Source organism: Pseudomonas sp. GW821-FHT03C07 (assembly GCF_059420925.1).
On record NZ_JBWKUQ010000032.1, the window covers coordinates 1 to 49050 of the forward strand.

47 protein-coding genes and 1 pseudogene are annotated in these 49050 nt (G+C 60.4%); 23 read left to right on the forward strand and 25 right to left on the reverse strand.

Features of this window, described 5'->3' with window-relative positions; all coding sequences use genetic code 11:
• Window positions 1-309: 309 nt before the first annotated feature.
• The 6 genes and pseudogenes from pstB to AC07VG_RS32385 all read right to left on the reverse strand — a co-directional run.
• Complete coding sequence (gene pstB / locus AC07VG_RS32360) at window positions 310-1089, reverse strand: phosphate ABC transporter ATP-binding protein PstB (protein ID WP_100944227.1); 780 nt, start codon at window positions 1087-1089, stop codon at window positions 310-312.
• Window positions 1089-1961 (reverse strand): phosphate ABC transporter permease PstA, encoded by an 873-nt coding sequence (gene pstA, locus AC07VG_RS32365; protein WP_495004474.1) that lies wholly within the window; start codon window positions 1959-1961, stop codon window positions 1089-1091. The genes pstB and pstA overlap by 1 nt, the downstream gene beginning before the upstream one ends.
• Window positions 1958-2926 (reverse strand): phosphate ABC transporter permease subunit PstC, encoded by a 969-nt coding sequence (gene pstC / locus AC07VG_RS32370; protein WP_495022497.1) that lies wholly within the window; start codon window positions 2924-2926, stop codon window positions 1958-1960. The genes pstA and pstC overlap by 4 nt, the downstream gene beginning before the upstream one ends.
• Before the next feature lie 103 nt (window positions 2927-3029).
• Window positions 3030-4046, reverse strand: a complete 1017-nt coding sequence (pstS, locus tag AC07VG_RS32375; RefSeq protein WP_495004475.1) for a phosphate ABC transporter substrate-binding protein PstS — start codon at window positions 4044-4046, stop codon at window positions 3030-3032.
• Window positions 4047-4235: 189 nt separating this feature from the next.
• Entirely contained in the window at window positions 4236-5078 is an 843-nt protein-coding gene (locus AC07VG_RS32380; protein WP_495004518.1) for a methyl-accepting chemotaxis protein, read from the reverse strand.
• Between the two features lie 15 nt (window positions 5079-5093).
• A pseudogene (locus AC07VG_RS32385) lies at window positions 5094-5915 on the reverse strand (cache domain-containing protein); the annotation flags it as partial.
• A gap of 200 nt (window positions 5916-6115) precedes the next feature.
• Here AC07VG_RS32385 and AC07VG_RS32390 point away from each other — a divergent pair.
• Entirely contained in the window at window positions 6116-6556 is a 441-nt protein-coding gene (locus AC07VG_RS32390) for a YeeE/YedE family protein (RefSeq protein WP_495004476.1), read from the forward strand.
• The gene (locus tag AC07VG_RS32395) at window positions 6553-6975 is read left to right on the forward strand and encodes a DUF6691 family protein (RefSeq protein WP_495004477.1); all 423 of its coding nucleotides are present in this window, start codon (window positions 6553-6555) and stop codon (window positions 6973-6975) included. The genes AC07VG_RS32390 and AC07VG_RS32395 overlap by 4 nt, the downstream gene beginning before the upstream one ends.
• Before the next feature lie 9 nt (window positions 6976-6984).
• Here AC07VG_RS32395 and AC07VG_RS32400 read toward each other — a convergent pair whose 3' ends face one another.
• Complete coding sequence (locus AC07VG_RS32400) at window positions 6985-7374, reverse strand: hypothetical protein (RefSeq protein ID WP_495022489.1); 390 nt, start codon at window positions 7372-7374, stop codon at window positions 6985-6987.
• A 390-nt stretch (window positions 7375-7764) separates the two neighbouring features.
• Here AC07VG_RS32400 and AC07VG_RS32405 point away from each other — a divergent pair, with 390 nt between their 5' ends.
• From AC07VG_RS32405 to AC07VG_RS32420, 4 genes are all read left to right on the forward strand, one after another.
• Entirely contained in the window at window positions 7765-9369 is a 1605-nt protein-coding gene (locus AC07VG_RS32405; protein ID WP_495022490.1) for a response regulator, read from the forward strand.
• Window positions 9366-10058 (forward strand): sensor histidine kinase, encoded by a 693-nt coding sequence (locus AC07VG_RS32410; RefSeq protein ID WP_495004480.1) that lies wholly within the window; start codon window positions 9366-9368, stop codon window positions 10056-10058. Before AC07VG_RS32405 ends, AC07VG_RS32410 begins: the two co-directional genes overlap by 4 nt.
• A gap of 227 nt (window positions 10059-10285) precedes the next feature.
• Complete coding sequence (locus AC07VG_RS32415; protein ID WP_495004519.1) at window positions 10286-11527, forward strand: glutamine synthetase family protein; 1242 nt, start codon at window positions 10286-10288, stop codon at window positions 11525-11527.
• Window positions 11528-11599: 72 nt separating this feature from the next.
• Window positions 11600-12940, forward strand: a complete 1341-nt coding sequence (locus AC07VG_RS32420; RefSeq protein ID WP_495004481.1) for an MFS transporter — start codon at window positions 11600-11602, stop codon at window positions 12938-12940.
• 66 nt (window positions 12941-13006) lie between these two features.
• Here the strand turns inward: AC07VG_RS32420 and AC07VG_RS32425 are convergent, their stop codons facing one another.
• The 4 genes from AC07VG_RS32425 to flgA all read right to left on the reverse strand — a co-directional run bounded on the left by AC07VG_RS32425 (window position 13007) and on the right by flgA (window position 15596).
• Entirely contained in the window at window positions 13007-13750 is a 744-nt protein-coding gene (locus AC07VG_RS32425; RefSeq protein WP_495004482.1) for a flagellar brake protein, read from the reverse strand.
• A gap of 95 nt (window positions 13751-13845) precedes the next feature.
• Window positions 13846-14313: a flagella synthesis protein FlgN gene (locus tag AC07VG_RS32430; protein ID WP_495004483.1), complete on the reverse strand. Its 468-nt coding sequence runs from the start codon at window positions 14311-14313 to the stop codon at window positions 13846-13848.
• A 48-nt stretch (window positions 14314-14361) separates the two neighbouring features.
• On the reverse strand, window positions 14362-14682 hold the full coding sequence (gene flgM, locus AC07VG_RS32435; RefSeq protein WP_495004484.1) for a flagellar biosynthesis anti-sigma factor FlgM: 321 nt from the start codon (window positions 14680-14682) through the stop codon (window positions 14362-14364).
• A gap of 152 nt (window positions 14683-14834) precedes the next feature.
• Window positions 14835-15596, reverse strand: a complete 762-nt coding sequence (gene flgA / locus AC07VG_RS32440) for a flagellar basal body P-ring formation chaperone FlgA (RefSeq protein WP_495004485.1) — start codon at window positions 15594-15596, stop codon at window positions 14835-14837.
• 80 nt (window positions 15597-15676) lie between these two features.
• Here flgA and AC07VG_RS32445 point away from each other — a divergent pair, with 80 nt between their 5' ends.
• From AC07VG_RS32445 to flgE, 6 genes are all read left to right on the forward strand, one after another.
• The gene (locus tag AC07VG_RS32445; RefSeq protein WP_495004486.1) at window positions 15677-16603 is read left to right on the forward strand and encodes a chemotaxis protein CheV; all 927 of its coding nucleotides are present in this window, start codon (window positions 15677-15679) and stop codon (window positions 16601-16603) included.
• A 54-nt stretch (window positions 16604-16657) separates the two neighbouring features.
• Window positions 16658-17485, forward strand: a complete 828-nt coding sequence (gene cheR, locus AC07VG_RS32450) for a protein-glutamate O-methyltransferase CheR (protein ID WP_495004487.1) — start codon at window positions 16658-16660, stop codon at window positions 17483-17485.
• Window positions 17486-17723: 238 nt separating this feature from the next.
• Entirely contained in the window at window positions 17724-18131 is a 408-nt protein-coding gene (gene flgB, locus AC07VG_RS32455) for a flagellar basal body rod protein FlgB (protein ID WP_495004488.1), read from the forward strand.
• A 3-nt stretch (window positions 18132-18134) separates the two neighbouring features.
• Window positions 18135-18578, forward strand: a complete 444-nt coding sequence (flgC, locus tag AC07VG_RS32460) for a flagellar basal body rod protein FlgC (RefSeq protein ID WP_495004489.1) — start codon at window positions 18135-18137, stop codon at window positions 18576-18578.
• Window positions 18579-18593: 15 nt separating this feature from the next.
• Entirely contained in the window at window positions 18594-19322 is a 729-nt protein-coding gene (flgD, locus tag AC07VG_RS32465; RefSeq protein WP_495004490.1) for a flagellar hook assembly protein FlgD, read from the forward strand.
• 31 nt (window positions 19323-19353) lie between these two features.
• The gene (gene flgE / locus AC07VG_RS32470; RefSeq protein WP_495004491.1) at window positions 19354-20649 is read left to right on the forward strand and encodes a flagellar hook protein FlgE; all 1296 of its coding nucleotides are present in this window, start codon (window positions 19354-19356) and stop codon (window positions 20647-20649) included.
• A gap of 214 nt (window positions 20650-20863) precedes the next feature.
• Here the strand turns inward: flgE and AC07VG_RS32475 are convergent, their stop codons facing one another.
• The gene (locus tag AC07VG_RS32475; RefSeq protein WP_495004492.1) at window positions 20864-23764 is read right to left on the reverse strand and encodes a ribonucleoside-diphosphate reductase subunit alpha; all 2901 of its coding nucleotides are present in this window, start codon (window positions 23762-23764) and stop codon (window positions 20864-20866) included.
• A 17-nt stretch (window positions 23765-23781) separates the two neighbouring features.
• Window positions 23782-24354, reverse strand: coding sequence for a hypothetical protein (locus AC07VG_RS32480; protein WP_495004493.1), 573 nt, complete (start codon window positions 24352-24354; stop codon window positions 23782-23784).
• 145 nt (window positions 24355-24499) lie between these two features.
• On the opposite strand from AC07VG_RS32480, the gene AC07VG_RS32485 reads away from it, so the two are divergent.
• The gene (locus tag AC07VG_RS32485) at window positions 24500-25222 is read left to right on the forward strand and encodes a response regulator (RefSeq protein ID WP_495004494.1); all 723 of its coding nucleotides are present in this window, start codon (window positions 24500-24502) and stop codon (window positions 25220-25222) included.
• The gene (locus AC07VG_RS32490; RefSeq protein WP_495022491.1) at window positions 25219-26829 is read left to right on the forward strand and encodes an ATP-binding protein; all 1611 of its coding nucleotides are present in this window, start codon (window positions 25219-25221) and stop codon (window positions 26827-26829) included. The genes AC07VG_RS32485 and AC07VG_RS32490 overlap by 4 nt, the downstream gene beginning before the upstream one ends.
• 143 nt (window positions 26830-26972) lie before the next feature.
• Here the strand turns inward: AC07VG_RS32490 and AC07VG_RS32495 are convergent, their stop codons facing one another.
• Together AC07VG_RS32495 and AC07VG_RS32500 are read right to left on the reverse strand one after the other, a co-directional pair.
• Window positions 26973-27698 (reverse strand): 4'-phosphopantetheinyl transferase family protein, encoded by a 726-nt coding sequence (locus AC07VG_RS32495; RefSeq protein WP_495004496.1) that lies wholly within the window; start codon window positions 27696-27698, stop codon window positions 26973-26975.
• Between the two features lie 28 nt (window positions 27699-27726).
• Window positions 27727-28518, reverse strand: coding sequence for a dienelactone hydrolase family protein (locus AC07VG_RS32500; RefSeq protein WP_495004497.1), 792 nt, complete (start codon window positions 28516-28518; stop codon window positions 27727-27729).
• Between the two features lie 208 nt (window positions 28519-28726).
• Here AC07VG_RS32500 and AC07VG_RS32505 point away from each other — a divergent pair, with 208 nt between their 5' ends.
• Together AC07VG_RS32505 and AC07VG_RS32510 are read left to right on the forward strand one after the other, a co-directional pair.
• Entirely contained in the window at window positions 28727-29404 is a 678-nt protein-coding gene (locus AC07VG_RS32505; protein ID WP_495004498.1) for a response regulator, read from the forward strand.
• Complete coding sequence (locus AC07VG_RS32510; protein WP_495004499.1) at window positions 29401-30747, forward strand: ATP-binding protein; 1347 nt, start codon at window positions 29401-29403, stop codon at window positions 30745-30747. The genes AC07VG_RS32505 and AC07VG_RS32510 overlap by 4 nt, the downstream gene beginning before the upstream one ends.
• A gap of 15 nt (window positions 30748-30762) precedes the next feature.
• Here the strand turns inward: AC07VG_RS32510 and AC07VG_RS32515 are convergent, their stop codons facing one another.
• Window positions 30763-31761 carry an AraC family transcriptional regulator gene (locus AC07VG_RS32515; protein WP_495004500.1) on the reverse strand — a complete coding sequence of 333 codons (999 nt, stop codon included), beginning with the start codon at window positions 31759-31761 and terminating at the stop codon, window positions 30763-30765.
• A gap of 333 nt (window positions 31762-32094) precedes the next feature.
• Here AC07VG_RS32515 and AC07VG_RS32520 point away from each other — a divergent pair, with 333 nt between their 5' ends.
• Window positions 32095-33426 carry a dicarboxylate/amino acid:cation symporter gene (locus AC07VG_RS32520; RefSeq protein WP_495004501.1) on the forward strand — a complete coding sequence of 444 codons (1332 nt, stop codon included), beginning with the start codon at window positions 32095-32097 and terminating at the stop codon, window positions 33424-33426.
• A 195-nt stretch (window positions 33427-33621) separates the two neighbouring features.
• Window positions 33622-34803 (forward strand): CaiB/BaiF CoA transferase family protein, encoded by a 1182-nt coding sequence (locus tag AC07VG_RS32525; RefSeq protein ID WP_495022492.1) that lies wholly within the window; start codon window positions 33622-33624, stop codon window positions 34801-34803.
• Between the two features lie 147 nt (window positions 34804-34950).
• Here the strand turns inward: AC07VG_RS32525 and AC07VG_RS32530 are convergent, their stop codons facing one another.
• Both AC07VG_RS32530 and AC07VG_RS32535 read right to left on the reverse strand, forming a co-directional pair.
• Window positions 34951-35445 carry a SprT family zinc-dependent metalloprotease gene (locus AC07VG_RS32530; RefSeq protein WP_495004503.1) on the reverse strand — a complete coding sequence of 165 codons (495 nt, stop codon included), beginning with the start codon at window positions 35443-35445 and terminating at the stop codon, window positions 34951-34953.
• Window positions 35446-35579: 134 nt separating this feature from the next.
• Entirely contained in the window at window positions 35580-36182 is a 603-nt protein-coding gene (locus tag AC07VG_RS32535) for a Yip1 family protein (protein WP_495004504.1), read from the reverse strand.
• Window positions 36183-36527: 345 nt separating this feature from the next.
• Between AC07VG_RS32535 and ttcA the strand changes: the two genes are divergently transcribed.
• Window positions 36528-37352: a tRNA 2-thiocytidine(32) synthetase TtcA gene (gene ttcA, locus AC07VG_RS32540; protein ID WP_495004505.1), complete on the forward strand. Its 825-nt coding sequence runs from the start codon at window positions 36528-36530 to the stop codon at window positions 37350-37352.
• The gene (locus AC07VG_RS32545) at window positions 37353-38024 is read left to right on the forward strand and encodes a DNA-3-methyladenine glycosylase I (protein WP_495004506.1); all 672 of its coding nucleotides are present in this window, start codon (window positions 37353-37355) and stop codon (window positions 38022-38024) included.
• Between the two features lie 157 nt (window positions 38025-38181).
• Here AC07VG_RS32545 and AC07VG_RS32550 read toward each other — a convergent pair whose 3' ends face one another.
• Genes AC07VG_RS32550 through arsC form a run of 3 tightly spaced genes read right to left on the reverse strand, consistent with a single transcriptional unit; the run spans window position 38182 to window position 39555 of the window.
• Window positions 38182-38607, reverse strand: a complete 426-nt coding sequence (locus AC07VG_RS32550; RefSeq protein WP_495004507.1) for a DUF2069 domain-containing protein — start codon at window positions 38605-38607, stop codon at window positions 38182-38184.
• The gene (wrbA, locus tag AC07VG_RS32555) at window positions 38600-39205 is read right to left on the reverse strand and encodes an NAD(P)H:quinone oxidoreductase (protein WP_495004508.1); all 606 of its coding nucleotides are present in this window, start codon (window positions 39203-39205) and stop codon (window positions 38600-38602) included. The genes AC07VG_RS32550 and wrbA overlap by 8 nt, the downstream gene beginning before the upstream one ends.
• Entirely contained in the window at window positions 39202-39555 is a 354-nt protein-coding gene (gene arsC, locus AC07VG_RS32560; RefSeq protein ID WP_495022493.1) for an arsenate reductase (glutaredoxin), read from the reverse strand. Before arsC ends, wrbA begins: the two co-directional genes overlap by 4 nt.
• Before the next feature lie 115 nt (window positions 39556-39670).
• Here arsC and AC07VG_RS32565 point away from each other — a divergent pair, with 115 nt between their 5' ends.
• Window positions 39671-40132 carry a TlpA family protein disulfide reductase gene (locus AC07VG_RS32565; RefSeq protein ID WP_495004510.1) on the forward strand — a complete coding sequence of 154 codons (462 nt, stop codon included), beginning with the start codon at window positions 39671-39673 and terminating at the stop codon, window positions 40130-40132.
• A gap of 3 nt (window positions 40133-40135) precedes the next feature.
• On the opposite strand, the gene AC07VG_RS32570 is transcribed toward AC07VG_RS32565, so the two are convergent.
• The 3 genes from AC07VG_RS32570 to AC07VG_RS32580 form a co-directional block, all read right to left on the reverse strand.
• A complete protein-coding gene (locus AC07VG_RS32570; protein ID WP_495004511.1) occupies window positions 40136-40540 on the reverse strand; it encodes an META domain-containing protein in 405 nt (134 codons plus the stop codon).
• Window positions 40540-40974, reverse strand: a complete 435-nt coding sequence (locus tag AC07VG_RS32575; protein WP_495004512.1) for a hypothetical protein — start codon at window positions 40972-40974, stop codon at window positions 40540-40542. Before AC07VG_RS32575 ends, AC07VG_RS32570 begins: the two co-directional genes overlap by 1 nt.
• A gap of 86 nt (window positions 40975-41060) precedes the next feature.
• Window positions 41061-43814: a response regulator gene (locus AC07VG_RS32580; RefSeq protein WP_495004513.1), complete on the reverse strand. Its 2754-nt coding sequence runs from the start codon at window positions 43812-43814 to the stop codon at window positions 41061-41063.
• A gap of 281 nt (window positions 43815-44095) precedes the next feature.
• Here AC07VG_RS32580 and AC07VG_RS32585 point away from each other — a divergent pair, with 281 nt between their 5' ends.
• Together AC07VG_RS32585 and AC07VG_RS32590 are read left to right on the forward strand one after the other, a co-directional pair.
• Window positions 44096-44533, forward strand: coding sequence for a hypothetical protein (locus AC07VG_RS32585; RefSeq protein ID WP_495022494.1), 438 nt, complete (start codon window positions 44096-44098; stop codon window positions 44531-44533).
• Window positions 44534-44781: 248 nt separating this feature from the next.
• The gene (locus tag AC07VG_RS32590) at window positions 44782-46263 is read left to right on the forward strand and encodes a hypothetical protein (protein WP_495022495.1); all 1482 of its coding nucleotides are present in this window, start codon (window positions 44782-44784) and stop codon (window positions 46261-46263) included.
• Between the two features lie 475 nt (window positions 46264-46738).
• Here the strand turns inward: AC07VG_RS32590 and AC07VG_RS32595 are convergent.
• On the reverse strand, window positions 46739-49050 hold a 2312-nt coding region (locus tag AC07VG_RS32595; RefSeq protein WP_495022496.1), incomplete at its 5' end, for a YncE family protein.

Here is a 49050-nt window from a genome sequence, read left to right on the forward strand (position 1 = left end):
CAGGTCCGGCCTCCTGTGGCGACTGTTCGATCGCCATCGCCAGCAAGCTGGCTCCTACAGGGGGCGGGTGTTCCAGCACAGAGACAGCGTCGTGCCCGGTCTTTGTAGGAGCCGGCTTGCCGGCGATGGCGGCCGCATGGGCGCTGCAAGGCTCAAGGGCCCCATCGCCAGCAAGCTGGCTCCTACAGGGGGCGGGTGTTCCTGCGCACAGAGATAGCGCCGTGCCCGGCTTCTACAGGCCGGCGTAGCCAATAAATCCCAGGCATAAAAAAACCACCTCTGCAGGTGGTTTCTTTATTAGCGGGCGGATCAGCCAAAGCGACCAGTCACGTAGTCTTCGGTCTGCTTCTTCTTCGGATTGGTGAAGATAGTGTCGCTCATCGCATGCTCGATCAATTCACCCATGAACATGAACGCGGTGTAGTCCGACACCCGCGCCGCTTGCTGCATGTTGTGGGTCACGATGATGATGGTGTACTGCTCTTTCAGTTCAGTGATCAACTGCTCGATGCGCCCGGTGGAGATCGGGTCAAGCGCGGAAGTCGGTTCGTCCAGGAGCAAGACCTGTGGCCGCAAGGCGATGGTCCGTGCGATGCAAAGACGCTGCTGTTGACCGCCTGAAAGGCCCTGTGCGCTTTGCTTGAGCTTATCCTTGACCTCGTCCCACAGCGCGGCACCACTCAGGGCCTGCTCGACACGCTCATCCATCTCATGCCGGGACAGCTGCTCATGGTGACGCACGGCGTAGGCCACGTTGTCATAGATCGACATCGGAAAGGGTACGGGTTTCTGGAAGACCATGCCGACATGGCTGCGCAGGCGATTCATCGAGTAGCCCGGCGCAAGGATGTTCTCGCCGTTGAGCAAGACCTCGCCACGCGCCTCCTGCTTCGGATACATGGAGTAGATCCGGTTGAATACCCGCAGCAGTGTCGACTTACCGCAACCTGAAGGCCCGATGATCGCGGTGATGCGTTTCTCGGGAATATCCATGTCGATGGACTTCAGGGAGCGCTGGTTGTTGTAAAAAAACTCCAGGCCACGAACGCGAATTTTGGTTTTTTCGTTGCCAAGGTCACGGCTATTCATCAAGTCAACCTATTGCGCAAAAGGATCAAACGGGACAGAAGGCTGAGGATCAGTACGAACAAGGTCAGTACCAACGCACCCGCCCAGGCCAGGGAGTGCCAGTCCTCGAAAGGGCTCATGGCGTACTGGAAAATGACCACGGGCACGCTGGCAATCGGCTTGAGCAGATTGCTGCTCCAGAACTGGTTGCCGAACGCGGTAAACAGCAGCGGCGCTGTTTCGCCGGTGATCCTGGCCAGCGCCAGCAAAATGCCGGTCAGCACACCGGCTTTCGCCGCGCGCAGGACGATTTGCAGCGTCAATTTCCACTGCGGTACACCCAACGCCAGCGCCGCCTCGCGCAGGGTGGTGGGTTGCAGTTGCAGCATCTCGTCGGTGGTCCTGACCACCACTGGAATCACCAGGAGTGCCAAGGCCAGGGCCCCGGCGATCGCGGAGAAACCGGACTGGTGATTGGTCAGCAGGTTCAACGGCAGGATCACTGCGGTGTAGACGAACAGGCCCAGCACAATCGACGGTGCCGACAGCAGGATGTCGTTGATAAATCGGACGACGTTGCCCAGGCGCGAATGGCGTGCGAACTCCGCCAGCCAGATGCCCGCCATCAAGCCGATCGGCGTGCCGATCAGCAGGGCGATCGCCGACATCAGGGCACTGCCATAAAATGCGTTGGCCAAGCCGCCTTCGACACCAGGTGGCGGTGTCATCTGGGTAAAGAGACGCAGATTGAGCGCCTGAAAGCCGTTGATGACCGTGGTCAGCAGGATCCAGACCAACCAGACCAGGCCGAAGACCGTGGCGCCACAACTGAGCACCATCGCCAGCTGATTCTTGAAGGCGCGGATTCGGTAGAGACGTTCGTTACCGCTCATACACCCTCCTTGCGTGAAAGCCGCATCAGTAAGAGTCGCGCCAGCGCCAATACGATAAAGGTGACGATAAACAGCAAGAAGCCCAGTGCAATCAGCGCCGAGCGATGCAGGTCGGTATAGGCTTCGCTGAACTCATTGGCGATCACCGAAGCGATGGAGCTGCTGGGCATCAGCAACGAGGCCGAGAATTGCTGGGCGTTACCCAGTACGAAGGTCACCGCCATGGTCTCGCCCAGCGCGCGTCCCAGTCCGAGGAAAATACCGCCGACCACTGCGGAGCGGGTGTAAGGCAGGACGATGTCCCAGACCACCTCCCAGGTGGTGCCGCCCAGTGCGTAGGCAGACTCCTTGAGTGGCGTGGGAACGCTGCGAAACACTTCCTGCATGACCGAGGAGATAAAGGGCATGATCATGATTGCCAGGACGATGCCGGCGGTCAGCATGCCGATGCCCAGGGGTGGGCCCTGAAACAGCGAACCGACCAAAGGTAACGAGCCCAGGTAGTCATTGATCCAGGGCGACAGGTGTTCGGCCATGAACGGGCCGAACACGAACAGGCCCCACATGCCGTAGATAATCGATGGAATCCCCGCGAGCAATTCAACCGCCGAGGCGACGGGCATCCGTAGCCAGGGGGGGGCGACCTCAGTCAGGAAAATCGCAATGCCAAAGCTGACGGGAACTGCAATCAGCAAGGCCAGGAAAGACGTCACCAGGGTGCCGTAAATCGGCACCAGGGCACCAAAGTGGTTATTGACCGCGTCCCACTCGGTGCTGGTCAGAAAGCCGAAACCGAAGGTCTTGAGCGCAAGACTGCCGCCCCAGAGTGTCGAAGCCGCGATGCTTGCCAGGAGCAACAGCACCAGCATCGCCGCGCCCATCATCGAGCGCTTGAACCAGAGATCATGACGATGATCGCGAGTCGCACGCGCATCACTCGTCACTTCGCCTGCGTAAAGGGTCATGGCCGGGGGTTGGACTATATCGTTCATCAGAAGTCTGCTCACAAACAAACCCCTTCACTCGGCAAAGACTGCCCGAGGAAGGGGTGTTTTAGCTATTGCTGGATCAATGGGCGAAGTCAGACTTCCAATAACCTTCGATGCGCTTGACGAGGGAGTCAGGCAGCGCCACATAGTCCAGCGCCGAGGCCTGTTGCTGGCCATTTTCCAGCGACCATTTGAAGAAGTTGAAGGCCGCCTGGCTTTGCTCGGCATTCTTTGGCTGTTTGTACATGATGATCCAGGTGGTCGCCGTGATCGGCCATGCGCCGTCGCCAGGCGCGTTGGTCATGATCAGGTTGAAGTCTTTGGCGTTGGCCCAGTCGGCGGTGTCGGCAGCGGCCGCAAACGCTTTGGCGTTAGGTTGGATGAATTTCCCGGCGGCGTTTTTCAGCTGCGCGTGAGTCATCTTGTTTTGCAGGGCGTAGGCGTACTCAACATAGCCGATGGAGTTCTTGATCTGCTTGACGTAGGCGGAGACACCTTCATTGCCTTTACCACCGACACCGACCGGCCAAGGCACGGTGGTACCGAAACCGATTTTGGATTTCCAGCCATCACTCACTTTGGCCAGGTAGTTGGTGAAGTTGTACGAGGTACCCGAGCCGTCGGAGCGGTGCACCACGGTGATTTTACCGCCAGGCAGTTTCACGCCTGGGTTCAGGGCGACGATGGCCGGGTCGGTCCACTCAGTGATTTCACCCAGGAAGATTTTCGCCAGGGTCTCACCGTCGAGCTTCAGTTGGCCCGCCGCGACACCCTCAATGTTCATTACCGGCACGATGCCGCCAATCACGCTAGGAAATTGACCCAGGCCGCCGGCCTTGAGGTCATCCGCCGACAGCGGGGCATCGGAGGCACCAAAATCCACGGTGGCCGCCTTGATCTGGGCAATACCGCCACCCGAGCCGATCGACTGGTAGTTGATGCGATTGCTGGAGTCTTTGCTGTAGTCCTGCGACCACTTGGACAGAACCGGATAGACAAAGCTGGAGCCAGCGCCGGTAACATCGGTCGCGTGAGCGACACCGCTCAGGCAGAGAGAAGCCAGCAGGACAGACAGGCTTTTTTTAGTCAGCAACATCACGACAACACCTCAATGAAAGGGTTAAGTGGAGTGACCCACCTATAAAGAGACGTTACGATTTAATTCCTGAAATATTTCTGTCTGATGACTGTCGTGTGATTTTTAGTAATATTTTGAAATGAAGAATCATTCATTGGTCTTGGTTCCCTTGGGCGCCGCAGAATAGACAGCGCCCTGTTCGCCCCCTCAGACCCTGAAGCGTTTGACCAGCAGCCCCAACTCTCGCGACAGCTGATCCAGCTCGACACACATTTCGTTGTTGCGCGTGGTGATGGCCTGGGTGTCGTTGATGTGCTGGCTGATTTGCGCCAGGCTCTGGTTCACCTCCGCGCCAATGCTCGACTGCTCTTCCGCGGCGGTCGCGATCTGGTTGTTCATGCCATTGATCTCGGACACCGCATGGCTCACCTGAGCCAGGATCTGGCCGGTACCGTTGACCTTGGTCACCGCCAGCTCGCTGCCACCGAGGCTGCTTTGCATGGTGCTGACTGCCGCCCGGGCACCCTGTTGCAGCTGGCTGATCTTGCTCTGGATTTCCTGGGTGCTTTGCTGGGTACGCTGGGCCAGCGAACGGACTTCGTCGGCCACCACGGCAAATCCGCGACCCTGTTCACCTGCGCGAGCGGCCTCGATGGCGGCGTTGAGGGCCAGTAGATTGGTCTGCTCGGCAATGCCGCGGATCACATCGAGGATGGAACCGATGGATTCCACATCGTTGCCCAGGGTCTGGATATCCTGGGCGGCCTTTTCGATATCCTGCGCGAGGCCGCCGATGGCATCGACGGTGTCGTTTACGTTGGTGTGCATGGCCTGGGCCTGCTCATCGGTATGGCGGGTCGCCTGGGCGGCATTTTGCGCTGACTCCGCGACGTTATGGGTGGCCAGGGCCATCTGCTCCATGGCGTGGGAGACCTGCTCGGCGTCGCGGGTCTGGCGCATCAGCGCATCGGCAGCATGCTGGGCGCTCTGCTTGAGCTGTTCATTGCGCTCCTGCAACTGCTGGGCGCAGCGGGCCAGGTCCAGCACCATATGGCGGATTTTTCCGGCGAACTGATTGAAGGCACTGGCCAGCTCGGCGGTTTCTTCATTGCCATCGATGGGTAACTGGCGGGTGAGGTCGCCGTCTTCGCTGGCCAGCTCTTGCAGGCTGCGCGTCAGCAAACCGAGTGGCCTGACGATGCTGCGGGCGACATAAGCGGCGGCGATGCTGAGCACGATCAGCAGCACCCCCATGATGCCCCATTGCTTCCAGCGCAGGGCGTCCATGGCCTGCTGCTGGTGTTGCGTCTGCGCGGCGATCAGGGCGTCCAGGCCGTCGATATAAAAACCGGCGCCGACGACCCAGTTCCATTTGTCCAGAGAGATGCTGTAGGACAGCTTGGGATAGGCGGTGTCGTCATTACCGGGTTTGGGGAAGTAGTACGTGACGAAATCACCACCGCGTTTGGCGGCAGCGATCAGCTCTCTGATCAGATAAGTACCGTGGCTGTCTTTCAGGTCCCAGAAGTTTTTCCCATCGTCTTTGCCAGCGGCCAGAAAAATCCTGTCGCCCTTGTCGTTGTAGCCGAAGAAATAGCCGTCTTGCCCATAGTGAAGGTCGCGTAGTCGACGCTTGGCTTCCTCCTGGGTGGCCGGGCTCATGGCGTCGGCTCCTTCATAAAGCGGCTTGATGGCGCTGTAGGCGAGATCAAGGTAGTGCACCAACTCGTCCTTGCGGGTTTTTATCAGGGTCTGCCGGGTCTCCTCGATGCTTCGCTCGCCCATGGCCTGCTGCTCGGAAAAGGCCAGGAGTTGAATTATCAAGGCCAGCAAGAGGGCCGGAATCACGGACAGCAGCAGAACCTTGTTGCGTATTTTCCACTTCATAGGAAATCCCGGGTCGAGGAGCAAGCGTGTTATGTTTTTTGTATCGGCTCACAGGCATGATCGTTCAGTTCCGTGAGTCGGACTTTTCAAGGAGCGTCGCTACTGTGGTGACGATATCCGCCCATGCGGGCCGGAACATTGACGCAGATCGACTGTACTCACGGCCACGCATACTCTCTTTATTCAGTGGAAGAGGCGATATGACTATCGACTGGCTTGACTTTACGCCGTGGTCGGCGCTGGCCGGGGGCGCGTTGATCGGGCTCGCAGCGGCTCTGTTCATCCTCGCCAACGGCCGTATTGCCGGCATCAGCGGCTTGCTCGGCAGCCTGCTTCAACGCGGCAGCGAAGGGCGCGGTGAGAAGGCGTTGTTTTTGCTTGGCTTGCTGCTGGCACCGTTGTTGTGGGGCGTGTTCCATGCCCTGCCGCCGATCCGCTTCGAGACCGGCGTGCCCGGCCTGGTGCTGGCGGGCCTGCTGGTGGGATTGGGAACCCGTTATGGCTCGGGTTGCACCAGTGGGCACGGCGTGTGTGGTATTTCACGGCTGTCGCCACGCTCGATTGTCGCCACGCTGTGCTTCATGGCCGCGGGATTTGCCACGGTCCATGTCCTTCGCCATGTGTTGGGAGTCTCGCTATGACCAAGCTGACGGCTTTTTTGGGCGGCCTGATATTCGGCATCGGCCTGCTGCTGGCAGGTATGGCCAACCCGGCCAAGGTCTTGGGGTTTCTTGATTTGGCGGGGGCCTGGGATCCTTCCCTGGGGCTGGTCATGGCGGGAGCGGTGGCCGTCGCAGCCTGGCCATTTCGCTGGGCCGGCAAACACCGGCAGTCGCTGTTGGGCGCGCCGATGCAGATACCGCTCAAGCGCGAGCTGGATGCGCGGTTGATGGGTGGTAGTCTGCTGTTCGGCGTGGGCTGGGGGATCGCCGGCATCTGCCCGGGACCGGCGGTGGCGATTCTGCTGACCGGGCATTGGCAGGTCATTGTGTTCGTACTGGCCATGTTGGCCGGTATCCAGCTGTTTGCGTTGCTGGACAAACGCCAGGCGATGCGTTGAGCCGGCGGCCTACTTGTCGTCCTCGCAGGCCGAGAACGTGGCGCTGGTCAGGCCGACGGTCAGCAACCATGAAGTGACGGTTTTGATCAGCACGCCAACCGTCCTTTGACCGTGGTGATGATCTCGGCCAGATACTGGGCGAAACCGTTTCGCCACCTTGATCCTGGCGTTGCTCATTGGCGCTTCTTCGCCGATCTGCAAGGGAGCCGGCGCGTGCAGGGAAAAATAGTTGTTCAGTTCCCGGGCGATACGGCCACTGCCGTATTGGCTCTCCTGGGCCGCGAGACCGAGGATGTTCTCCACTGGCACGTCCAGTTGATCGGCAATCGGCTGGCAAGCCGCTTTGTGTTTGCTGACGAAGGTGACAGCAATGACGTTGTTACACAGCCTGGCGCTCAAGATTATTCCCTTAATATGACGAGTCGATTCCATGGATACCGGATGAAGCCGTCGACAGCATAGGCCAGTGCCGCGTCGCGCTCGATGCTGGCAACTCTTTGTCCGGGTCTCAGGTTTTCGCGGTGTCTGACGATACCCTGATGGGGATAACCCGAAAGTCCGCTATCGCGGGCTGAGGTGTGTCTCGAGCTGTCAATCAAGCCTCTATAGCTTTTGCCGCTACGCTTGGCAAAAGGTCGGGTTTTGCCTGCAATTTTGTACGATGCTGTAAAGTTGCTTGATGGCAAAATGCCGTTAGTTATTATCTGCGCGCGAAGGTGGCAGGGAAGCTGAACCCGCTCTGGTGATTGCCCACGGGCTCATCTTCTATTTCCCACAACAGGAATCTCGATGCTGGCGTATCACCAAAAAAACTTTCTTATCGTCGATGATTTCTCCGATTTCCGCAGTTCAGTCAGGTCCATGCTGCGGGAGCTGGGAGTCAAGGAAGTGGACACTGCCGACACCGGGGAACAGGCGCTGCGTATGTGTGCGCAGAAACGTTACGATTTCGTGCTGCATGACTACCATCTGGGCGATGGCAAGAAGAACGGCCAGCAGGTGCTCGAAGACCTGATGACCGACAAGCTGATCAGCCACGAAAGTGTGTTTGTCATGGTCACCGCCGAAAGCAGCCAGGCCATGGTGCTTTCGGCCCTTGAGCACGAGCCCGATGCCTACCTGACCAAGCCGTTCAATCGCGCTGGCCTGGCTCAGCGCCTGGAAAAGCTGGTACAGCGCAAGAACCTGCTCAAGCCGATCATGCAGGCGCTGGACCGCGATAAGCCGGCCGAAGTACTGGCCGCCTGTACCCGTCTGACCCAGCAGGACAGTCGTTTCGCCCCGTTGTGCCTGCGCTACCGCGCCGACGCGATGTGGAACCTCAATCAGTTCGAGCCCCTGGAGCGTTTTCTCACCGGCATCCTCGCCGACCGCCCGTTGCCCTGGGCCTACGCGCGCATGGGGCAGTTGCTGCTCAAGCGCAACCAGACCGTCCAGGCCAAGGTGCTCTACGAGACTGCGCTCAAGGCCTTTCCGATGATGCCGGCGCTCTATGACGGTCTGGCCGAGGTGCTGGTGCAGGAGGGCGATACCCGGCGCGCGCAGAGCGTGCTGGAAGAGGCCGTGCGCTTGTCGCCGCTGGCGGTACGCCGGCAATCGTTGCTGGGCAAGCTGGCCCTGGCCAACGAAGACTTTGAAAGTGCTTCCCGGGCCTATCGCCAGGCCGTGTCCCAGGGCGAGCAATCGCGCTTCAAGGACCCGGAAAGCAATCTGGGCCTGGCCCATGCGCTGATCAGCAAGGGCAGCGAGCGTGGCCTGGACACCCGCACCCGGCTGGAGATCAACCAGACCCTGAGCGCGGTGGCCAAGGAAAACGCCAACGACCAGGGCTTGCAGGTGCGTGCGCGCTTGATGAAGGCCACCAGCCTGCTGCTCAACGATGCCGAAACCGCCGATAAGCTCACCGAGCAGGCGATGTCGCGCCTGGACGGCATGGAGAACTTCATGAGCGCCGAGGCCGCGCTGCTGGTGGCCAAGCAGCTGCAGCAGCTGGGCCAGGCGGAGGCCGGGGCGACGATGCTCAAGAGCTGCGTGGAGATCTATGGCGACGATCCGACGGTGATGAAAGGTATTGCCAAGCTGACCGACGATCCGCAGATCCTCGGTGGCGGCAAGGCGGCCATCGATCTCAACGTGCAGGGCGTGCGCAGCTACAAGGGCGGCAACCTGGACGAAGCCGTGGAGCTGTTCCGCCGCGCCCTGGCGCTGCAACCGAAGAACATCAGTATTGCCTTGAACGCGGCCCAGGCCCTGCTCGTCATTGCCCAGAAGGGGGGCGATGCCGGCGTGCTCGAGGAGTGTCGCGGCTGTCTGAAAATGGTCGGCAAGATGCCGGACAGCGACCCGCGTTATGAGCGGTATCAGAAATTGCGCACCCGGGCGTTCGGCGAATGAGTGATGGTCACGAGGGGCTGGATTTTTCCACGGTGATCGCCTCCACCGTGCATGACATGAAGAACTCCCTGGCGATGCTGACACAGGCCCATGGCCAGTGGCTGGCGCGCTTGCCCAACGCCCAGCGTGAAACCCCCGAGCACAGCGTGATCGAGTATGAGTTCGCGCATCTCAACACCATGCTGGTGCAATTGCTCGGGCTGTACAAGCTGGGGGTCAACCAGCTGCCGCTGCGGCCGGATTACCATGAGATGGACGACTTTATCGGCGCACAGTTGGCCGGGCGCCAGGAGCTGTTGAGCAGCCGTGGGATCGTCGCCAGTTGCGAGGTGGACGATTTCAGCCCGCTGGGTTTCTTCGACCGGGAACTGATCAGTTCGGTGGTTGGCAACATCATTACCAATGCCATCGGCTACGCCTGTCATGCGCTGCTGGTCAGTGTCCGCGAAGAGGGCGAGCAGTTGGTGCTGACCATCAACGACGACGGTCCCGGCTATCCGGAGCAGATGGTCGAGCGCCAGGCCGATTATGTCCAGGGCATCAATCCGGCCACCGGCAGTACCGGCCTGGGGCTCTATTTCGCCGCGCGGATTGCCGGGCTGCATGAGCGCAGCGGCGTGCGTGGAAGGATCGAGATCGCCAATGGAGGGACCTTGGGCGGGGCGCTTTTCCGTCTTTACCTGCCCTGAGCGCGAGGGTGCAAGCTGATTGCACTGTCAGGTTTTTCTGTGTGTCCTGCTTGAAATTTTGAACGGGTGATGCGTATTTTGTACGGGACGCCGTTAGCGGCCCGCACAATAACAAGGATTGAGTCATGACGACCGATGGCCAGCGTTCACTCGCCCAGCGACTGACCGGCATTGATGAGATTGAGTGTGTCACCCCGGACCTCAATGGTGTCCCGCGCGGCAAAGTGATGACCGCCGAGGGCTTTCTCGAAGGGCGGCGCCTGCAGATGGCCCGTGGGGTGTTGCTGCAATGCATCATGGGCGGTTATCCGCCGGCGCGTTTCTACGGCAGTGACGACGGCGACCTGGCACTCAACGCCGATCCCCAACAGATTCACCGCCTGCCCTGGAGCCGGCAACCGCGTGCCCTGGCGATCTGCGATGCGGACGAGCTGAGCGGCGAAAGCTCCAACCTGTCGACCCGTGGTCAACTCAAGGCGGTGATCGCGCGTTATGCGGCCCGTGGCCTGGCGCCGGTGGTCGCGACCGAACTGGAGTTCTTCGTCTTCGCCCCCAACCCTGATCCGAGCCAGGCGTTCCTGCCGCCGGTGGGCCTGGACGGTCGTCGCGAGGAGGGCCATTCGGCGTTCAGCGTCAGTTCCAACAACGGCCTGCGTCCGTTCTTCAGCGAAGTCTACGAATGCATGGCCGCCCTGGGACTGCCGCGGGATACCTTCATGCATGAAATGGGTGTCAGCCAGTTCGAGATCAACCTGCTGCATGGCGATCCGCTGCTGCTGGCCGACCAGACTTTCCTGTTCAAGCACCTGCTCAAGGAAGTCGCCCTCAAGCACGGCCTGAGCGTGGTCTGCATGGCCAAGCCGCTGGCCCACACCCCAGGCAGTTCGATGCATATCCATCAGAGCGTGGTGCAGGCCGACGGCGGACGTAATGTGTTCAGCGATACCAAGGGTGAGCCGACGGCGACGTTCCGCCATTTCATCGGTGGGCAGCAGGCCTGCCTGGCGGACTTCACTGCGCTGTTTGCGCCGAACGTGAACTCCTACCAGCGCCTGTGTCATCCCTTTGCCTCGCCGAACAATGCCTGCTGGTCCTATGACAATCGCTCGGCCGGCTTGCGTATCCCGGCCAGTGCGCCGGTGGCACGACGTGTGGAAAACCGCCTGCCGGGGGCCGATGCCAACCCCTATCTGGCGATCGCCGCGAGCCTGGCGGCGGGCCTGTACGGGATCGAGCACGAGCTGGAACCGACGGCGGCCATCCAGGGCGAATTCGAAGTTCCGGATTCTTTGTCGTTGCCATGTACCTTGCATGCCGCGCTCGAACGTCTGAAACGTAGTCCGTTGGCCAGGGAGCTGTTCGGCAGCGTGTTCATCGAAGGTTACATCGCCTCGAAGAGCCTGGAGCTGACCAGTTTCCTGGATGAAATTACCCCCTGGGAGCGTCGTGTTCTGGCCTCCCAGGCATAGCTGTAGTCGTCCCGTTCGGGCTATCTTGTCGGATAGCCCGATACCCTATTCAAGGAGCCGCTCGGAACGCCGATGCGCCAAATCTGGAAACCCTTTCGAGCGCTGTATTTCGCCTCGCTGATGATGTTGATCGGCTCCGGCCTTTTGAGTACTTACCTCGCCCTGCGCCTGGCCGCCGGGCATGTCGACAGCCTGTGGGTGGGCGCCTTGATGGCCGCCAACTACTTCGGCCTGGTGCTGGGCGGCAAGATCGGCCACCGGCTGATTGCCCGGGTCGGCCATATCCGCGCCTATGCCACCTGCGCCGGTATTGTCGGTGCGGCGGTGCTCGGTCATGGCTTGATCGACTGGCTGCCGGCCTGGTTGTTTCTGCGGATGATCGTGGGCCTGGGGATGATGTGCCAGTACATGGTCATCGAGAGCTGGCTCAACGAGCAGGCGGAAGCCAAGCAGCGCGGCGTGGTCTTCAGCGGCTACATGATCGCCTCCTACCTGGGGTTGATCCTCGGGCAGATGATCCTGGTCCTGCACCCGGCCCTGGGCCTGGAACTGCTGATGGCGGTGGCGATGTGTTTTGCCCTGTGCCTGGTGCCCGTGGCCATGACCCGGCGGATTCACCCGGCGCCGTTGCATCCGGCGCCGCTGGAGCCGCGCTTCTTTATGAAGCGGGTGCCGCAATCGCTGACAACCGTTCTCGGTGCCGGGATCATCGTCGGCTCTTTCTACGGTCTGGCACCTTTGTATGCGTCCCAGCAGGGGCTGTCCACCGAGCAGGTGGGGATGTTCATGGGCTGCTGCATTTTTGCCGGCTTTTTGGTGCAGTGGCCGCTGGGCTGGGTGTCGGATCGCTATGACCGGGCACTGTTGATTCGCAGCATCGCCTTTCTGCTGGCCTTGGCCTCATTGCCGCTGGCGATCATGTCCCATGCGCCGCTGGAGGTGTTGTTCGCCGCAGGCTTCGTGGTGTCCTTGCTGCAGTTCTGCCTGTATCCGCTGGCGGTGGCCTTTTCCAACGACCATATCGAGGGCGATCGGCGGGTCTCGCTGACGGCCATGCTGCTGATGACCTATGGCATCGGCGCAAGCATCGGGCCCCTGGTGGCCGGTGTGCTGATGAAGCTGTTCGGCAGCCAGATGCTCTACGCGTTTTTCAGCTTCTTCGCCTTGATGCTGGTGTGGCGGATCCGACCTGCGGCGGTGACCAACCTGCATCAGGTCGAGGATGCGCCCTTGATGCACGTGGTCATGCCGGAAGCCATGTCGCCGCTGGGCGCGGCGCTTGACCCGCGGGTCGATGAGCAGATCGTGCTGGACCAGATGTGCGACAGTGTCGTGGCCACGCCACCCGAGGCCGAGGTGGCGTCCGAGGTGGACGAGTCGGACCCGGAGCCGGCGTACAAGTCGAGCAACTGAAACGTTGGGCATAAAAAAACGGGCCACCTGATGAGGATGGCCCGTTTTTTTATGGTGATTGCTGGATCAGAAATCGTCGTCTTTATCGAAGCGCCGCGCTTCACGCTGCAGCTGATAGACGAAACGCTCGACCTGGCGTTGGACCAGGCCGCTCATGTTGTGGAAGCGCACGCCGGCGAAGGTGGTGTTGATCCTTTCTTCGAAGTGCAGGTGGCGCAGCTCCACGGGGGCGGTCATGGGCCCGAAGGGCAGGGCGGCAATGAAGCGTTCGTAGACCTGGCCCAGTTGCAGGCGCTCGGAGATATCGCCTTCGAAGCGCAGTTTGCAGCCGGTGGCGGAAATGTCCAGCAGCTTGCCAGTCAACGGCGCCTTGAGCTTCTCGCCGCCCAGTTCGACATTGACCAGCGCGGCCAACTTCAAGGCGGCGCGGAAGGCATTGCGACGTTGGTGATAGACCACTTCATTGGGCATCGAGCCACGGTAGCAACCGTTGGTCTCGTCGATGGTCATGGGTTGCGGCTGTTCCCAGGCGATTCGCACACCTTCATGGAAGCCTTCGACGCGAAAGGGCTCACCGGCGGACAGGAAACGTTCGCCGTCGCGCGGCATCATTTCGTCCAGGGCCAGGGTGCCGGTTTCACGGTCAACATCGATCACAAAACTCTGGAAGCGCTGGCTGCGCTCATGAAAAGTGATGATCAGCGGGTCGTGACTTTCCTGCAGCATCCGCAGGTTGGCGGAAATTTCCAGAGGCGTGCTAAGCACCTTGGGTGGCTGCGGAGCATCTTCCGCGCTTGAGGCATTGGACACGGTTCATCAATCTCCAGACAAAATACGACTGCACGCAAAGGCTAGCATTTTGCCAGCATGTTGCGCGCCTTGATAGAGCACGCGCAAGGCCCGGTTCAAGCCTGACTGAGCGGACGCGGTTTCATGGACATCGCCGTTGAGCCGCGCGCGTCATAGAGGGCGGGGGTTTCGCCGCCGGTCAGGATCTTCAACTGGTTTGCGGTTGTCGCTTGCTGAACCTGGATATTACGGCCGTTGAGCTCGTTTGCGGTTTGGCAATCGGCCAGCAATTGGGTCAGTACATCGCTCTGACTCAGCAACTGCTCGCCAATGCTGGACTGCGCGGCGAGTTGTTCCAGTCCGGTACGGTTACTGGGCAAATTGAGGTCAGCCAGTAGCTGGCTGCGCTTGCGGCCGTGTTGTTCCAGCAGAACGATCAACGCTTGCTTGCGGGCCAGAATCTCCTCCAGCTCGAACATGTTGCGGCCATGGAGCGCCAGGGATTCGGCGCGCAGCAACTCAAGCAGGTCTTGAGCGGGGGCAAAATCGTCGGTGATCAGTTGCAGCAGAGTGTTGTCGTGCATGGCTGGCCTTGGTTTTTAAGCGTCCAAAAGCCTGACGCAGGCCGAAGCCTAGCGCTGGGCTTCGAAGTTGAGCAGTTTGCTGGCTACGCGGTTGCTGTCGACTTTGTAGCTGCCATCGGCAACCGCCTGTTTCAACTCGGCCACACGGGCACTGTTGACAACAGGTTGGTCGCGCAGCTTGTCAGTGACTTGTTGCAACTGCTGAGCCTCATTGCTGAGGTGTACCGATTCCCCGCTTTGGCTGACCGAGGCGGCCGGAGTGCTCACGGCTGCGGATTTGCCGGAGCCGTCGGCTTCCTTGCTGGCGCTGGTGCGCGTACTGCCTGTCAGTGACGGGGCGTTATTCAAACGACTGAAATCGATGACCATGATGGAAAAAACCTCTGGGTATTTGGACGCTTGCCTTGTTTTCGGCCATACCCGGGAAAACTTTAGGCTCATATGAGCATGAGTCTGCGTGTGTCGGCGGTGTCCCTGCCTGGGACACAGTTTAGGAAAAGCTGCCGCTTAACGCCAGTTCTCTACAGCGCGACTTCCACCTGTCCCGGCGCGGTTACCCGTGCCTTGATCACCCGTTGGGAGTTCAGGTTCTTGATGCGGATCTGTTCGTTCAGGCCGCCGTTGGACAGGGCTTCGCCCGGCATCTTGACCACCAGGCCGCCGCTTGTCGCACTGATGACCACCTGGTCGCCCTTGCGGACCACTTCGGCCTGTTCCAGATGAACCAGGGTGACGACCTGATCCATGACCATTGGTCGGACAAGTTTCTGCCCGATGGCCTCCTCCGTGGTCGTCAGGAAGCCCTGGTTGATCAGGCTGATGTCGCGTTCGCGCAGGGCGACATCGCCGGGCTCGATGATTCCGGCGCGTTTCAGCGGGCGCGTGCTGACCACCACATTGCGGAACAGCTTGACCTGGGCCGGTACGAACACGGTCCAGGGCGAGTTACCTTCGCAGCGGATCTTGACCGTGACCCGACCAATGGGGATGGCAGGGCTTTCCAGGCTGGCTGTCAATTCCTTGTCGCAAGCGGCCAGGCGTAGGCGCGGATCGAGCTGGTTGACCTGGATTTCGTAGCGTCCTTCGGTTTGACTGGTCGCCAGATAGTCTTCTACGGTGAACTCAAGAAAGCCTTGGGTCACGCCGATAAGCTGATCAGGCAGGGTCGCTGAGTCGGCAAAGGCAGGGCCGCCGGGGTTCAGACTGCATAAAACCGCCAAGACCCAGAGCAATCTGCGGTACTGTGATGTCAGGCGTCGAAAAAATGTCGTTTGTGCTTTCATAACAGTATAAAAAGCAAGGCTCGTGCCGTTTAGTGCTGAATAAGCGTCGGATCATGAAGCTTGTGTGAGAGGTGGCTGGCATGGCGGGTGTGATGGATTCGGTGAACCAGCGTACGCAACTGGTCGGGCAGAATCGCCTTGAACTGTTGTTGTTTCGTCTGGACGGTCAGCAGTTGTACGGGATCAACGTGTTCAAGGTGCGGGAGGTGCTGCAGTGCCCCAAGCTGACCCTGATGCCCAAATCCAGCCCGGTGGTCTGTGGCGTGGCGAATATCCGCGGGGCAACCATTCCCATCCTGGATCTGGCGATGGCCACCGGGTCGGGCGCTCTCAAGGATCAAAGTAATCCGTTTGTGATCATTACCGAGTACAACACCAAGACCCAGGGTTTCCTGGTGAAGTCGGTGGAGCGCATTGTCAACATGAACTGGGAGGAGATCCATCCGCCGCCCAAGGGCACCGGACGCGATCACTACCTGACCGCCGTGACCCGGATCGACAACCAGTTGGTGGAAATCATCGACGTCGAGAAAATCCTTGCCGAAGTTTCGCCGACCTCCGAGTCCATCTCTCATGGGGTGGTCGATGTCGAGACCCAGGCCAAGGCGATTTCCATGCGGGTGCTGACGGTGGATGACTCGTCGGTGGCGCGCAAGCAGGTCACGCGTTGCTTGCAGACCGTGGGCGTGGAAGTGGTGGCGTTGAACGACGGCCGGCAGGCGCTGGACTACCTGCGTAAGCTGGTCGAGGAGGGCAAGAAGCCGGAAGAGGAATTTCTGATGATGATTTCCGACATCGAAATGCCTGAAATGGATGGCTACACTCTGACGGCCGAGATCCGCAACGACCCACGCATGCAAAAACTTCATATCATCCTGCATACTTCCTTGTCAGGGGTCTTTAATCAGGCAATGGTCAAGAAGGTCGGTGCCGATGATTTCCTGGCCAAGTTCCGACCCGATGACCTGGCAGCACGGGTAGTCGGTCGGATCAAGGCAGCAGAATAAGCGATCAGGGACCTCCGTTCCTGACGGTACGAACGATTGTAGAGGCGGCATCATTTGTCTACGGGTAATTTGGATTTTGAACAGTTCCGGGTCTTCCTGGAAAAGGCCTGTGGCATTCTGCTCGGTGAAAACAAGCAGTATCTGGTTTCCAGCCGTCTCAATAAATTGATGGAACAGCAGGGGCTCAAATCCCTTGGCGAATTGGTCCAGCGGATCCAGACCCAGCCCCGCAGCGGTTTGCGCGAGCAGGTGGTGGATGCCATGACCACCAATGAGACCTTGTGGTTTCGCGACACCTACCCCTTCGAGGTCCTGAAGAACAAGGTGTTGCCGGAAATGATCAAGGCCAGCCCCGGCCAGCGTCTGCGGATCTGGTCGGCGGCCTGTTCGTCGGGGCAGGAACCCTATTCGATCTCGATGTCGATCGACGAGTTCGAGCGGACCAACATGGGGCAGTTGAAGGGGGGCACGCAGATTGTCGCCACCGACCTGTCCGGGCTGATGCTCACCAACTGCAAGAGCGGCGAGTACGACAGCCTGGCCATCGGCCGCGGCCTGTCGCCCGAGCGTCTGCAACGCTTCTTCGACCCCAAGGGGCCGGGACGCTGGGCGATCAAGGCGCCGATTCGCAGCCGGGTGGAATTTCGCTCGTTCAACCTGTTGGACAGCTATGCGAGCCTGGGCAAGTTCGACATCGTGTTTTGCCGCAACGTGTTGATCTACTTCTCCGCCGAGGTGAAGAAAGACATTCTGCTGCGTATCCACGGTACCTTGAAACCGGGAGGCTACCTGTACCTCGGCGCCTCGGAAGCCTTGAATGGGCTGCCGGATCATTACCAGATGGTGCAATGCAGCCCGGGAATCATCTACCAGGCCAAGTAGGCGCCAAGTCCTGCACGAAACGGGAACCCCGACGGGTTCCCGTTTTTTTTGCGACGCTTTTGCCGCTTTACCGGCACTCGGCGGAAATGCCTTGCCGCTTTTCTGGCATTGCCGCCCGCCACCTGCCCGCAAGCCCTTGATTTACCAGCATTGAAAAACTGGCATGGGCCTTGCTTTGTCACTTGCAATGAAAAGCCTGTTTCACAAAACCAGGTCAACCCGCTAAAGGTTTCCCGACATGAGCATCAACTTCGATAAAGCGCTGGGTATCCATGAGCAAGCCTTGGGCTTCCGCGCCCAGCGCGCCGAAGTTCTGGCGAACAACATCGCCAACGCCGATACCCCGAACTACAAGGCTCGGGACATGGACTTCTCCTCGGTGCTCGCTGAGCAGAGCGACAAGGCCAAGAACGGCAGTTTCGCGCTGAACACCACCAACACACGCCATATCGAAGCCGAAGGTCTGAGCAACGGCGATGCCACGCTGCAGTACCGCACGCCGATGCAGCCGTCGCTCGACCAGAACACCGTGGATGCGCAGATCGAACAATCGAACTATGCGAAGAACTCGGTCGATTTCCAGGCCAGCTTCACCTTGCTGAACGCACGATTCAAAGGGCTGGTTTCAGCCCTGCGTGGAGAATAAGTCATGTCCCTAGCCAGCGTTTTCAACATTGCCGGTACCGGCATGAGTGCCCAGACCACTCGCCTGAACACCGTCGCCAGTAACATCGCCAACGCCGACACCGTCTCGTCGAGCATGGACCAGACCTATCGCGCCCGGCACCCGGTGTTCGCCACCATGTTCCAGAACGGCCAGGGTCAGACTGACAACTCGCTGTTCCAGAACCAGGACGGGGCGGGTGCCGGCGTCCAGGTCATGGGCGTGGTCGAGGACCCCAGCAACCTGGAGGCCCGTTATGAGCCGAACCATCCGGCGGCTGACGCCAACGGCTATGTCTATTACCCGAACGTCAACGTGGTTCAGGAAATGGCCGACATGATTTCCGCCAGCCGTTCGTTCCAGACCAATGCGGACATTATGACTACCGCCAAAACCATGATGCAGAAGGTCCTGACCCTCGGTCAGTGATAAGGGACGATTCCTATGACGGTTTCCAGCACTTCGTCGAGTGGTAATTCGACACTTGATACGATCATTGCCAACTCCCAGAAGGCGAGCACCGGCAGTACTGATGCGCTGGGCAATGCCATCAGCAGCGCCGCCGGCGGCCAGACCCTGGGCAAGGACGCGTTCCTGCAATTGCTGGTGACTCAGCTGAAGAACCAGGACCCGCTCAACCCCCAGGACAACAGTGCCTTCGTCGCGCAGTTGGCCCAGTTCAGCAGCCTGGAAGGTATCCAGACGCTCAACACCAGCGTGAACAATATCGCCAGCTCCTTCACGTCGTCCCAGGCGCTGCAGGCCTCGTCGATGGTTGGGCGTTCGGTCATCGTGCCGACCTCCCAGGCCGTGGTCGATACCAGCAAGACCTTCAGCGGTACGGCAGTGGTTCCGAGTTCCGTCAGCGATGTGACCCTGAAAATCAGCGACTCCAGCGGCACCGTGGTCCGGACCATCGACATGGGCTCCCAGGCCGCTGGCAACGCCGCGTTCACCTGGGACGGCAAGAACGATGCCGGTACCCTGCTGACCAGCGGCACCTACACCTTCAATGCCACCGCGCCGATCAGTGGCACGGCCACGGCGCTCACGACCAACCTGCCAGCGACGGTCAGCAGCGTGACCCTGGGTCAGAACGGCGGCGAAATGATGCTCAACCTGGCGGGCCTGGGCAGTATTGCTCTGTCCAAAGTCCAGACCATTGGCCTGTAAGAGCCGACCAACACGAAGTAAGGAGTGAACCATGTCTTTCAATATCGGTTTGAGCGGTCTCTCTGCGGCCAGCAAGCAACTTGACGTCACCGGCAACAACATTGCCAACGTCAACACCACCGGCTTCAAGTCGTCCCGTGCGGAATTCGCCGACGTGTACTCGGCGACCAAGCTGGGCACCGGCGCCAAGAGCATCGGTAATGGTGTGAACCTGGCCAACGTCTCGCAGAACTTCGGCAACGGCGGCATGGACAGCACCGGCAACGTGCTGGACATGGGCGTGCAAGGCAACGGCTTCTTCGTCCTGAGCAGCAACGGTTCGCTGAGCTACACCCGTGCCGGTACCTTCAAGACCGACAAGGACGGCTACGTCACCAACACCGATGGCACCGCGAAACTGCAAGGCTATGCCGCCGATGCCAACGGCAACATCATTCCGGGTGTACTGACCAACCTGCGGATCGACACCTCGAACCTGTCGCCGCAGACCACTACCAAGATCGGCTCGACGCTTAACCTCGACTCCACGTCGGCGGTGATTGCCGCACCGTTCGATGCGACCAATACCGCGACCTACACCAAGCCGTTCAGCACCACCATCTATGACACCCAGGGCAATTCCCACTCCCTGGACCAGTATGCGGTCAAGACCGGTTCCAATACCTGGAACGTCTATTCTTTGATTGATGGTCGCAACCCTGACGGCACGGCAGCAACGGTGGGTGGCGCCACCGACCCTGTTCCGGTGGCTGTGACTTTTGACTCTGCGGGCAAGTTGGCGAGCATCGGCGGTGTCGCCGGCCAGACCAGCATCACCGTTACCGGTTGGGTGCCCGGCACCGTGACCGCGGGTGTCTGGGCCGCGAACGGCGCGAGCGCGAACGCCGCCGGCATTGCCGTCGACTTTTCGAAAACCACCCAGTTCAACGCCACCACCGCCCGTAGCGCCATCACCAACGATGGTTATGCCACCGGCCAGATCACTGACATCACCATCGATGCCACCGGTGTGATCTCCGCCAACTTCAGTAACCAGCAGCACAAGGCGATTGGTCAGGTGGCCCTGGCCAGCTTCACCAACGAGCAAGGCCTGCAGGCGGTCGGCGGTACCAGCTGGAAAGAGACGTTCTCGTCCGGTCAGCCCGCCTTCGACGGCGGTACGGTCGGCACCAACGGTTCTATCCTTTCCGGTTCCCTGGAAGCTTCGAACGTCGACCTGACCAGCGAGCTGGTGGACCTGATCAAAGGCCAGAGCTACTACCAGGCGAACGCCAAGACCATCTCCACCCAGAGCAGCATCATGCAGACCATCATCCAGATGGCGTGATGCGGCTTGGCTGAAAACGCTGAACAAGAAAGCCCCTTGAATGGGGCTTTTTTGTGCCTGCCGATCTTACCAGCGAAGCTTTTGCTGGCCTGGAGGGCGCCATCGCCGGCAAACCGGCACCGGCAAAAAAGGCAGGCAAAAGAAAACCCCCGCCAAGCCCAAGGCCTGATGGGGGTTTCTCAACCCGCGCGGTAAGGCGCGGGTCTCGCTCAGCTTATTGGCAAGCTTCGCAATCCGGCTCGTCGATTGCACAGGCCTTTGGCACCGGGGCCGGACCGGCTGGCGCGGTAGGTGCCGCCAGGACCGAATCGTCGCCGTGGTTGCCGCCGCTGGAAACAGCGTTCAGCTTGCCGGTGTTGATGGTCGACTTCTCGGTGCTGGTTGCGGCCAGGGCACGGAGGTAGTAGGTGGTCTTCAGGCCACGGTACCAGGCCATGCGGTAGGTCACGTCGAGCTTCTTGCCCGAAGCGCCGGCGATGTACAGGTTCAGCGACTGCGCCTGGTCGATCCACTTCTGGCGACGGCTGGCGGCATCGACGATCCACTTGGTTTCCACTTCGAAGGCGGTCGCATACAGCTCTTTGAGCTCTTGCGGGATGCGTTCGATCTGTTGCACGGAACCGTCGTAGTACTTCAGGTCGTTGATCATGACCGAGTCCCACAGACCGCGAGCCTTCAGGTCGTGAACCAGGTACGGGTTGATCACGGTGAATTCGCCCGACAGGTTCGATTTCACATACAGGTTCTGGTAGGTCGGTTCGATCGACTGCGAGACGCCAGTGATGTTGGCGATGGTCGCGGTCGGTGCGATGGCCATGATGTTGGAGTTACGAATGCCTTTCTGCACACGGGCGCGAACCGGTGCCCAGTCCAGGCTTTCGGTCAGGTCGACATCGATGTACTTCTGGCCACGGGACTCGATCAGGATCTGTTGCGAGTCCAGCGGCAGGATGCCCTTGGACCACAACGAACCCTGGAACGTCTCGTAGGCGCCACGCTCGTCGGCCAGGTCGCAGGAGGCCTGGATCGCGAAGTAGCTGACCGCTTCCATGGACTTGTCGGCGAAATCGACGGCGGCATCCGAACCGTAAGGGAGGTGCTGCAGGTACAGCGCGTCCTGGAAGCCCATGATGCCCAGGCCGACCGGACGGTGCTTGAAGTTGGAGTTCTTCGCCTGTGGCACCGAGTAGTAGTTGATGTCGATCACGTTGTCGAGCATGCGCACGGCGGTGTTCACGGTGCGTTGCAGCTTGGCTTTGTCCAACTGGCCGTTGACGATGTGGTTCGGCAGGTTGATCGAGCCCAGGTTGCAGACGGCGATCTCGTCCTTGTTGGTGTTCAAGGTGATCTCGGTGCACAGGTTCGAACTGTGTACCACGCCCACGTGCTGCTGTGGGCTGCGCAGGTTGCACGGGTCCTTGAAGGTCAGCCATGGGTGGCCGGTTTCGAACAGCATGGAGAGCATCTTGCGCCACAGGTCCTTGGCCTGGACGACCTTGAACAACTTGATCTTGTTGTACTCGGTCAGGGCTTCGTAGTACTCGTAGCGCTCTTCGAAGGCCTTGCCGGTCAGGTCGTGCAGGTCCGGCACTTCCGATGGCGAGAACAGGGTCCACTTGCCGTCATCGAAGACGCGCTTCATGAACAGGTCAGGGATCCAGTTGGCGGTGTTCATGTCGTGGGTACGACGACGATCATCACCGGTGTTCTTGCGCAGCTCGATGAACTCTTCAATGTCCATGTGCCAGGTTTCCAGGTAGGCACAGACCGCGCCCTTGCGCTTGCCGCCCTGGTTGACCGCCACGGCGGTGTCGTTGACTACTTTGAGAAATGGCACGACGCCCTGGGATTTGCCGTTGGTGCCCTTGATGTACGAGCCCAATGCGCGCACCGGGGTCCAGTCGTTGCCCAGGCCTCCGGCGAATTTCGACAGCATGGCGTTGTCATGGATCGCGCCGTAGATGCCCGACAGATCGTCAGGCACGGTGGTCAGGTAGCAGCTCGACAGTTGTGGCCGCAGGGTGCCGGCGTTGAACAGGGTCGGGGTCGAGGCCATGTAGTCGAAGGACGACAACAGGTTGTAGAACTCGATGGCGCGATCTTCACGTTGCTTTTCTTCGATCGCCAGGCCCATGGCCACGCGCATGAAGAAAATCTGCGGCAGTTCGAAACGCACGCCGTCCTTGTGGATGAAGTAACGGTCGTACAGGGTCTGCAGGCCCAGGTAGGTAAACTGCTGGTCGCGCTCGTGGTTGATGGCCTTGCCGAGTTTTTCCAGGTCGAACTCGGCCAGGACCGGATTCAGCAGTTCGAACTCGATACCTTTGGCGATATAGGACGGCAGGGCCTTGGCGTACAGCTCGGCCATTTCGTGGTGGGTGGCACTGTCGGCCACTTCCAGGAAGCTCAGGCCTTCGGCACGCAGGGTGTCCATCAGCAGGCGGGCGGTCACGAAGGAGTAGTTCGGCTCGCGCTCCACCAGGGTCCGCGCGGTCATCACCAGGGCGGTGTTGACGTCTTTCAGGGCCACGCCGTCGTAGAGGTTCTTCAGGGTTTCGCGTTGGATCAGGTCGCCGTCGACTTCTTCCAGGCCTTCGCAGGCTTCGCTGACGATGGTGTTCAGGCGGCCCATGTCCAGTGGCGCGACGCTGCCGTCGGCGCGGGTGATGCGGATCGACGGGTGAGCGTTGACCGGCTCTTCGGACGGCGCGCGGATGGCGCGTTCCTTGGCCCGCGAATCACGGTAGATCACGTAGTCGCGCGCGACTTTCTGCTCGCCGGCGCGCATCAGGGCCAGTTCGACCTGGTCCTGGATTTCCTCAATGTGGATGGTGCCGCCCGAAGGCATGCGCCGTTTGAAGGTCGCGCTGACCTGTTCGGTCAGGCGGGCAACGGTGTCATGGATGCGCGACGAGGCGGCGGCGGTGCCGCCTTCAACTGCGAGGAACGCTTTGGTGATGGCGACGGTGATCTTGTCATCGGTGTAGGGAACGACAGTGCCGTTACGCTTGATCACGCGCAGTTGGCCCGGCGCGGTGGCGGACAGATCCAGATTCGAATCGGCGGCCTGCGGCACGGTGCCTTGCGGGTTCTCGCGAGTTGTGTCGGTTTGCATGGGTGTCTCCACGTTCTCTATGTTTGTTTGGGCACCACGAAGGTGCCCACCGTTCTGTCCTGAAGCACTACAACCGAACGATGTCGGGCATAACCACTTCGGGACAGAGGAAGAGGGCTTTCGGGCGCCGCTTCCATGCCGAAGTTTTCAACGCTGCGGGTCGCTGACCCGAAGCGGTATTCCTGGTGGGTGACAGTTTTGTCCTGCAACACCCGTACCGTTTTCCCACGCAAGGGGGAAGAACGGCTGCCATCCGCGTATGCGGTTTGGGCTTTCAAATCGGTGTTTAGTTCAACCCCGCGGATGCAAGAAAAGAGCTTGAGTTCCTGACGCGAAATGTGGTTGGGGATTTTGGGTGAAAACCCTACATGTTGGGTTTTTTTGCTGCCGAGATACAAGATAATGCGTTTTGGGGGCCGATTGCAACGTGCTGCCTGTGGATAAATCTGTGCGTAATTTGTGTATGAAAGCTTGAAAACGCGTGTAGGCCGCGGCAGGCCGGGATTGCACCGCCCATCATTGTTTTTTACTGCCGCAAACCTTGCGCGCGGATTTTTGCGGGCGCGAACCCTATCACAAAAAAAGCCCATGACCGAGCGCCAATCCTGGCGTGTGTGCGACGAGCGTGTCGTTGCTACAATCGGTCCGCCTTACCCTTTCTATATCCACCAAAATCATGACAAAAAGACGGGTGGATCCTTTCAACGCTGAACATTGACACGCAGAGGTCGCCCCGTGGAGCAAGCCTGGCAGGTATTGATAGTCGAGGATGACCAACGTCTGGCCGAATTGACCCGTGAGTACCTGGAGAGCAATGGCTTGCGGGTCTCCGTCGAAGGCAATGGCGCCCGGGCCGCCGCGCGGATTATCGCCGAGCAGCCCGACCTGGTGATTCTCGACCTGATGCTGCCGGGCGAGGATGGCCTGAGCATCTGCCGCAAGGTGCGCGAGCGCTACGACGGGGTGATCCTGATGCTGACCGCGCGCACCGATGACCTCGACCAGATCCAGGGCCTGGACCTGGGCGCTGATGACTACGTCTGCAAGCCAGTGCGCCCGCGCCTGTTACTGGCGCGGATCCGCGCGTTGCTGCGGCGCGGCGAGCCGCTGCCGGGAGCGGTCGAGGAAAAGGTCCGGCGTCTGCAATTCGGTCCACTGCTGATCGACAACGCCTTGCGCGAGGCCTGGCTGAGCGGGGCAGGGATCGAACTGACCAGCGCCGAGTTCGATCTGCTCTGGCTGCTGGTGGCAAATGCCGGGCGGATCCTCTCTCGCGAAGAAATCTTCACCGCCTTGCGCGGTATCGGCTATGACGGCCAGGATCGCTCCATTGATGTGCGTATTTCGCGTATCCGCCCGAAAATCGGCGATGACCCCGAGCACCCGCGACTGATCAAGACCATTCGCAGCAAAGGTTATCTGTTCGTTCCCGAAGCGTGCGTAGACCTGCCGTCGTGAACTCGATCTTCCTGCGCATCTACGGTGGCATGTGCGCCGCGCTGGTACTGGTGGCGTTGCTCGGAGTGCTGGCCCTGCACCTGCTCAACCAGGTGCGCGGCGAGCAGTATCGTGAGCACCTGGCCCATGGCACCTTCTCGCTGATGGCCGATAACCTGCGGCCGATGAACGAAATCGAGCGCCGTCGGGCCCTGGCGGTGTGGGAGCGCTTGCTCGGTATTCCGCTGGCCTTGCAGTCGCTGGCCGATGTGCACCTGGATCTCGGCCAGCGGACCCGGGTGCTGCGTGGCCAGGCCCTGGTGGAACAGACCGGGCCGTATGCGGCGAAGATCTATCGGCTGGTCAGCGACCCGGAGCAGTTGGTGCTGACGGGCGAGGTCCAGCAGATCAGCGAGCAGTTGGCCCGGGCGACCATCTACCTGTTGGCCGACGAACTGGTGCGCTACCCCGATGCCGAGCAGCCTGCGCGCCTGGCGACGCTCAAGCATGACAAGGGCTTTGACTTCGACATGAAGCTGGTCACCCTGGACCAGGCCGATATGGATGAAGACCAGCGACGGCGGATCAGCGAAGGCGATACGGTCATGGCCCTGGGCAAGGGCGGCGATTCGATTCGGGTGTTTGCCGGCCTGTCGGGGACGCCCTGGGTCCTGGAAATCGGCCCGCTGTACCAGATGAATCCCTATCCGGCGCAATGGCTGGTGTTGATTGCCGCGCTTGGCCTGAGCCTGATCGGCCTGATCGTCTACCTGTTGGTGCGGCAGTTGGAACGGCGCCTGCGCGGGCTGGAGTCGGCGGCCACGCGCTTGGCCCAGGGCAACCTGGAAACCCGCGTGCCGGCCGCTGGCGCGGACTCCATCGGGCGTCTGGCCGCGGCGTTCAATGGCATGGCCGAGCACCTGCAGCGGTCGCTGATGATCCAGCGCGAGCTGGTGCGAGCGGTTTCCCACGAACTGCGTACGCCGGTGGCGCGCCTGCGTTTCGGCCTGGAAATGATTGGCGATGCGCAGACGCCCGAGGCCCGGCACAAATATATGGAGGGCATGGACGGCGATATCCAGGACCTCGACCGGCTGGTGGACGAGATGCTGACCTACGCCCGCCTGGAGCAGGGCACCCCGGCGTTGAATTTCCAGCGGATCGACCTCAGTGCTCTGGTCGACCAGGTGATCGGCGAGTTGGCGCCGTTGCGGGTGGAGGTCAGGGTGACGCGCGGGCTGTGCTTTCCGCTGGCCGGCGGGGATGAGGTGTGGGTCGACGCCGAGCCGCGTTACTTGCATCGGGCCTTGCAAAACCTGGTCAGCAACGCGATGCGTCATGCCCAGTCGCAGGTCTGCATCAGTTACCAGGTTGGGCCCTTGCGCTGCCGGGTGGATGTCGAGGACGACGGCCCCGGCGTGCCGGAAAGTGCCTGGGACCGGATCTTCACGCCGTTCATGCGCCTGGATGACAGTCGGACCCGGGCCTCGGGTGGGCATGGCCTGGGGTTGTCCATCGTGCGCCGGATCATTCACTGGCACGACGGCCGGGCGCTGATCGGCAAGAGCCAGTTGCTCGATGGCGCGTGCTTCAGCCTGAGCTGGCCGCGTTATCAGGACAAGGCCTGAGCCGAGGAGGCGTCGATCATCGATTTTGTGATCGACCGGTTTCCCCTGTGGGAGCCCGGCTTGCCGACGATGGCGGTCGGAAGGGCGCCGCCAGGCTCAAGGGCCCCATCGCCGGCAAGCCGGGCTCCTACAAGGAGTTGCGTTCAGCTTGGGATGGCGACCAGACTCAGCAATTGTCCGTCATGCAGGCCGAACTGCGCCTGCAGTTGCGTGCCATTGCACCATTCACTGGACAGGTCGGTCAGCAGGCGCAGGCGCACCTGTCCGCTGATATCCCATTCGAGCACTTCGGCGTGCTCGAAGTAAAAGCGTTTGCGCACCAGCGGGTAGAGCGCCTTGAACAGGCTTTCCTTGACCGAGAAGGTCAGGGTCACCAGCAGGGCGATCTGCTCGGCGCAGCCTGCGGCCATGCGCTGCATCTCGGCCGGGATAAGGATTTCGCCGGCCAGGCGCTCGGCTCGCTCGGCGCTCAGCAGGTCTTCCAGGTCCATGCCCAGGCCTTGCCAGTGGCGTTTAGGCGCGACGATGGCGGCGGCCCGACCGCTGCCGTGGGTGATGGAGCCGCTGACATGAACCGGCCAGATGGGCGCACGGTCTTCACCGATGGCCGGCACGCTGTCAGTACCGTCCAATTGCCGCAGGGCCGCGCGGGCACAGAGGCGCCCGGCGAGGAATTCGGCCTGGCGCTTGGCCACCGAACGTTGAATGCTCGCTGGCGGGTCGATGCGGCTGCGCTGGAAATCGTCCGCGGCCAGCTGCGACGGGTTGAACCGGGTGCTGAGCAAGACACAATGCGCCAGCGCCTCGGGCAAGGGCCAGTGGGCGTCGAGTGGGGTGCAGCAGGCAGGCAGGGCTGGGAGGCTGTTCATGCCCGGTATTTTGCCGGGCAAGGTGGGATCAGCCAAAGATTTTCTTCAGGAACGCCTGCATATCCGCCCAGGAGCTTTCATCGGCGGCCTTGTTGTAGCCGATATCCGGGCCACCATGATCGCCGTGGCTCAGGCGATCCGCGTCCGGATTGGTGAAACCGTGCTTGGCCCCGGCCAGGCTGACGAAGCGGTAGTCGGCGCCGGCCTTGTCCATTTCCGCCTTGAACGCGCTGACGTTTTCCGGGGTGACCATGCTGTCCTTGGCGCCATGTTCCACCAGGATCTTGGCCTTGACGCTGCCCGGCGTGGCCGGTGTGTTGGTCGCCAGAGCGCCATGGAAACTGACCACGCCGGCCAGTGGCACGCCCTGGCGCGCGGCGTTGAGTACCACGCCACCGCCGAAGCAATAGCCAATGGCGGCCAGTTTGCCCGGATCGGTCTGCGGCTGCTTTTTCAGCAGGTCGAGCCCGGCCTGGAAGCGCGCGCTGGCGGCCGCGCTGTCCTGGGTCGCGGCCTGCATGAAGGCCATGGCGTCCTTCGGGTGTTCGGTGTTCTTGCCTTCGCCATACATGTCGATGGCCAGGGCGCTGTAGCCGAGGGCGGCGAGGTCACGGGCGCGCCGCTTGGCGTAGTCGTTGAGTCCCCACCACTCGTGCACCACCACCACGCCGGGCCGCGCACCCTTGATCGCGTCATCATAGGCCAGGTAGCCGATCATCCGCGTGCCGTCGGGGCTCTGGTAGGGGAGGGTCCGGGTCTTGATCTCGGCCTGGGACAGCGTGCTCAGGGTGAGTAGAAAAACAGCAAGTAACAGCCGCATCGCAGGTTCTCCAGCAAAAAAGACACTACCGACCAAGCCTAGCCGATCCAATGTGTTCAGGGGGAGTTCAGGGCTACTTGTTTACTCTGTAACAATGATGATGCGCGAATCTGCTGCTAACCGGCCGGCCGTGTCTTTCATGAAACACTTTCGCGGAACTGAGTTACCGTTATGGGCGAAGCGATGCCGGTAGCGTTGGGAGAGCACTATGAAATTGCTGGTGGTAGAAGACGAGGCGTTGTTGCGCCATCACTTGCAGACCCGCTTGAGCGACAGTGGTCATGTGGTCGAGGCGGTGGGCAATGCTGAAGAGGCGCTGTACCAGACCGAGCAATTCCATCATGACCTCGCGGTGATTGATCTCGGCCTGCCGGGCATGGGTGGATTGGACCTGATCCGCCAGCTGCGCTCGGGCGGCAAGGTCTTCCCGATCCTGATCCTCACCGCGCGTGGCAACTGGCAGGACAAGGTCGAAGGCCTGGCCGCCGGTGCCGACGACTATCTGGTCAAACCCTTCCAGTTCGAGGAACTGGAAGCGCGGATGAATGCCTTGTTGCGGCGCTCCAGCGGCTTCACCCAGTCGACCATTACCGCCGGCCCGCTGCTGCTGGACCTCAATCGCAAGCAGGCCTCCCTCGACGACCAGCCCCTGGCCCTGACGGCTTACGAATACCGGATTCTCGAATACCTGATGCGGCATCACCAGCAGGTGGTGGCCAAGGACCGCCTGATGGAGCAGTTATATCCGGACGATGACGAGCGTGATCCGAATGTGATCGAAGTGCTGGTCGGGCGCTTGCGGCGCAAGCTGGAAGGGCCGGTCGGGTTCAAGCCGATCGACACCGTGCGAGGCCTGGGCTACCTGTTCAACGAGCGCTGCCGGTGATTCGGTCGCTGCGGGTGCGGCTGATGCTGGCCGCCACCATCCTGGCGATATTGTTCATGCTGGCCCTGCTGCCGGCGATGCAGGGGGCGTTCAGCCTGGCGTTGCAGGACTCCATCGAGCAACGCCTGGCCTCGGATGTGACCACGCTGATTTCCGCGGCACGGATCGAAAAACAAAAGCTGCAGATGCCCGATCTGCTCCCCGACGAAAAATTCAACCTGCCCGACAGCCGCCTGCTGGGTTATATCTTCGACCGCGAGGGACGGCTGGTCTGGCGTTCGCGGGCGACCGAGGAAGAACACATCAATTACCGCCCGCGTTATGACGGGCGCGGCAACGAATTCGCGAAAATCCGCGAGGACAACGGCAACGAGTTCTTCGTCTACGACGTGGAGGTCAAGTTGCTCGGTGGCAAGAGCGCGGCCTACAGCTTTGTCGCCTTGCAGCCGATGCGCGAATACAACATGACCCTGGCCGGTCTGCGGGAAAAACTCTACCTGGGCTTCGGCGCGGCGTTGTCCGTGCTGCTGGCGCTGCTCTGGCTCGGCCTGACCTGGGGCCTGCGCGCGTTGCGGCGGCTGAGCCAGGAACTGGACCAGATCGAGAGCGGCGAACTGGAAAGTCTCAGCGAGGAACATCCGCGGGAACTGTTGCGTCTGACCGGTTCCCTCAACCGCCTGTTGCGCAGCGAGCGCGAGCAGCGCAGCCGCTATCGCGATTCCCTGGACGATCTGGCCCACAGCCTGAAAACGCCCCTGGCGGTCCTGCAAGGGGTCAGCGAGGGGATGGCTCGACGGCCCCAGGATCGCGATCAGGCCAGGGTCCTGCAGAGCCAGATCGAACGGATGAACCAGCAGATCAGTTATCAGTTGCAGCGCGCCAGCCTGCGCAAGAGCGGTCTGGTCCGCCATCAGGTCGAACTGCGCCCGGTGCTCGACAGCCTGTGCAGTACCTTGGACAAGGTTTATCGCGACAAACAGGTTCTGGTCGTCATCGATGTGCCGCAATTCAGTCATGTGCCGATCGAACAGGGGGCTCTGCTGGAACTCCTCGGCAACCTGCTGGAGAACGCTTACCGGTTGTGTCTGAGCCAGGTGCGGGTCAGCCTGCGTCGGGGGTTGCAGGGGATCGAGGTGTATGTCGAGGACGATGGGCCGGGGGTCCCGCCCGACCAGCGCGAGCGGATTCTGCAACGCGGTGAGCGCCTGGATCGTCAGCATCCGGGGCAGGGCATCGGGCTGGCGGTGGTCCAGGACATTATCCAGAGTTACGACGCCGAGATGACCCTGGGGGATTCGACCCTGGGGGGGGCCTCGTTCCGTATTCATTTCCCGCCCCAATAACCGCTGCGGCCGGCTCTACAGTTCCTGGGCGCGATAGGCGCCGGGGGTCAGGCCGGTCCATTTCTTGAACGCCCGGTGAAAGGCCGAGGGCTCGGAAAAACCCAGCTGTTCGGCAAGCTGTTGCAACGACAGTTCGTTACGGCCCAGGTGGTAGATGGCGATGTCCCGCCGCAGTTGATCCTTGAGCGCCTGAAAACTCGTGTCCTCCTCGCGCAAATGCCGGCGCAGGGTCTGCGGGCTGATATGCAGGTGCTGGGCGACGGCTTCCAGGTCCGGCCAGCGGCTGGCATCCCGACTGAGGAGGCGCCGTAGCTGGCTGCTCAGGCTGTCGCCGTCGTCGGGGCGGGCCAGCAGGTCGGCGGGGGCACGGCCAAGGAATTGCTTGAGCGTACGTTCGTCCTGCCGCAACGGCATGCCCAGGTAGCGGCTGCTGAACAGCAGGCTGCTGCTGGCGGCGTCGAAGCTCAGGGGGCAGGGAAACAGCAGGTCGTACTCACTGGCATGCTCGGGCCTCGGGTAGCCGAAGCTCGCTTCAAGCAGGCGAATGCGCTGGCCGATCAACCAGCTACCCAGGCGGTGCCAGATCACCAGCAGGCACTCGCTGAGAAAGTGATCCGGGTCCCACAGGTTCGAAGCGTCCAGGCTCAGGCGCACGCAGTCGCCTTCACGGTCAAGCCGCAGGCGCGGTGCATCGGGAAACAAGCGGTAGAACAGCAAGCCGCGGTTCAGGGCTTTTTCCAGCGTCGGACAATGAATCAGCGCGTGCATCATCATGGCGAAGGTGCCGCGCCGGCAGCGGCCCTGGCCGAACCCCAGGTACTCATCGTCCAGCTCCAGCCAGAGCCCTTGCAGCAGCTGGGTGAACAGCTCCGGCGCCAGGCGTGCCCGCGGTTCGTCGAGCCACTGCGCGGCGATACCCAGCCGTTGCAGCAGTGGCGCGCAATCGTGACCCTGGCGACGCGCACCCTCCAGGGCGGCGCGGGCGAAGTGGCTGGCGATGCTGCGTTCACGCATGGGGCGATTCCGTCCATTGAGTGGTCGATGTTAGTCACGGAAATGACGCAGGGACAAGGCGGATATCCGCCAAATCCTCGGCTGCTTTGGGGTGGATAGGCGGAAAACCGCCATCTATGCTGTAGGGGGTATAGTGCGATAACCCCCTCCAGGCATGATGGCTAAAGGCTTTGCTGCGATTTGGCAAAAGTGGCACGGGCTTTGCGAAGTATTAGAGGTCTGCCCACGCAGTTTGACAAACAACAAAAATCCCTCCGGTGCAGGAGGGTTCGTGCTTCAGGTCCCATGGCCGCTGATGGATAACGGGCGTGTGATCTCTTGAGGAACTTTGCAATGACGACTCGTCAGCCACTGTACAAATCCCTGTATTTCCAGGTGATCGTAGCCATCGCTATCGGCATCCTGCTCGGCCATTTCTACCCACAGACCGCCGTGGCCCTCAAGCCACTGGGTGACGGCTTCATCAAGCTGATCAAAATGGTCATCGCTCCGATCATCTTCTGCACCGTTGTCAGCGGCATCGCCGGCATGCAGAGCATGAAAGCGGTCGGCAAGACCGGCGGCTATGCGCTGATGTACTTCGAAGTGGTTTCCACCATCGCCCTGCTGATCGGCCTGGTCGTGGTCAACGTGATCCAGCCGGGTAACGGCATGCACATCGACGTGGCCACCCTGGATGCCTCGAAAGTCACAGCCTATGTCACCGCCGGTGCAGACCAGAGCGTGGTTGGCTTCATCCTGAACGTGATCCCGAACACCATCGTCGGCGCCTTCGCCACGGGTGACATCCTGCAAGTGCTGATGTTCTCGGTGATCTTCGGTTTCGCCCTGCATCGCCTGGGTGCCTACGGCAAGCCGGTGCTGGACTTCATCGATCGTTTCGCCCACGTGATGTTCAACATCATCAACATGATCATGAAACTGGCGCCCCTGGGCGCGCTGGGTGCCATGGCCTTCACCATCGGTGCCTACGGCGTGAGCTCCCTGGTGCAACTCGGCCAGTTGATGATCTGCTTCTACATCACCTGTATCCTGTTCGTGGTGGTGGTGCTGGGCGCCATCTGCCGTGCTCACGGTTTCAGCGTGTTGAAACTGATTCGCTACATCCGTGAAGAGCTGCTGATCGTACTGGGGACCTCCTCTTCGGAATCGGCCCTGCCACGCATGCTGATCAAGATGGAACGCCTGGGCGCGAAAAAATCGGTAGTCGGCCTGGTGATTCCGACCGGTTACTCCTTCAACCTCGACGGTACCTCGATCTACCTGACCATGGCGGCCGTGTTCATCGCTCAGGCGACTGACACCCATATGGACATCACCCACCAGATCACCCTGTTGCTGGTGCTGCTGCTGTCCTCCAAGGGCGCCGCGGGCGTGACCGGTAGTGGCTTCATCGTCCTGGCGGCGACCTTGTCGGCCGTAGGTCACCTGCCGGTGGCCGGCCTGGCGCTGATCCTCGGTATCGACCGCTTCATGTCCGAAGCCCGTGCCCTGACCAACCTGGTGGGCAACGCCGTGGCGACCCTGGTGGTGGCCAAGTGGGTCAAGGAACTGGACGAAGACAAGCTGCACACCGAGCTGGCTTCCGGTGGTCGCGGTATTGAAGACGAGCGCGTAGAGGACGACCTCGGCGTGGCCGAAGGCTCGGCGCCAAGCGCCAAGTAAGCTTCAGCGTTAAATAAGAAAACCCATCTTCGGATGGGTTTTTTTTTATGCCTGGGCATTACCCCCGATATGGCTCCTGCACGGGGGATCAATGTTATTGAGCGTTTGCGTCAGGACTGCTGAGCAGTGTGGTGCTTGTCGCCGGGGAGCCGGCTGCCTACGCTGGCGACTGTCGATCTGGAAAAGGGCAAGCCCATGCACGGTCCGTTGGCCTCACTCAAGGTGCTGGATTTCTCGACATTGCTGCCGGGGCCGTTCGCCTCGCTGTTGTTGGCGGACATGGGCGCCGAGGTGCTACGTATCGAATCCGCCGCACGCCCGGACCTGTTGCGGCTATGGCCGCCCCACGACCATGGGGTTTCCGCCAGTCACGCCTGGCTCAACCGCAACAAGCGCAGTCTGGCCCTGGACCTGAAGCAAGCCGAAGCGGTGGCGGTGATCCATGACCTGGTGCGCGAGCATGACATCGTCCTGGAGCAGTTCCGTCCCGGGGTGATGGAGCGGCTGGGCCTGGGCTATGAAGCCCTGAAGGCGATCAACCCACGGTTGATCTATGTATCGATCAGCGGCTACGGCCAGAGCGGTCCTTACCGTGAGCGCGCCGGGCATGACATCAACTACCTGGCGTTGTCGGGGTTGGCCAGCTACACCGGGCGCCGGGACGGTGGGCCCGTGCCCCTGGCAATGCAGGTGGCGGATCTGGCGGGCGGTTCGCTGCATGGGGTGGTCGGCTTGCTGGCGGCGGTTATCGCCCGGCAGCAGACGGGGTTGGGGCAGTACGTCGATGTCAGCATGACCGATTGCGCCTTCAGCCTGAATGCCATGGCCGGGGCGGGCTTCCTCGCTTGCGGGGTTGAGCCGGGGCCGGAGGAGCAGATGCTCAATGGCGGTGGCTTCTATGACTATTACCGTAGCCGGGAAGGGCGCTGGTTGGCCGTGGGGAGTCTGGAGCCGGGGTTTATGCAGCAGTTGTGCGGGGCCTTGGGGCTGGCGGAATTGGCGGCTCAAGGGTTGTCACCCGAGCCCAGGGCGCAACAAGCGTTGAAGCAGGCCTTGCAAGTCGAGTTCGAAAAGCGTGATTTCGCTGAGCTGTGCGCTTTGTTTGCCGGGCTGGATGCCTGCGTCGAGCCGGTGCTCAGTCTGGGCGAGGCGGTCGAGCATCCACAGTTACAGGCGCGGGAAGTGGTGGTACAGGTGCCCCGTGGAGACGGCAGCCACCAGGCACAGATGGCCTGTCCGTTGAAGTTTTCTCAGGGCTTGCCGGCGCCTCAGCATATCGGTGCGCGGCTGGGCGAACATGCTGATGAGGTGTTACGTGAACTGGGCTACAGCGAAGAGCGCATAGCCGTGTTGCGAGAGGCGGGTGTCATAGCCTGATGTCATGGCGCCTGTTCCATGGCTTTCGCGGGCAAGCTCCGCTCCCACAGGTGCTAGGGCGTGCACAAAATCTGGATTCGGCCGGGACCTTGTGGGAGCGGAGCTTGCCCGCGAAGAGGGTGGCAAGGCCGGCATCGCTTGGAAAACTCACTCCACTCGCATTTCACCGCTGAACACCAAGGTGTTTCGGCAGCGCCGGCACAGATAACGTCGCCCTTCGCCCACCAGTCGATGACGCTGGCCGGAAAACGCAAAATCACTGTCGGCGCATGGGCAGCGGTAGATATAGCGCGTCATGCGACGGCGCTGGACTTCATAGGTGTGGCAGCGATTGGGCGGCAGCTCGTAGACCCCGCGCATGATCAGTTGCCATTCCTCGCCATGGGGCTGGATACGTTCGCCGAACAGTTGGTGGGCGATCAGGTGCGCGACCTCGTGGGCCACGGTCTGCTTGAGGAAGTCTTCGCTGTTTTCCCGGTATAGCTGCGGATTGAAGCGCAGCAGGTTTTCATGCAGGTGCGCCACGCCGGCTTTCTGGCCACGGAGCTTGAGGCTGACCAGCGGACGCTTGAAAGGGCGTTTGAAAAAGGATTCGGCTTGTTGGAAACAGTCTTCGACGCGGGTCTTGAGTTGCTCGAGCATGCTGTACGGATCTCCAGAAAGACGAGTATGCCGTAAACCCGGGGATTTCCAAATCCGCCAGGCGCCGAATGGTCGTGGCGCGTTAAAAGGCCGCCTTGCGGCGGCCTGTGTTGGCAGTTATGGCTTTGTTTTATTCAGTTGGTGTACACCGGGCCGACGCCCAGCCCCCAGACAATCACGGTAAAGGCCATGATCGCCACCAGCACCACCAGGCCGACGGCCAGGACGGAACTGGAGAACAGGAACCCTTCGTCCGAAGGGATGTTCATAAAGGTCGGCAGGCCGACGTACAGCAGATAGACGGTGTAGCAGATGGCCGCCGTACCGACGATCATCCCCAGCCACATATGCGGGTAGAGCGCCGCAAGGCCGCCGACGAACAGCGGTGTGGCGGTGTAGGTGGCAAAGGCCACGCAACGGGCCAGGCTTGGGTTGGCGTCGTAGGTGCGGGCCATCCAGTGGATGAACGCGCCCATCACCGCCACACCGCCGAGCATGGCGATATAGGACATAAGGGTCATCCAGATGGCGCTGTCCTGGGTCAGCATCACCGGCGCGCGGTTGCCGATGACCCAGCCGATCCGGGTGGTGCCGATAAACGCCGAAATGGCTGGGATGGCCGCCAGGATCAAGGTGTGGGTCAGGTACATGTGGCCGATGCTTTCCTCGGCGTCGCCACGGATTTGTCGCCATTCCTGATCAGGGTGGGTGAACAGTCCGACTACGTGATGGATCATGTCAGTCACTCCTTTTGTTTTTGCCATCGCCCCCCGGTGGAGCGCCTGCGGGCCAAGTGGCCGAAGTCAGGTCTGGATTTATATGCGACCTTATGTCGCAGTATAGGGAGGCTGAGGGGCGCGCTTTAGAGCAAATCGAACTGTCGGGCGGGGCTGTAATCGCATTGTCGTATTTGTGTGCCGGACCTGTGAATCTATGAGCCTGTGGGAGCGGTTCCCACACAAGCAGCTCCCACCCCCAAGCAGCCCTGCCACCACGGAGTCTTCGCCTGTCGTGGGTTTATGCGTAAAATAATTGGCTTTTCGACACACCTCGCGCGGATTTCAAGGGTTAAGGCAAGAGCTATGGGCACTCTTTCGGTCAATCAGAACAAACTGCAGAAACGCCTGCGCCGGCAAACGGGTGAGGCGGTCGCCGACTTCAACATGATTGAAGAGGGTGACAAGGTCATGGTCTGCCTGTCCGGCGGCAAGGACAGCTATACCCTGCTCGACGTTCTGATGCACTTGCAGAAAGTGGCACCGATCAAGTTCGACATCGTCGCCGTGAACATGGACCAGAAGCAGCCCGGTTTCCCCGAGCATGTGTTGCCCGCCTACCTGAAAGAACTGGGCGTGGAGTATCACATCGTCGAGAAGGACACCTACTCGGTGGTCAAGGAACTGATCCCCGAAGGCAAGACCACCTGCTCGCTGTGCTCACGTCTGCGTCGCGGCACGCTGTACACCTTCGCCGATGAGATCGGCGCGACCAAGATGGCCCTGGGGCATCACCGCGACGATATCGTCGAAACCTTCTTCCTCAATATGTTCTACAACGGTTCGCTCAAGGCGATGCCACCCAAGCTGCGGGCCGACGATGGGCGCAACGTGGTGATCCGGCCGCTGGCCTATTGCAGCGAGAAGGACATCCAGGCCTATTCGGACTTCAAGCAATTCCCGATCATTCCCTGCAACCTCTGTGGCTCCCAGGAAAACCTGCAACGCCAGGTGGTCAAGGAAATGCTCCAGGAGTGGGAACGCAAGACCCCCGGGCGTACCGAAAGCATCTTCCGTGGCTTGCAGAATGTCGTGCCGTCGCAACTGGCCGACCGCAACCTGTTCGACTTTACCCACCTTCGAATCGATGAGACCGCCGCGTCGCGCTTCGTTAACGTAGTGAACCTCTGAATGCGCGATTACAAATGGTTGCACGAATACTGCCTGAACCGCTTTGGTTCGGCGGCGGCGCTGGAGGCCGAATTGCCGGTGCCGGCCAGCCCACGGCAACTGCGTGAGCTGCCGGACGACCGGTACCTGTCGATGATCGCCTTGCGGGTTTTCCGCGCCGGCCTCAAGCACAGCCTGGTGGACGCCAAGTGGCCGGTGTTCGAACAAGTGTTTTTTGGCTTCGACCCGGAAAAAGTGGTGTTGATGGGCGCCGAGCATCTGGAGCGGCTGATGCAGGATGCGCGGATCATTCGTCACCTGGGCAAGCTCAAGAGCGTGCCGCGCAATGCGCAGATGGTGTTGGACGTGGCCAAGGAGAAGGGCAGTTTCGGCGCGTTGATCGCCGATTGGCCGGTGACTGAAATCACTGGATTGTGGAAGTACCTGGCCAAGCATGGTCATCAGTTGGGCGGGCTGTCGGCGCCGCGTTTTCTGCGGATGGTGGGCAAGGACACCTTCGTTCCGACCTATGACGTGGTGGCGGCGCTGAATGCACAGAAGATCGTCGACAAGGTGCCCACCAGCCTGCGCGACCTGGCGATCGTGCAGGATGCCTTCAACCAGTGGCATGCCGAAAGTGGCCGGCCGATGTGCCAGCTGTCGATGATGTTGGCCTACACCACCAATCATTGAGCCTGCCCCTACAAAAAATCGTGGCCTTGATACCCTTTATCGCCATGCCCGAAACCTTGTAGGAGCCAGCTTGCTGGCGATGGCGGCCGCTCAGGCGATGCAAGGCTGACTGGCCCCATCGCCAGCAAGCCGGCTCCTACAGGACCGTGTTCAGCCTTTACGCCGCTTGAACCTGGCCTTCCCCGGCCAGCCGCCGATTCAACTGGTGACGCCAGCGCACATACACCATCGCGCTGCAGAACACCGCCACGCTCGCGCCCATCTCCAGCACGCCGAACAGCTGCCGATTGGGATCGAACGCTGCCAACGCCCCCTTGAGGAAGTACAGGTTCACCACATAACAGGTGAACGAGTGCCCGCGCGCGCTGCCCATCAGCATGCCGGGCAACAAGGGCAGCAGCGGCGCCAGCTCGATCAGCAAGATGACCCAGGGCCGCGCGCCGTGCAGGTCGGCGAACACCAGGTCATAGACGCTCAACAAGACCATCAGACCGAAAAAGCACACCAACGCCAATGCACGGCTCCAGCGCACGCGCGGTTCTAGCCAGGCCTGGGGTGGCAACACCTTGGGCTTTCTAGCCACGGCCATTCTCCAGGCTCAGGGCGGTCTTCGCCAAGCGCAGGCCGAGGGCCCGGCACAAGGCGATTTCATGCTCGTCCAGGGCGCGCTTGCCGTCGACCCCGGTATGGTGGCTGGCGCCATAGGGCGTGCCGCCACCACGGGTGTCGAGCAAGGCCGACTCGCTGTAGGGCAGGCCGGTGACCAGCATGCCGTGGTGCAACAGCGGCAGCAGCATCGACAGCAAGGTGCTTTCCTGGCCGCCATGCAGGCTGGAGGTTGAGGTGAAGACCCCGGCCGGCTTGCCCACCAGGGCGCCGGTCAGCCACAGGTTGCTGGTGCCGTCGATAAAGTACTTCAGCGGCGCCGCCATATTGCCGAAGCGGGTTGGGCTGCCCATCGCCAGGGCCGCGCAGTTCTTCAGGTCGTCGAGACTGGCATACAGTGCGCCTTCCTCGGGGATTTCCGGCGCCACGGCTTCGCACTGGCTGGATATCGCCGGTACGGTGCGCAGGCGCGCCTCCAGGCCGGCCTGCTCGACGCCGCGGGCAATCTGCCGGGCCATTTCGCGGGTCGAACCGTTACGGCTATAAAACAACACCAGAACGTAAGGCGCGCTCATGGCAGGATCTCCAGCACATTCTCCGGTGGACGACCGATGATTGCCTTGTCACCGGCCACCAGGATCGGCCGTTCCATAAGCCGGGGGTGTGCGGCGATGGCGGCGATCAGTTGCGTTTCGCTGAGCTGGCTGTCGGCCAGGTTCAACTGCTTGTACTCGTCCTCGCCGGTGCGCAGCAATTGCCGTGCGCCGATGCCGAGCTTGTCCAGCAGGTCCTTGAGCTGCGCGGCGTTCAGCGGGGTTTCCAGGTAGTGCACGACGGTGGGGTTGAGGCCACGGCCCTGGAGCAGTTCCAGCGCACCGCGGGATTTCGAGCAGCGCGGGTTGTGATAAAGCGTCAGATCGGTCATGTGCGGGTCGCATCTTGCGTAAGGTGGCGGGTATTCTACCTGCCTGACGAGTGCTCCTGAACCTTGTGAGGTAAAGGGGCGCAGTCGATGACTCAATTGATGGGGGATTGTGCACATGGCTAGGCGATGGGTCGCCGCATTGGCGATGATGGGGGCGTTGCTGCTGAGCGGTTGTGGCAACGATTACGGCGTTGACCAGAACGGCCGGAAGGTTGCGTCCGAGCGCCTGGATAAACAATGGAAAGTGGTCAACTACTGGGCCGAGTGGTGTGGTCCGTGCCGGACGGAAATCCCCGAGCTGAACACCTTGTCCGAGCAGCTCAAAGGGCAGCCGGTGGAAGTGTTCGGGGTCAACTTCGACGGTTTGCAGGGCGATGACCTGCGCAAGGCCGGCGAAACCCTGGGCATCCGTTTCACGGTGCTGGCCCAGGACCCGGCGGACTTCTTCGACCTGCCGCGCAGCGAAGCCTTGCCGGTGACCTACATCATCGACGACAAGGGCAAGGTTCGCGAGCAGTTGATGGGCGAGCAGACCGCGGCCGGGGTCCTGGCCAAGCTCAAGGCGTTGCGTGGCTGAGTCTCAGCCTTCTTCCGACCAGAGCCGCAGCGGCTTGCCTTCCTGTGGCCAGAAACGCACTTGCTCGATGGGCGAGATATCCCAGCGCTGGACATTCTCCAGCGCCTGGAGGAAGCGCTTTTCCTGCTCCATCAATGCGGGTGCGCAGCGCTTGCGGGTGCTGCCGACCTTGCCGAAGCTCAGGTTCCCGCCGTCCAGGGTGTAGGGCGCGAACCAGTGGTTGCAACCGCCGGTGCCATAGGCCCGGCCATCGTCACCGAGGGTGATGGTCAGATGGCTGTTGTCGATCAGCGGACGTTCGCCGATCCACTCCAGCACGTAGCTGTGATCCTGCTGCAATTGCACCTGTTCGCCGGCGCAGCCGTACAGACCGGCCCCCAGCATTCCCAGAATCACCGCGCGTTTCATTACTTTGCCTCCTGGCATCTCGGGCAAAGGTGTTTCTCGCCCTGTGTCGTCCAGCCCAACTCGGCGATACGCGCCGTGGCGGCTGGTTTTTGGGCGGGGTTGCCGAGCTTGGCGTCCACCGCGAATTCAAAGTTCAGTTGCTTGGCGCAGCTGTCGCAGTTGACCTGCCACTGGTGGATCGCCAGTTCGCCGAAGACCGGCCCCTTGGCCACCGCGACCCATTGGCCTGGCGGATTGATCAGGTGGCGAACGGTGTCCACGGTCAGGCGCATAGACAAGTCCTTGCTGCCCTTGAGGGTCACCAGCAGGACATCGTCGGCGCGGATCGAACCACCGTTGCCGGTGACCTGATAGCGTCCCGGCACCAGGGCGCGGCATTCGGTGAGGGTGTGTTGCGGGTTCATCAGGCTGTAGCGGAAATCGTGTTCGACCATGGGTCCTCCAAATATGGCCGGTATGCTAGCACGCAGACGCCGCGCAAATGGCAGCGGCGTATGACCTTCGATCCGCTTACTCGGGATCAGGCACTGACACGGGCCTCGGCGGCGAGGCGGGCGATGGCGATGTCCAGTTCGTCCAGGGCCTGGCGGGCGTTGGGCGCGTCTTGCTTGAGCAGGGTTTCGCTGCGCTGGCAGGCCGCGCGCAATTGCGGCACGCCACAGTAGCGGGTGGCGCCGTGGAGGCGGTGTACCCGCTCGATCAGGGCGTTGTGGTCGTTGGCGTTGCGGGCCTGGCGAATCGCTTCGCGGTCGGCTTCCAGCGAGGCCAGCAGCATGGCCAGCATGTCGGCGGCGAGGTCGGGCTTGCCGGCGGCCAGGCGCAGGCCTTCTTCCGGGTCGAGCACCAGCAGCTCGCTGCCGGCGCGGTTGTGTTCGCCGCCGCGTTCCGGTCCCTGGTTGCGCAGGGCCAGGCCGGTCCATTTGAGCACCACCTGGGCCAGTTGCCGCTCGCTGATGGGCTTGGTCAGGTAGTCGTCCATACCGCTTTGCAGCAGGGCGCGTTTTTCGTTGGCCATGGCGTGGGCGGTGAGGGCGACGATGGGCAGCGGCGTGCTTTGCCGTTCATGCTCCCATTGGCGAATCGCCTCGGTGCTTTGCCGGCCATCCATGCCGGGCATCTGCACATCCATCAGCACCAGGTCGAAGGCTTCGCGCTGCACCGCGTCGATCGCCGTGTAACCGCTGTCCACTGCCAGCACCCAGGCGCCCATGTCTTCGAGCAGGGTCTGTACCAACAGCAGGTTGGCCGGGTTGTCGTCGACGCAGAGCACCCGCGGTGCCCGGCTGCCCAGGGGCTCGATGGGCTCCAGGCGTGCTGGGCGCGGGGTGATCAGTTCCGCCAGGGCCCGGCGCAGCTTGCGCGTACAGGCCGGCTTGGCCTGGAGCTGGCCGTGGGGGTTGGGCACGCAGAGCTGGAACAGCGTCTGTTCGGTGGTCGGGCACAGCACCAGGACCTTGCAACCGAGGTGTTCGAGGTCCCAGATGTGCTGGCTCAGTCGTTCCGGCGGCATTTCCTGGGCGGTGACGCCGAGGACCGCGAGGTCGATGGCCTGGTCGGTCTGGTGCGCCCCGGTCACGCCATTGGCGAGGTTTTGCAGGCTGTTGAACGGGGTCACTTCCAGGCCGCAATCCTCCAGTTGGTGCTGCAGGGCCTGGCGTGACAGTTCATGGTTTTCCAGGACGGCCACGCGGCGCCCGAGCAAGGGGGGCGCGGGCAGGTCTTCAATGTCGTCGCGGGTCTTGGGCAGGCTCAGGCTGATCCAGAACTCGGAGCCTTCGCCCGGGGTGCTGTCGACGCCGATCTCGCCGCCCATCTGTTCGATCAAACGCTTGGAAATCACCAGCCCCAGGCCGGTGCCGCCGGGTTGCCGTGAGAGGGAGTTGTCGGCCTGGCTGAAGGCCTGGAACAGCGCCCGGACATCCTGGTTCGACAGGCCGATGCCGGTGTCCTGGACACTGATGCGCAACTGCACGCTGTCTTCGTGTTCTTCTTCGAGCATGGCCCGGGCGACGATGGTGCCTTCGCGGGTGAACTTGATCGCGTTGCTCACCAGGTTGGTGAGGATCTGCTTGAGCCGCAGCGGGTCGCCGATCAGCGAGAGCGGGGTATCGCGATAGACCAGGCTGACCAGTTCCAACTGCTTGGCGTGGGCCGCCGGGGCGAGGATGGTCAGGGTGTCCTGGAGCAGATCGCGCAGGTTGAACGGAATGCTGTCGAGCACCAGCTTGCCGGCCTCGATCTTCGAGAAATCGAGAATTTCGTTGATGATCCCCAGCAGGCTGTCGGCGGATTTCTCGATGGTGCCCAGATAGTCGAGCTGGCGCGGGGTCAGTTCGCTTTTCTGCAACAGGTGGGTGAAGCCGAGGATGCCGTTGAGCGGCGTGCGGATCTCGTGGCTCATATTGGCGAGGAACTCGGACTTGATCCGGCTGGCCTCCAGGGCCTCCTTGCGCGCCAGGTCCAGTTCGATGTTCTGGATCTCGATGGTTTCCAGGTTCTGCCGCACGTCCTCGGTGGCCTGGTCGATGCTGTGCTGCAATTCTTCCTGGGCGTTCTGCAGGGTCTCGGCCATGCGGTTGATGCCCGAGGCCAATTGATCCAGTTCCTGGCTGCCGAGCGGTGGCAGGCGGGTTTCCAGGTTGCCTTCCTTGAGCTGGGCGACGGCTTGCTTGATCTTGCCGAGTGGCGCGTTGATCGTGCGGCTCATGCGCAGGGCCAGCAAGGCGGTGCCGAGCAGACCGGTGGCAATCAGCAGCAGGCTGGCGAACAGGCTGCGATAGCCGCGCAGCAGCATGTTGTTATGGGACAGTTCCAGCTCGACCCAGCCCAGCAGGCGGTCGGCTTCTTCCGGCACCACTTCGCCGGAGATGTTGCGGTGCCGGCCGAAGACCGGCAATAGATAGCGGGTGGCATCGTTGCCGGTGCGCTGCAACAAGTGGCTGCTGTTACCGATGGGCGGTTGGTTGAGCATGCTCGGGCCGGCATGGGCCAGTTGCTCGCGGTTGGCGCCGAGAAAGGACACGGCGCGCACGTCGGCCTGTTCCAGGGACTGGGTGGCGATACGCTCCAGCAGGTCGACATCGTTGTGGCCCAGGGCCGGCGCGACCAGCGGCGCGAGCTGTTCGGCGATCATCTCGCCGCGTTGCAGCAACTGGGTCTGCAGGTCGGACTGTTGCAGCCAGGTGAAATACCCGCCCAGTACCAACGCCATCAAGGTGGTCGGCAGCAGGGTGAGCAGTAGTACGCGGCCTTTGATGCCCAGGTTTTTAAGCACGCAACAGTCTCCGTCAGATACAGCGTCCGGCAGATACGCCCATCTTCGATTCTCGGCGTGCGCATCCTGCGCCCGCTCCACTTGCGCAGTGTAGCCATTTGCCGGGGGCGAAATCTCGCAAAGTTTGTGCTTGGGCAGGTGAGGGCTTGTGATCCGTTGAGAGCCGCCGGGCCGATTTTTTTCTGTCGGCTCTGAACGATCAGGCGTCCTTCGTGGGGGAGGGACCGTTTGTCTGAACTGTCATTTCTGACAGGTAGGCAAAACGCTCCGGATGTTTAGTCTTGGAAAGCAGTCTTGTTTTTCTATTTTCTCAAGAGGAGTCATGGATTATGAGCGCAAAAAAATCCTTCAAGTCGCCCCGTAATGCAACAGGTTCAATAACAGCTAGTGTTGTTGCGGGGCATCCGAGGTTTGAGTTTTCCTCGGTTGAAGTTGATTATTTTTCGGATTTTACCAACCGTTTCGCTGGGCTCGATAAAGATATTAATTTTGTTTCTATTGATCCCGATGACGTAGGCGGTCCAGGAAAATATGAAGTCGGTTTTAGAAAGCCCGTTGGTATTCAATTTGATATGGGCGAGTATACAAATGCTGCAGAGAGTGGCGAGATTGTTTTTGAAAGCTATATCGAGGGACAACAGGCGAAAGGCACTTTCAGCGTTGTGCTTTTTTCGACAGGGCAACACGTACACGGCGTCTTTGAAATCAAGAAGAAATGATGTTGCCGTGCAACGCTAATGGATACAGTCGTCCAGGGGGCAAAAAATGTGGGGGGGCACGACGACAGGCGAGCGGGGCGCTGGGCTTGTTCGGGTTATATCGTTCAGTTGTAGGCAGTGCATTTTAGTAATAGGGAGCGCCGGCGTTTGTCGGTTTGGTTCATGCCCGGTTTGCCAACCTGCGTACAGTCGCACCCTTTTTATACAGTCACGACTTTCCGCCCCCTGAAATTAAGGAGTCATAGATAATGAAGGCACCCTTGAAACTCTCTGTCATGGCTTTGCTGGCGTGCGCGCCTTTTCTCCATGCGCAGGACAGCATGGATATATCGGCAGGTCATAACGCTACGAATGATTCTATGGCTCCCTTGTCGGCGCGCAACCCTGAATGGTATTCAACTATCATTGGTCAAAATAAGGCCATTGTCACTCGGCACCGGGAGGAGCAAGGGTATTTGATAGAAAATGGCCGATTCAGAAATGAAAAAGGCGAGGTGGGGTCGATCGTGATGGTGAGTTCACCTGATCAGGATGTGTTGGCAATCACGGATTTTCCGAATGATAGTAAAGTAATGATAATCAATAGATCGAAAGGAAAGAGAGTTGTTGATCTCGGCAAACATAAACTCTCTTATGAGGGGGATACGGTGCCGAGTGCGGAAGGTGATTCGTTTGTTTCGGAAAATAGCTCGTCCCCCCTGGAAAACAAGAGTATAGAAATTCTGGTCGCCTATTCCACCTATGCACTGGGTAAGTTGGATGTGGATCCTGTGGCCTATGCGCTGGCACAAGTTGAAATGGCGAGAGAAGGGCTGGATAACTCCAAGATACTCGGTATTACATTGTCATTGGGGGGGGTGTTGATTTTCGATGCCGGAGCGGGTTATGACACCACTGGATCCGGGTTGAAGAAATGGCAGGATAGCATGGCGCCCTATCGCAGCCTTTTCAGAACGGACGTGAATATGGCAATCACAGGGACAGGTTCAGGCCCTTCTGGTATGGCCTATGTGAGCGGATACACATCGGCTAATGGCTGGTTTGCTGCTGCAGCCTTTCGTCATGAGTTAGGTCACAATGTGGGCGGCTCTCACTGCAATAGTGGCTCCGATAGCTATAAATTTGGTTATAGCAACGGAAAATCAAAAACCTTTTTGTGTGGTAATAACGCACCCTATTATTCCGCTCCTGATGTTAAAGATGATTATGATTTGCCTCTGGGGAATAAACAGACGGCCGATATGGCAAGGCTCTGGCAAGAGCAAGCTGGCAGGATGGCTGGTTATAATGCCCCTCTGGAGGGTGTCAAATTGATTTTCGTCAGCCGTGGCGAAAGCCACGTGATTAAACATCGCTTGAATACATCAAGTGCGGCGGCTGCGGCAGGCTTCGTTGCCTTGTCGCCCGAGGTCGGCCCAACTGAATTAGCCGCAAACCCAAGCACTGGATATAGTCCGCTGACAGTAAAGTTGAAAGACTTCCAGGGCGCGGAGCATGTTGTGAAATTCAGAGGGCAGCGTGCTATTGGTGGGTGTGTCTATGGGCCGATGAATAAAAATTCCGCTTGCTCGGGAGGAGGTGGCCTGCATTTAAAATTTTCCTATGATCCCGTCGACAATACAAGCTTGGCGCAGGGAACCTATAATGGGTTGTTGCAATTGCGTGCTAAAGATAGTCGTGATGCGAGCTACAATATTCTTGTCAATATTCCAATTGCGCTGGAAAAATAGATTTGCTCTAGCAGCTTGCCAAGCCTTGTCAGAGGTGGAGTTAGGGGGAGGTGGGGCGGGCGTCGATATAAAGAAGCACCGCTATTCGCGGTGCTTCTTTAGCTGTCTTTCTCGGGTCTGTTAGTTACCGATCGGGGCTCGCCGTCATCGCGGATCAGATGGATCGAATGCGGATGTCGTCTATATTGACTGCGTAGGGGGTTCCTGTTCCTGATATAACAATTTAAAAATTTCGACCGTTAGCGTTGAACGCCGCCGATTTGGTTTTCCAGCTAGGACTACTTGCTTGGTCGGTGTGTGTTCGCAACTATCACCGTAGACCAAGGCCAGCCTTTTTTATTTTTTCAGCTATATCAGTCGGTTAGCCGTTAAGTAAGTGCTATTCAAATCAGTCACCTTTTCTTGGAATCAATTAGTCAATTGCTCGCCGTTGGTCGACGGTGCTTGCAGAACGGACGGCTACCAAGGAAGCCAATCAAGAACGTGTCGGGATAATGCCCAACTGATGTCCTCCTGCCATGGATGCATAGAGATAGGTGCCTGTTGCACTGTGGTTGATGTGGACCACGCCGCTGCCTGTCAGTTCGTCAGGTATTGGGATGCTGGGCATAAGCGTTAGCGTGGCCGTATTAATAACCGCTATGAGACGATGATGATATCCATACAAATAGACACGTGTGACATCTGGACTGCTTGTGAGCCTAAACCAGGAGACTAGGTCTGCATTCATTTCAGGCACGTTGATATTTGTAATAATGCGTTCCGTCGTCGTGTCCAGAACAGACACTGAGTATCCACCGCTACCACCATAATGGTTGGGGTTATGTCCCACATATGCGCGGGTACCGTCTGGGCTAAGTGCCAGGGAAGTGGCATATACGGTCGGAAGGCTAATGCTGCGTAACACGGAATGAGTCACGGTATCGAGAACCTCGACCGTACTTGGACCGGTGCCTAAGGCCGATGTGTAGTAGCCGCGAGCGCCCGTTGGACTGAAACTGATAAAATTTTGGTCAACGATGCCAAGCAGAGCGATTGTTCCAATCACTGAAAGTGTGATTGCGTCATGTACAGATATGAAGCCGATTCTCCTGACATATAGCTGAGCCCCGTCTTTTGTCAGCGCTATGGCGTCGGTTGTGGCGGGCGGAGCAATCCTTTCGCTTGTGAATGAATAAGTCGTCAGGTCAAGGGTGCGAATGGCGTGCGGGCCTCCTACAAAGTTGGTTGTTAGATAGACGTAGGCCCGTCTGCCGTCCGGGGAAATGCAGATGTCGTTCGGACCGAGCGTCGGCTCTGGCGAGTCGAGGGTTCTTACGACCGTATAAGTCGCTGTGCTGACCACCGCGATTTTTCTGGCCTCAAAGATACAGACATAGAGATAGGCCCCGTCAGGACTCAACGCGTGCCGGGTTGGGCTGATTCCGACATCGATGCTGACGGGCGCTTTGACCATTACATTGTAGGTGCGCAGCGGGAAGACAGTGGCCTCACTCTCCGTGCTGGAACCGTTGAAGGTGACCTTGAGCTCCACCGTCAACGAAGTGTTGTTTCCCAACAATTCCAACTCCGCACGCGTGACGCTTTTTGAGAGTCCGTTCCTTGTTTCCTCGTCGGTTACACCTGAAGCCGTGTACAGGGTGATGAGGTGATCATCACCATTGGCCTTTTTGCCCCGGCAGCGCAGCCAGACTTTTTGCCCGATCTTGATACCCGGCCATGGGCTGGCCTTGACGGTGGCATTGCCCGTGAACGTGGTCAGGTCAAGTGTCGTACCGGTGCCGTTGTTCTCGGCTTCCTGGATATAGGGTTTGTGCTGATCAGTCAGGGTCACGACGTTAAACGTCCAGGCCCCTGACACCGGTTCGCTGCCATATTTGGCCTTGGCGGTAAAGCTGTGAGGGCCTGGAGCAACGGTGATAGGCGTGCTGCTCCAGATGCCACCGGTGGCGACAAATGTGCCCTTGGGAGCGCCGTTATCGAAGAGATCGACACTGAACCCCGCGGTGGCTGTGCCGGTCAGGGTCACCGAGGTTTCAGCGGTGCTGCTGGTGTTGGGGATTTCAGCATTGTTGCGGTCCTTGACCGAAGTAATGGCGGGTATATCCTCCGTCACGACGTTCAGGGTACGCACGTTCGAATAGACGTTAGTGCTGTGGTAGAGCGATTTGGCATACAGCCGGCAAGGACCTGTCCCTACTGTTATCGTCAGCGTCCAGATGCCGGTTGTGGCATCAGCGGTCGCCTCACCCTTGGAAACCGCGCTGGCGCCATTGCCATCGAAAATCTCCACCTTCTGGCCTTTGCTGGCTTGGCCCGACAGTTTCAAGGTGGTGCTGAAGGTGCTGGTGGTATCCGGGATTTCATTGTTGTTGGCGTCTTTGACGTTGTCGAGGGTCGGCGTCAGCAGCTCCGTGACGTTGAAGGCCTTTGTCGCCGATTCCAGGCCGTTGCCATCGAGTGACTTGGCCTTGATGCCGTAGGCCTTGACGGTCAGCCCGGTAAGGATGGCGCTCCAGTTTGTACTGTTGTTGGGTACGGTGATCGGGTTGCCAATACTGTTGTTGCCGTCCATAAGCTGAATCCGTTCACCGCTGCTACCGGTGCCGGTGACGGTGACGCTGGTCGCAACGGTTATCCCTCCGACGACGGAACCCGTGGTATCGGTAATGTCGGTGAGTGTCGGCGCTCCCAGGGCAATAGCCTTGACGGTATAGGTGCGCAACGGAAAGGTCTGCGCATTGGCTTCATTGGTGGTCTGGCTGAAGTCGGCCTTGAACTCCATGG

Coding starts and splice junctions, on each gene's coding strand:
- pstB (WP_100944227.1), bottom strand. CDS start 1,089: ATGAATAGCCGTGACCTTGGCAACGAAAAAACCAAAATTCGCGTTCGT.
- pstA (WP_495004474.1), bottom strand. CDS start 1,961: ATGAGCGGTAACGAACGTCTCTACCGAATCCGCGCCTTCAAGAATCAG.
- pstC (WP_495022497.1), bottom strand. CDS start 2,926: ATGACCCTTTACGCAGGCGAAGTGACGAGTGATGCGCGTGCGACTCGC.
- pstS (WP_495004475.1), bottom strand. CDS start 4,046: ATGTTGCTGACTAAAAAAAGCCTGTCTGTCCTGCTGGCTTCTCTCTGC.
- AC07VG_RS32380 (WP_495004518.1), bottom strand. CDS start 5,078: ATGGTGCTGGACCTGGCCCGCTGCGCCCAGCAGTTGCAGGAGCGCAAT.
- AC07VG_RS32390 (WP_495004476.1), top strand. CDS start 6,116: ATGACTATCGACTGGCTTGACTTTACGCCGTGGTCGGCGCTGGCCGGG.
- AC07VG_RS32395 (WP_495004477.1), top strand. CDS start 6,553: ATGACCAAGCTGACGGCTTTTTTGGGCGGCCTGATATTCGGCATCGGC.
- AC07VG_RS32405 (WP_495022490.1), top strand. CDS start 7,765: ATGCTGGCGTATCACCAAAAAAACTTTCTTATCGTCGATGATTTCTCC.
- AC07VG_RS32410 (WP_495004480.1), top strand. CDS start 9,366: ATGAGTGATGGTCACGAGGGGCTGGATTTTTCCACGGTGATCGCCTCC.
- AC07VG_RS32415 (WP_495004519.1), top strand. CDS start 10,286: ATGACCGCCGAGGGCTTTCTCGAAGGGCGGCGCCTGCAGATGGCCCGT.
- AC07VG_RS32420 (WP_495004481.1), top strand. CDS start 11,600: ATGCGCCAAATCTGGAAACCCTTTCGAGCGCTGTATTTCGCCTCGCTG.
- AC07VG_RS32430 (WP_495004483.1), bottom strand. CDS start 14,313: ATGCACGACAACACTCTGCTGCAACTGATCACCGACGATTTTGCCCCC.
- flgM (WP_495004484.1), bottom strand. CDS start 14,682: ATGGTCATCGATTTCAGTCGTTTGAATAACGCCCCGTCACTGACAGGC.
- flgA (WP_495004485.1), bottom strand. CDS start 15,596: ATGAAAGCACAAACGACATTTTTTCGACGCCTGACATCACAGTACCGC.
- AC07VG_RS32445 (WP_495004486.1), top strand. CDS start 15,677: ATGGCGGGTGTGATGGATTCGGTGAACCAGCGTACGCAACTGGTCGGG.
- flgB (WP_495004488.1), top strand. CDS start 17,724: ATGAGCATCAACTTCGATAAAGCGCTGGGTATCCATGAGCAAGCCTTG.
- flgC (WP_495004489.1), top strand. CDS start 18,135: ATGTCCCTAGCCAGCGTTTTCAACATTGCCGGTACCGGCATGAGTGCC.
- flgD (WP_495004490.1), top strand. CDS start 18,594: ATGACGGTTTCCAGCACTTCGTCGAGTGGTAATTCGACACTTGATACG.
- flgE (WP_495004491.1), top strand. CDS start 19,354: ATGTCTTTCAATATCGGTTTGAGCGGTCTCTCTGCGGCCAGCAAGCAA.
- AC07VG_RS32475 (WP_495004492.1), bottom strand. CDS start 23,764: ATGCAAACCGACACAACTCGCGAGAACCCGCAAGGCACCGTGCCGCAG.
- AC07VG_RS32480 (WP_495004493.1), bottom strand. CDS start 24,354: ATGGGCTTTTTTTGTGATAGGGTTCGCGCCCGCAAAAATCCGCGCGCA.
- AC07VG_RS32495 (WP_495004496.1), bottom strand. CDS start 27,698: ATGAACAGCCTCCCAGCCCTGCCTGCCTGCTGCACCCCACTCGACGCC.
- AC07VG_RS32500 (WP_495004497.1), bottom strand. CDS start 28,518: ATGCGGCTGTTACTTGCTGTTTTTCTACTCACCCTGAGCACGCTGTCC.
- AC07VG_RS32505 (WP_495004498.1), top strand. CDS start 28,727: ATGAAATTGCTGGTGGTAGAAGACGAGGCGTTGTTGCGCCATCACTTG.
- AC07VG_RS32515 (WP_495004500.1), bottom strand. CDS start 31,761: ATGCGTGAACGCAGCATCGCCAGCCACTTCGCCCGCGCCGCCCTGGAG.
- AC07VG_RS32520 (WP_495004501.1), top strand. CDS start 32,095: ATGACGACTCGTCAGCCACTGTACAAATCCCTGTATTTCCAGGTGATC.
- AC07VG_RS32525 (WP_495022492.1), top strand. CDS start 33,622: ATGCACGGTCCGTTGGCCTCACTCAAGGTGCTGGATTTCTCGACATTG.
- AC07VG_RS32530 (WP_495004503.1), bottom strand. CDS start 35,445: ATGCTCGAGCAACTCAAGACCCGCGTCGAAGACTGTTTCCAACAAGCC.
- AC07VG_RS32535 (WP_495004504.1), bottom strand. CDS start 36,182: ATGATCCATCACGTAGTCGGACTGTTCACCCACCCTGATCAGGAATGG.
- ttcA (WP_495004505.1), top strand. CDS start 36,528: ATGGGCACTCTTTCGGTCAATCAGAACAAACTGCAGAAACGCCTGCGC.
- AC07VG_RS32545 (WP_495004506.1), top strand. CDS start 37,353: ATGCGCGATTACAAATGGTTGCACGAATACTGCCTGAACCGCTTTGGT.
- wrbA (WP_495004508.1), bottom strand. CDS start 39,205: ATGAGCGCGCCTTACGTTCTGGTGTTGTTTTATAGCCGTAACGGTTCG.
- arsC (WP_495022493.1), bottom strand. CDS start 39,555: ATGACCGATCTGACGCTTTATCACAACCCGCGCTGCTCGAAATCCCGC.
- AC07VG_RS32565 (WP_495004510.1), top strand. CDS start 39,671: ATGGCTAGGCGATGGGTCGCCGCATTGGCGATGATGGGGGCGTTGCTG.
- AC07VG_RS32570 (WP_495004511.1), bottom strand. CDS start 40,540: ATGAAACGCGCGGTGATTCTGGGAATGCTGGGGGCCGGTCTGTACGGC.
- AC07VG_RS32575 (WP_495004512.1), bottom strand. CDS start 40,974: ATGGTCGAACACGATTTCCGCTACAGCCTGATGAACCCGCAACACACC.
- AC07VG_RS32590 (WP_495022495.1), top strand. CDS start 44,782: ATGAAGGCACCCTTGAAACTCTCTGTCATGGCTTTGCTGGCGTGCGCG.